The organism is Rhodococcus sp. IEGM 1370 (genome assembly GCF_033142325.1).
Taxonomy (GTDB): domain Bacteria; phylum Actinomycetota; class Actinomycetes; order Mycobacteriales; family Mycobacteriaceae; genus Rhodococcoides.
This window is the reverse complement of sequence record NZ_JAWLRY010000014.1, coordinates 1-56,093: the sequence shown is the minus strand read 5'-3', so window position 1 is coordinate 56,093 and position 56,093 is coordinate 1. Positions and strand designations below refer to the sequence as shown.

Annotated in this window: 54 protein-coding genes, 1 tRNA gene and 1 other RNA gene (1 of these 56 running past the window's edge); 27 read left to right on the top strand and 29 right to left on the bottom strand. The window is 65.1% G+C overall.

Translation table 11 applies throughout. From position 1 onward, the window contains the following. Positions 1 to 660: the 5' portion of a LysR family transcriptional regulator gene (locus R4P47_RS17120; RefSeq protein WP_317785277.1), read on the bottom strand. The gene continues 252 nt to the left of window position 1, outside the view; the window shows 660 of its 912 coding nt (coding positions 1-660); it begins with the start codon at positions 658 to 660; its stop codon lies beyond the left edge, outside the window. 72 nt (positions 661 to 732) lie between these two features. Here R4P47_RS17120 and R4P47_RS17115 point away from each other — a divergent pair, with 72 nt between their 5' ends. From R4P47_RS17115 to R4P47_RS17105, 3 genes are all read left to right on the top strand, one after another. Next, on the top strand, positions 733 to 1,629 hold the full coding sequence (locus R4P47_RS17115; RefSeq protein ID WP_317785276.1) for an EamA family transporter: 897 nt from the start codon (positions 733 to 735) through the stop codon (positions 1,627 to 1,629). A 187-nt stretch (positions 1,630 to 1,816) separates the two neighbouring features. Beyond that, complete coding sequence (locus R4P47_RS17110) at positions 1,817 to 3,079, top strand: Mur ligase family protein (RefSeq protein ID WP_317785275.1); 1,263 nt, start codon at positions 1,817 to 1,819, stop codon at positions 3,077 to 3,079. Further along, positions 3,072 to 3,782 carry a glutamine amidotransferase gene (locus R4P47_RS17105; protein ID WP_317785274.1) on the top strand — a complete coding sequence of 237 codons (711 nt, stop codon included), beginning with the start codon at positions 3,072 to 3,074 and terminating at the stop codon, positions 3,780 to 3,782. Before R4P47_RS17110 ends, R4P47_RS17105 begins: the two co-directional genes overlap by 8 nt. Positions 3,783 to 3,814: 32 nt before the next feature. Here R4P47_RS17105 and R4P47_RS17100 read toward each other — a convergent pair whose 3' ends face one another. The 3 genes from R4P47_RS17100 to R4P47_RS17090 form a co-directional block, all read right to left on the bottom strand. Continuing rightward, a complete protein-coding gene (locus tag R4P47_RS17100) occupies positions 3,815 to 4,822 on the bottom strand; it encodes a type IV toxin-antitoxin system AbiEi family antitoxin domain-containing protein (protein WP_317549063.1) in 1,008 nt (335 codons plus the stop codon). 126 nt (positions 4,823 to 4,948) lie between these two features. Next, complete coding sequence (gene recR / locus R4P47_RS17095) at positions 4,949 to 5,557, bottom strand: recombination mediator RecR (protein WP_032379989.1); 609 nt, start codon at positions 5,555 to 5,557, stop codon at positions 4,949 to 4,951. A 3-nt stretch (positions 5,558 to 5,560) separates the two neighbouring features. Further along, positions 5,561 to 5,896, bottom strand: coding sequence for a YbaB/EbfC family nucleoid-associated protein (locus R4P47_RS17090; protein ID WP_094638725.1), 336 nt, complete (start codon positions 5,894 to 5,896; stop codon positions 5,561 to 5,563). Between the two features lie 115 nt (positions 5,897 to 6,011). On the opposite strand from R4P47_RS17090, the gene R4P47_RS17085 reads away from it, so the two are divergent. After that, positions 6,012 to 6,671 carry a hypothetical protein gene (locus tag R4P47_RS17085; protein WP_317785273.1) on the top strand — a complete coding sequence of 220 codons (660 nt, stop codon included), beginning with the start codon at positions 6,012 to 6,014 and terminating at the stop codon, positions 6,669 to 6,671. Here the strand turns inward: R4P47_RS17085 and R4P47_RS17080 are convergent. Then, positions 6,668 to 7,102 (bottom strand): SRPBCC family protein, encoded by a 435-nt coding sequence (locus tag R4P47_RS17080; protein WP_068050479.1) that lies wholly within the window; start codon positions 7,100 to 7,102, stop codon positions 6,668 to 6,670. The genes R4P47_RS17085 and R4P47_RS17080 overlap by 4 nt on opposite strands. A gap of 257 nt (positions 7,103 to 7,359) precedes the next feature. On the opposite strand from R4P47_RS17080, the gene R4P47_RS17075 reads away from it, so the two are divergent. Then, positions 7,360 to 8,805 carry an FAD-binding oxidoreductase gene (locus tag R4P47_RS17075; protein ID WP_317785272.1) on the top strand — a complete coding sequence of 482 codons (1,446 nt, stop codon included), beginning with the start codon at positions 7,360 to 7,362 and terminating at the stop codon, positions 8,803 to 8,805. Continuing rightward, a complete protein-coding gene (locus R4P47_RS17070; RefSeq protein WP_094638728.1) occupies positions 8,802 to 10,118 on the top strand; it encodes a class I SAM-dependent methyltransferase in 1,317 nt (438 codons plus the stop codon). The genes R4P47_RS17075 and R4P47_RS17070 overlap by 4 nt, the downstream gene beginning before the upstream one ends. A 54-nt stretch (positions 10,119 to 10,172) precedes the next feature. Here R4P47_RS17070 and R4P47_RS17065 read toward each other — a convergent pair whose 3' ends face one another. Continuing rightward, positions 10,173 to 10,955, bottom strand: coding sequence for an alpha/beta fold hydrolase (locus R4P47_RS17065; protein ID WP_300519867.1), 783 nt, complete (start codon positions 10,953 to 10,955; stop codon positions 10,173 to 10,175). A gap of 29 nt (positions 10,956 to 10,984) precedes the next feature. Continuing rightward, complete coding sequence (locus R4P47_RS17060; protein WP_317785271.1) at positions 10,985 to 11,917, bottom strand: oxygenase MpaB family protein; 933 nt, start codon at positions 11,915 to 11,917, stop codon at positions 10,985 to 10,987. Between the two features lie 23 nt (positions 11,918 to 11,940). On the opposite strand from R4P47_RS17060, the gene R4P47_RS17055 reads away from it, so the two are divergent. Genes R4P47_RS17055 through R4P47_RS17045 form a run of 3 tightly spaced genes read left to right on the top strand, consistent with a single transcriptional unit; the run spans position 11,941 to position 15,216 of the window. After that, entirely contained in the window at positions 11,941 to 12,513 is a 573-nt protein-coding gene (locus R4P47_RS17055; protein WP_317549060.1) for a TetR/AcrR family transcriptional regulator, read from the top strand. 27 nt (positions 12,514 to 12,540) lie between these two features. After that, positions 12,541 to 12,801 carry an acyl-CoA-binding protein gene (locus R4P47_RS17050; RefSeq protein ID WP_032379982.1) on the top strand — a complete coding sequence of 87 codons (261 nt, stop codon included), beginning with the start codon at positions 12,541 to 12,543 and terminating at the stop codon, positions 12,799 to 12,801. 48 nt (positions 12,802 to 12,849) lie between these two features. Continuing rightward, entirely contained in the window at positions 12,850 to 15,216 is a 2,367-nt protein-coding gene (locus R4P47_RS17045; protein WP_317785270.1) for an FdhF/YdeP family oxidoreductase, read from the top strand. Positions 15,217 to 15,224: 8 nt separating this feature from the next. On the opposite strand, the gene R4P47_RS17040 is transcribed toward R4P47_RS17045, so the two are convergent. Genes R4P47_RS17040 through R4P47_RS17030 form a run of 3 tightly spaced genes read right to left on the bottom strand, consistent with a single transcriptional unit; the run spans position 15,225 to position 17,857 of the window. Beyond that, positions 15,225 to 16,010 carry an oxygenase MpaB family protein gene (locus tag R4P47_RS17040; RefSeq protein ID WP_411567350.1) on the bottom strand — a complete coding sequence of 262 codons (786 nt, stop codon included), beginning with the start codon at positions 16,008 to 16,010 and terminating at the stop codon, positions 15,225 to 15,227. A gap of 29 nt (positions 16,011 to 16,039) precedes the next feature. Beyond that, the gene (locus R4P47_RS17035) at positions 16,040 to 16,675 is read right to left on the bottom strand and encodes a GntR family transcriptional regulator (RefSeq protein ID WP_411567346.1); all 636 of its coding nucleotides are present in this window, start codon (positions 16,673 to 16,675) and stop codon (positions 16,040 to 16,042) included. A 6-nt stretch (positions 16,676 to 16,681) separates the two neighbouring features. Then, positions 16,682 to 17,857 (bottom strand): acyl-CoA dehydrogenase family protein, encoded by a 1,176-nt coding sequence (locus R4P47_RS17030; protein ID WP_317785267.1) that lies wholly within the window; start codon positions 17,855 to 17,857, stop codon positions 16,682 to 16,684. Between the two features lie 102 nt (positions 17,858 to 17,959). Here R4P47_RS17030 and R4P47_RS17025 point away from each other — a divergent pair, with 102 nt between their 5' ends. Then, complete coding sequence (locus R4P47_RS17025) at positions 17,960 to 19,477, top strand: aldehyde dehydrogenase family protein (RefSeq protein WP_411567349.1); 1,518 nt, start codon at positions 17,960 to 17,962, stop codon at positions 19,475 to 19,477. Between the two features lie 2 nt (positions 19,478 to 19,479). After that, complete coding sequence (locus R4P47_RS17020; protein WP_317785265.1) at positions 19,480 to 20,376, top strand: oxygenase MpaB family protein; 897 nt, start codon at positions 19,480 to 19,482, stop codon at positions 20,374 to 20,376. A gap of 12 nt (positions 20,377 to 20,388) precedes the next feature. On the opposite strand, the gene R4P47_RS17015 is transcribed toward R4P47_RS17020, so the two are convergent. After that, positions 20,389 to 21,576 carry a TetR/AcrR family transcriptional regulator gene (locus R4P47_RS17015; RefSeq protein WP_317785264.1) on the bottom strand — a complete coding sequence of 396 codons (1,188 nt, stop codon included), beginning with the start codon at positions 21,574 to 21,576 and terminating at the stop codon, positions 20,389 to 20,391. 188 nt (positions 21,577 to 21,764) lie between these two features. Between R4P47_RS17015 and fadD5 the strand changes: the two genes are divergently transcribed. The 5 genes from fadD5 (at position 21,765) to R4P47_RS16990 (ending at position 26,300) form a co-directional block, all read left to right on the top strand. Beyond that, complete coding sequence (gene fadD5 / locus R4P47_RS17010; protein ID WP_317785263.1) at positions 21,765 to 23,321, top strand: fatty-acid--CoA ligase FadD5; 1,557 nt, start codon at positions 21,765 to 21,767, stop codon at positions 23,319 to 23,321. Positions 23,322 to 23,567: 246 nt separating this feature from the next. Beyond that, a complete protein-coding gene (gene mihF / locus R4P47_RS17005; protein ID WP_008712632.1) occupies positions 23,568 to 23,882 on the top strand; it encodes an integration host factor, actinobacterial type in 315 nt (104 codons plus the stop codon). Positions 23,883 to 23,949: 67 nt separating this feature from the next. Next, entirely contained in the window at positions 23,950 to 24,432 is a 483-nt protein-coding gene (locus tag R4P47_RS17000) for a cation:proton antiporter regulatory subunit (RefSeq protein WP_094638737.1), read from the top strand. Positions 24,433 to 24,452: 20 nt separating this feature from the next. After that, complete coding sequence (locus R4P47_RS16995) at positions 24,453 to 25,625, top strand: cation:proton antiporter (protein ID WP_149407265.1); 1,173 nt, start codon at positions 24,453 to 24,455, stop codon at positions 25,623 to 25,625. Positions 25,626 to 25,637: 12 nt separating this feature from the next. Continuing rightward, on the top strand, positions 25,638 to 26,300 hold the full coding sequence (locus tag R4P47_RS16990) for a GntR family transcriptional regulator (protein WP_188078771.1): 663 nt from the start codon (positions 25,638 to 25,640) through the stop codon (positions 26,298 to 26,300). Positions 26,301 to 26,366: 66 nt separating this feature from the next. On the opposite strand, the gene R4P47_RS16985 is transcribed toward R4P47_RS16990, so the two are convergent. Next, a complete protein-coding gene (locus R4P47_RS16985; protein ID WP_317785262.1) occupies positions 26,367 to 28,502 on the bottom strand; it encodes a 3-hydroxyacyl-CoA dehydrogenase NAD-binding domain-containing protein in 2,136 nt (711 codons plus the stop codon). Between the two features lie 9 nt (positions 28,503 to 28,511). Further along, positions 28,512 to 29,723, bottom strand: coding sequence for an acetyl-CoA C-acetyltransferase (locus R4P47_RS16980; protein ID WP_317785261.1), 1,212 nt, complete (start codon positions 29,721 to 29,723; stop codon positions 28,512 to 28,514). A 234-nt stretch (positions 29,724 to 29,957) separates the two neighbouring features. On the opposite strand from R4P47_RS16980, the gene R4P47_RS16975 reads away from it, so the two are divergent. After that, positions 29,958 to 30,194, top strand: coding sequence for a hypothetical protein (locus tag R4P47_RS16975; RefSeq protein ID WP_068050455.1), 237 nt, complete (start codon positions 29,958 to 29,960; stop codon positions 30,192 to 30,194). Between the two features lie 12 nt (positions 30,195 to 30,206). Here the strand turns inward: R4P47_RS16975 and R4P47_RS16970 are convergent, their stop codons facing one another. From R4P47_RS16970 to phoU, 5 genes are read right to left on the bottom strand one after another with little or no spacing between them, the layout of a single operon-like run. Then, positions 30,207 to 32,597 carry a DNA polymerase III subunits gamma/tau gene (locus R4P47_RS16970; protein WP_317785260.1) on the bottom strand — a complete coding sequence of 797 codons (2,391 nt, stop codon included), beginning with the start codon at positions 32,595 to 32,597 and terminating at the stop codon, positions 30,207 to 30,209. Positions 32,598 to 32,641: 44 nt separating this feature from the next. Then, positions 32,642 to 35,035 carry a helicase-associated domain-containing protein gene (locus tag R4P47_RS16965; RefSeq protein ID WP_317785259.1) on the bottom strand — a complete coding sequence of 798 codons (2,394 nt, stop codon included), beginning with the start codon at positions 35,033 to 35,035 and terminating at the stop codon, positions 32,642 to 32,644. A gap of 51 nt (positions 35,036 to 35,086) precedes the next feature. Continuing rightward, the gene (locus R4P47_RS16960) at positions 35,087 to 35,662 is read right to left on the bottom strand and encodes an HhH-GPD-type base excision DNA repair protein (RefSeq protein WP_149407259.1); all 576 of its coding nucleotides are present in this window, start codon (positions 35,660 to 35,662) and stop codon (positions 35,087 to 35,089) included. A 29-nt stretch (positions 35,663 to 35,691) separates the two neighbouring features. Beyond that, positions 35,692 to 36,495: a transglutaminase family protein gene (locus tag R4P47_RS16955; protein WP_317785258.1), complete on the bottom strand. Its 804-nt coding sequence runs from the start codon at positions 36,493 to 36,495 to the stop codon at positions 35,692 to 35,694. 37 nt (positions 36,496 to 36,532) lie between these two features. Further along, on the bottom strand, positions 36,533 to 37,186 hold the full coding sequence (gene phoU, locus R4P47_RS16950) for a phosphate signaling complex protein PhoU (protein WP_068050449.1): 654 nt from the start codon (positions 37,184 to 37,186) through the stop codon (positions 36,533 to 36,535). A 101-nt stretch (positions 37,187 to 37,287) separates the two neighbouring features. On the opposite strand from phoU, the gene R4P47_RS16945 reads away from it, so the two are divergent. After that, the gene (locus tag R4P47_RS16945) at positions 37,288 to 37,617 is read left to right on the top strand and encodes a YnfA family protein (RefSeq protein ID WP_269595570.1); all 330 of its coding nucleotides are present in this window, start codon (positions 37,288 to 37,290) and stop codon (positions 37,615 to 37,617) included. A gap of 24 nt (positions 37,618 to 37,641) precedes the next feature. Here R4P47_RS16945 and R4P47_RS16940 read toward each other — a convergent pair whose 3' ends face one another. Together R4P47_RS16940 and R4P47_RS16935 are read right to left on the bottom strand one after the other, a co-directional pair. Continuing rightward, positions 37,642 to 38,886 carry a lipase family protein gene (locus R4P47_RS16940; protein ID WP_317785314.1) on the bottom strand — a complete coding sequence of 415 codons (1,245 nt, stop codon included), beginning with the start codon at positions 38,884 to 38,886 and terminating at the stop codon, positions 37,642 to 37,644. A gap of 172 nt (positions 38,887 to 39,058) precedes the next feature. Continuing rightward, positions 39,059 to 39,730: a TetR/AcrR family transcriptional regulator gene (locus tag R4P47_RS16935; protein ID WP_317785257.1), complete on the bottom strand. Its 672-nt coding sequence runs from the start codon at positions 39,728 to 39,730 to the stop codon at positions 39,059 to 39,061. A gap of 104 nt (positions 39,731 to 39,834) precedes the next feature. Between R4P47_RS16935 and R4P47_RS16930 the strand changes: the two genes are divergently transcribed. Next, the gene (locus R4P47_RS16930) at positions 39,835 to 41,352 is read left to right on the top strand and encodes an MFS transporter (protein ID WP_317785256.1); all 1,518 of its coding nucleotides are present in this window, start codon (positions 39,835 to 39,837) and stop codon (positions 41,350 to 41,352) included. A gap of 60 nt (positions 41,353 to 41,412) precedes the next feature. Here the strand turns inward: R4P47_RS16930 and R4P47_RS16925 are convergent, their stop codons facing one another. Continuing rightward, positions 41,413 to 42,699, bottom strand: coding sequence for an aminotransferase class I/II-fold pyridoxal phosphate-dependent enzyme (locus R4P47_RS16925; RefSeq protein ID WP_317785255.1), 1,287 nt, complete (start codon positions 42,697 to 42,699; stop codon positions 41,413 to 41,415). 53 nt (positions 42,700 to 42,752) lie between these two features. Then, positions 42,753 to 42,847: signal recognition particle sRNA small type (gene ffs / locus R4P47_RS16920), an RNA gene on the bottom strand. Positions 42,848 to 42,942: 95 nt separating this feature from the next. Between ffs and R4P47_RS16915 the strand changes: the two genes are divergently transcribed. Next, a tRNA-Ser gene (locus R4P47_RS16915) sits at positions 42,943 to 43,030 on the top strand. A 218-nt stretch (positions 43,031 to 43,248) separates the two neighbouring features. Here R4P47_RS16915 and R4P47_RS16910 read toward each other — a convergent pair. Then, complete coding sequence (locus R4P47_RS16910; protein WP_149407251.1) at positions 43,249 to 43,995, bottom strand: 3-hydroxybutyrate dehydrogenase; 747 nt, start codon at positions 43,993 to 43,995, stop codon at positions 43,249 to 43,251. After that, positions 43,992 to 45,407 carry an MFS transporter gene (locus R4P47_RS16905; protein ID WP_094669902.1) on the bottom strand — a complete coding sequence of 472 codons (1,416 nt, stop codon included), beginning with the start codon at positions 45,405 to 45,407 and terminating at the stop codon, positions 43,992 to 43,994. The genes R4P47_RS16910 and R4P47_RS16905 overlap by 4 nt, the downstream gene beginning before the upstream one ends. A gap of 137 nt (positions 45,408 to 45,544) precedes the next feature. Here R4P47_RS16905 and R4P47_RS16900 point away from each other — a divergent pair, with 137 nt between their 5' ends. Continuing rightward, positions 45,545 to 46,453, top strand: coding sequence for a LysR family transcriptional regulator (locus R4P47_RS16900; protein WP_149407250.1), 909 nt, complete (start codon positions 45,545 to 45,547; stop codon positions 46,451 to 46,453). A 28-nt stretch (positions 46,454 to 46,481) separates the two neighbouring features. Continuing rightward, the gene (locus R4P47_RS16895; protein ID WP_317785254.1) at positions 46,482 to 47,204 is read left to right on the top strand and encodes a hypothetical protein; all 723 of its coding nucleotides are present in this window, start codon (positions 46,482 to 46,484) and stop codon (positions 47,202 to 47,204) included. 12 nt (positions 47,205 to 47,216) lie between these two features. On the opposite strand, the gene R4P47_RS16890 is transcribed toward R4P47_RS16895, so the two are convergent. Next, entirely contained in the window at positions 47,217 to 47,834 is a 618-nt protein-coding gene (locus R4P47_RS16890; RefSeq protein ID WP_317785253.1) for a dihydrofolate reductase family protein, read from the bottom strand. Positions 47,835 to 47,998: 164 nt separating this feature from the next. Continuing rightward, positions 47,999 to 48,646 (bottom strand): class I SAM-dependent methyltransferase, encoded by a 648-nt coding sequence (locus tag R4P47_RS16885; protein WP_317785252.1) that lies wholly within the window; start codon positions 48,644 to 48,646, stop codon positions 47,999 to 48,001. 63 nt (positions 48,647 to 48,709) lie between these two features. Between R4P47_RS16885 and R4P47_RS16880 the strand changes: the two genes are divergently transcribed. Continuing rightward, positions 48,710 to 50,146, top strand: coding sequence for a dihydrolipoyl dehydrogenase family protein (locus R4P47_RS16880; RefSeq protein ID WP_317785251.1), 1,437 nt, complete (start codon positions 48,710 to 48,712; stop codon positions 50,144 to 50,146). Here the strand turns inward: R4P47_RS16880 and R4P47_RS16875 are convergent. Both R4P47_RS16875 and R4P47_RS16870 read right to left on the bottom strand, forming a co-directional pair. Beyond that, positions 50,118 to 50,729, bottom strand: a complete 612-nt coding sequence (locus tag R4P47_RS16875; protein WP_317785250.1) for a CDP-alcohol phosphatidyltransferase family protein — start codon at positions 50,727 to 50,729, stop codon at positions 50,118 to 50,120. The genes R4P47_RS16880 and R4P47_RS16875 overlap by 29 nt on opposite strands. Further along, positions 50,726 to 51,394: a TVP38/TMEM64 family protein gene (locus R4P47_RS16870; protein WP_256989370.1), complete on the bottom strand. Its 669-nt coding sequence runs from the start codon at positions 51,392 to 51,394 to the stop codon at positions 50,726 to 50,728. Before R4P47_RS16870 ends, R4P47_RS16875 begins: the two co-directional genes overlap by 4 nt. A gap of 168 nt (positions 51,395 to 51,562) precedes the next feature. Here R4P47_RS16870 and R4P47_RS16865 point away from each other — a divergent pair, with 168 nt between their 5' ends. The 4 genes from R4P47_RS16865 to R4P47_RS16850 are packed head-to-tail and all read left to right on the top strand — an operon-like array spanning position 51,563 to position 55,408. Beyond that, positions 51,563 to 52,774: an ABC transporter substrate-binding protein gene (locus R4P47_RS16865; RefSeq protein ID WP_317785249.1), complete on the top strand. Its 1,212-nt coding sequence runs from the start codon at positions 51,563 to 51,565 to the stop codon at positions 52,772 to 52,774. After that, a complete protein-coding gene (locus R4P47_RS16860; protein WP_317785248.1) occupies positions 52,771 to 53,610 on the top strand; it encodes an ABC transporter permease in 840 nt (279 codons plus the stop codon). Before R4P47_RS16865 ends, R4P47_RS16860 begins: the two co-directional genes overlap by 4 nt. Continuing rightward, positions 53,607 to 54,380: an ABC transporter permease gene (locus R4P47_RS16855; protein WP_317785247.1), complete on the top strand. Its 774-nt coding sequence runs from the start codon at positions 53,607 to 53,609 to the stop codon at positions 54,378 to 54,380. Before R4P47_RS16860 ends, R4P47_RS16855 begins: the two co-directional genes overlap by 4 nt. Further along, a complete protein-coding gene (locus tag R4P47_RS16850; RefSeq protein WP_317785246.1) occupies positions 54,377 to 55,408 on the top strand; it encodes an ABC transporter ATP-binding protein in 1,032 nt (343 codons plus the stop codon). Before R4P47_RS16855 ends, R4P47_RS16850 begins: the two co-directional genes overlap by 4 nt. 199 nt (positions 55,409 to 55,607) lie before the next feature. Here R4P47_RS16850 and R4P47_RS16845 read toward each other — a convergent pair whose 3' ends face one another. Next, positions 55,608 to 56,024 (bottom strand): hypothetical protein, encoded by a 417-nt coding sequence (locus R4P47_RS16845; protein WP_317785245.1) that lies wholly within the window; start codon positions 56,022 to 56,024, stop codon positions 55,608 to 55,610. Positions 56,025 to 56,093 lie beyond the last annotated feature (69 nt).

The following is a 56,093-nucleotide window of genomic DNA, read 5'->3' as shown; positions in this document are numbered from 1 at the left end:
CACTCGGGGTTCGACGCCGGTGGCCGCGGCTACCGAGAGCAACACGTCGTCGACCGGGAATCCGCCGCGAACACTGATCCACCGTTCGTCGACCAGGTCCCTGAGGTCTATCGATTCGTGTTGCGCCAAACCATGACCGGGCGGGAGCACCAGATCGATCGGCTCGCGCATCAGGGTCGTCACTTCGATGCGCGGGCCTGCGGTCGACGGGGCCCGCTCGTCGCGGTGGGTGAGCACCACGTCGTAGTCGGCCAACAGTTCCGGCACCGAGGATGCAGGCAGGTCCTCGTCGCGTGCCTCGATGTCGACGTCCGAGTTCGCCAACCGCGTCAGTACCCCGGGCAGCAGCAGGGCAGCACCGGACGGGAACAGCGCGACTCGGACGCGTCCCCGCGGGGACGCACGGTACCGATCCATCTCGGCTGTAGCGCGGGCGACCGCAGCGAGCACCTCATCGGTACGCAGCACCAGAGCGCGTCCCGCGTCGGTCAGTCGGAGCCGACGACCGTCCGGTTCGAGGAGCGTCACACCCGCTTCCTTGGCCAGCAGCTTGAGTTGCTGGGATACCGCCGAGGGGGTCGTCGACATCGCGTCGGCCACCGCTGCGACAGTTCCACGGTCGGCGAGTTCCGCAAGAATCCGCAGCCGCTCCACGTTCATGCAGTAAATCTTAACTGTTGATGCGGATATATTCGATTGTGCTGATCATTCGCAGCGGACACGATGGACGCCATGACCACTCGCGACCGCCTCCTCGGATTGACCGTCGCCGTGCTGTGGGGACTGAACTTCCTCGCCATACGCGTCGGACTCGATCATTTTCCGCCGTTCTTCTTCGGCGCGTTGCGCTTCCTGGTGATCGCCATCCCGGTCGTCTTGTTCGTCCCCAGGCCGAAAGTGCCGCTGAAGTGGTTGCTGCTCTACGGCTTCGGGTTCGGATTTCTGCAGTTCGCATTCCTGTTCGCGGCGATGGCAGCAGGCATGCCCACCGGATTGGCGTCACTCGTGCTGCAGTCGTCCGCCCCGTTCACCGTTGTGCTCGGCGCTGTTCTGCTGCGCGAACACGTCTCTCGCAGACAGGCGATCGGCATCGCGGTCGCCGTCCTCGGCATGGTCCTGATCGGATGGGACCGCGCTCAGAACGCCTTCCTGCTTCCGGTGATCCTCACCCTCCTCGCCGGCCTCGGCTGGGCGTTCGGCAATCTGGGAAACCGACTCGCCAAGTCCGATTCGCCGATGACGCTGATGCTGTGGATGACCGTCGTTCCGCCGCTGCCGATGCTGGCGCTGTCAGCGATCTTCGAGGGCCCGAGCACCGGCTGGCATGCGCTGACGGAGTCGTTCGGTCCGCAAGGCTGGCCAGGGTTGGTCGCGTTGGCCTACATCGTGATTCCCGCCACCATCATCGGCAGCGGTCTCTGGAGCATCCTGATGAGCCGCAACCCCGCCGGACTGGTCGCGCCGTTCTCACTGCTGGTTCCCGTTGTCGGAATCGCCGGTGCCTGGATATTCCTGGGCGAGAACCCGTCCGTGCTCGCACTGATCGGTGGCGTCGTCGTGATCGGCGGATGCCTCGGCGGCATGGCCGTGCGAAGGTCGGTCGAAGTTCGGGAGAAAGCACCGGTGTGAGAGGCGGGAGTGGAGCCTGCGGAACGACCCGGGGGTAGCGGGAGTGGAGCCTGCGGAATGACCCAATAGGGCGGGAGTGGAGCCTGCGGAACGACCCGGGGGTAGCGGGAGTGGAGCCTGCGGAATTGACCGAGGGGTAGAAGCCGCCGACGTGAAACTGCACGCTCTTCTGTGCCAGACTCGGCGGATGGTTGAAGTGGGTGAGCGCAGACGTATCGGTGCACGTGGCCGTGTGGCACTGCGCGCGGCGGAGCTGGCGACCTGGGCGTCTCGCAAAGCGGGTCGAGGTAAGGGATCGATGATCGGCGGACTCGTCGCCCTCAAGATCGATCCGAACATCCTCGGCGGGCTCGGTCGCGGACGACGCACCGTCATCGTCACCGGCACCAACGGCAAGTCCACCACCACGCGTATGACGGCCGCTGCCCTGGCCACCCTGGGCGATGTCGCCACCCAGGCCGACGGCGCGAACATGGATGCCGGCATCGTCGCGGCCCTGCACGCTCACTTCGATGCCGAACTGGCTGCTCTCGAGGTCGACGAGCTGCACGTCCCCCATGTCTCCGACGAGGTGGAACCGGCGGCCATCGTGTTGCTCAACCTCAGTCGCGATCAGCTCGACCGCGTGGGCGAGATCAACATGATCGAACGCAAACTGCGCGCCGGACTGGCCCGGCATCCCGAGACCGTCGTCATCGCCAACTGCGACGACGTCCTCGTCACCTCGGCAGCATTCGACGCACCGAACGTCGTCTGGGTCGCAGCCGGCGGTGGATGGGCTGGTGATTCGGTCAGCTGCCCGCGCACGGGTGAGCCCATCCTGTGGGAGGGCGAGCACTGGTACAGCACCGGCAGCGACTTCAAGCGCCCGACGCCCGATTGGTGGCTCGACGACGAGAATCTCTACGGGCCCGACGGACTCGTCCTGCCGATGACGTTGTCGCTGCCAGGAAAAGCCAACCGCGGCAACGCAGCTCAGGCCGTGGCCGCCGCAGTGACCCTCGGCGCGGGCGCGGAAGATGCCGTCGCCGCCGCGTCGAGCGTCGACGAAGTCGCAGGACGCTACTCCACCATCCAGTACGGATCCCATTCCGTCCGAATGCTTCTCGCGAAGAACCCTGCCGGCTGGCAGGAGGCGCTGTCGATGATCGACCCCACCTGCGACGGCCTCGTCATCGCCGTCAACGGGCAGGTACCCGACGGCGAAGACCTGTCGTGGTTGTGGGACGTCCGCTTCGAGCATTTCGAGAACGTCGCCGTCGTCGCCGCGGGCGAACGTGCAACCGACCTCGGAGTTCGCCTGCTGTACGCGGGTTCGCAGCACACCACCATCGCAGATCCGTTGCAGGCCATCGCGTCCTGTCCGCCGGGGCGCGTCGAAGTGCTCGCCAACTACACTGCGTTCCGCGACCTCGGGCGCGCGCTGGCACGTGAGGTGAAAAATGTCTGAGTCCACCGTCCGCATCGGCCTGGTCCTGCCCGACGTGATGGGCACGTACGGCGACAACGGCAACGCGCTCATTCTGCGGCAGCGGCTTCGGATGCGAGACATCGACGCCGAGGTCGTGCAGATCACCCTCAGCGATCCGGTTCCCGATTCACTGGACGTGTACACCCTTGGCGGAGCGGAGGATTCGGCGCAGCGCCTGGCGACGCGTCACCTCACCCGATACCCCGGACTACAGAACGCCGCTGCCCGCGGAGCGCCCGTGCTCGCCATCTGCGCCGCGATCCAGGTCCTCGGCCACTGGTACGAGACCTCCGCAGGCGAACGCGTCGACGGCATCTCGCTCTTCGACGTCACCACCGCACCGCAAACCACGCGCTCGATCGGTGAAGTCGTCACCGAACCCGCGCTCGAAGGACTCACTCAGAAGCTCACCGGTTTCGAGAACCACCGCGGTGGAACGACTCTCGGCCTGGATGCGTCGCCGTTGGCCAAGGTCACCCACGGTGTCGGCAACGGTGTCGGCGACGGACGCGAAGGCGTCGTGCAGGGTTCGGTGATCGGCACGTACATGCACGGCCCGGTGCTCGCCCGGAACCCGGAATTGGCGGACTATCTGCTGGAGCGGGCATTGGGCACCACTCTCGCTCCGCTCGAGTTGCCCGAGGTTACGCAACTCCGTAAGGAGCGGCTGCGCCGCACGTGAACGAAAACTCGTAGCCCACTACGAACTTCCACTCACAAGGCGCAACGGTCACACGGATACGACGCGTCGGTCCAACCCTCTCTGACCAGCACCTCGCGGACCTCGCGGTACACACCGCACGGGTCGTCGGCCACTTCGTGCCAGCCGTACATCAACCGCGGCAGGTTCCTCAGCTCCGCGGCATTGTCACGTCTGCGATCGCGAAATCGCCGCTGCTTGGCAGAGTGGAAGGCCTGGCCGTCCAGCCTGACGATGAGGTCGCAGATCTGGTAGCGAATGTCCTCGAAAAGCTGTCGGCCGTCAACGAATACCGGGGCCTGCCGCTGCCCGACCGGCAGACCGTGTGCCTGCTCGACGTCGAGTACGTAACGGTATTCGAGTGCAGAATGGACTCCGTCGCGCATGAGAGCCAGCGTGTGCAGAATCGGTTTGAGGTAGCGCATCGGTCGCCGGACTTCGACCTTGCTCGTCATGGCCGCGACGTTCACGCCACCCGAAGACATCGCCGAGACCAATGTGATCGTCGCTTGCCTCGACGTCGGCTCTGCGACAACGAGATCGAGGACCGTATCGACAGCGCTCGTTCGCGCCGGATTCGTCTCGACACTGATGTGTCCCATGGCTCGGGAACGGTGGACGACAACGCCGGGATGGATTTGTTCGTTGCTTTCCGAGGTGAAGTTCTGCTTGGCGTGTCTCATCGTCGGCGGCTTGCTGGTGGCCGAGCATCCGTAGGGAACGGTGACGTGAACCGGGCCTGCCCCAGGCCGAACCCACCCCCATTCCTCCGCGGCGGTGGTGTGACTGAGCAGCGCTCCCCGCCCTGCGTACAGCAGCGCCGCAGACAATTGCATCTCACGAGTCAGCGGCCCATTGGTCAACGAGACGACGCCACGAAACACTTTCAGCCATTGCCCGGTTTCCACGTAGTGGTTGATCGAATCCTTGCCGACGCCGAACGCATGCATCTGTTTCGTGGTGATGATTCCGTGCTGCTCGTCCAATAATCGCTGCCAGGTACCCGCTGGTCTTGTCCTCATGGCCCTCAGGATGGCCGGTTTCCAGCGCCCACGTCAGAATCTATCCACAGGCTGTGCATAACCTCGGGTCGTGAGTGGAAACTCGACCCCTGCTACGAGGTTTCGTGCACGTGCGGCGAAGCCGCTCTACATGCGCCGACGCCCCGTCAACGCGCGGCCCAGCGTCAACTCGTCGGCGAATTCGAGGTCTCCGCCCATCGGCAGGCCGGAGGCGAGGCGGGTAATGGCCAGGCCGGGGAAGTCACGCATCATGCGCACCAGATACGTGGCAGTGGCTTCGCCCTCGGTGTTGGGGTCGGTGGCGATGATGACTTCGGTGACGTCGACGCCGTCGTCCTGAGTTCCCACACGAGTCAACAACTCTCGGATGCGGAGCTGATCCGGCCCCACTCCGTTCAGTGGATCGAGTGCCCCACCGAGCACGTGGTAGCGGCCCTTGAACTCTCGCGTACGTTCCACGGCCTGAACATCTTTGGGTTCTTCGACGACGCAGATCATGGATCTGTCACGACGCGAGTCCGCGCAGATTCGACACAGTTCCTTGTCCGAGACCGTGCCGCAGACGATGCAGAACTGCACACCGTCGCGAATGCGCTGCAGCGCGCGCATGAGCCGATCCACCTCGGGAGGTTCGACGCCCAGGAGGTGAAAAGCTATGCGCTGAGCGCTCTTCGGACCGACCCCGGGAAACTTGCCTAGTTCGTCGATCAGATCCTGAACCGGACCTTCGTACACCGCCTAGAACCCGGGCAGGCCGGGCATGCCACCGAGACCACCAGCGAGGGGGCCCATCTTCTCGCTCGCGACGGCCTGAGCCGCGCGAGACGCATCGGCGATCGCGCCGATCACCAGGTCCTGCAACGTCTCGACGTCGCTCGGGTCGACGACCTTTGGGTCGATGGTCAGTCCGACCACCTCACCGGTTCCCTTGACGGTGGCGACCACGAGGCCACCGCCCGCCTGGCCGGTCACTTCGGTTTCCGCGATCTCGGCCTGCGCCGCCATCAGCTGCTGCTGCATCTGCTGGGCTTGCTGCAGGATCGATGCCATGTCGGGCTGTTCACCGGGTTGCACTGTGTCGTCCTCTCGCGTGGGTCGAAGCGATCCCCAGCGTAGTCGCACGAAGGTTCGCGGACGCCGCGCCACACAGCTGAGGATGCGTCACAACTGAGGCGCGTACCATCCTCGGATGCACGAACCGACGAACCCCGAGGGTCGCTCCCCTCGCAAGCGTCGGGTGACGCCTCAGACCATGGCCGAGGCGGGTATTGCGCTGACGCTGCCGAAGGTGTCGGTGAAGTCGGTGGCCGAAAGCCTGGGCGTGTCGATCGTCGCGATCTACAACAACATCGACGATCTCGGTTCCCTCAAGGCGCTCGTGGCGGAGGAGATTTTGCGCCGATGGTCGCCTCCGCTTCCCGGTGACGACGAATCGATGCACGACGCGTTGCTGACACTCGCTTCCGCGATGCGCGAGCTGGTTCACTCCAACCCGGGCATCGCGGAGTATCTGATCGGCCTGACTCCCAGCTCGATCGACGCCATCCGTATGGCCGACTCGGTGCAGACGCGCTATCGAACTCGATACGACCTCACTCCGAAGCAGGCGACGTGGGCTGTCATCACTGTCTGCGAGCATGCGCTGACCTTGGCCGAGATGGTCTACAACTCTGCTCGACGCGATCGTGAGTACGACGACGCGATCGCGGCGCGCACCGACCTCGATACATTGCCGGGGGCCTACGACACGGTCGACCGTGGACCCGACGGGATGTTCCTGTGGTCGATGCGCACCGTGGTCGTCGGAACACTCGAGCTCATCAAGGCCCCCGACTTCGAGCAGGCTTAGATCAACTCGCGGCGCAGGTTCTCCAGCGTCGCGGCCTGGATCTTCTTCAGTCCCAGCGGTGCGAAGGTCTTCTCGAAGAATCCGCCGATGCCGCCTGCACCCTTCCACTCCGTCGTCGTGGTGACCGTAGTGCCCGCGCCGTCCGGGGCGACCGACCAGGTGGTGACCATGGAGGAATTGGCGTCGCGTTCGGTGATGGTCGATCCGGCGACGGTGACGGTCGCGGCGACGTTGCGCACTCGCTTCTCGGTGGCCTGCAGGGTCCATGTGGCCACGGTTCCGTCTCCTTGCCCGCCCTGGACCACCTCGTAGTCGCGGTACTGCTCGGGGAGGATGCGTGGGCGCACCGTCTCGTAGTCGGCGAGCGCAGCGAGCACTCGATCCGGTGTGGTGGCGATGGTGGCGGAACTGGATGCACTGACCTGAGCCACGGAAACGTTCTCCTTCGATAGCGAACGGGATGTGCGTCCATACTGCCTCGCCGCGCACGCGCGGCAGGCATCCCGCCGGACCGTGTGTGATGTGCTTCACACACATATTTCTCATCCCGCAAAACACATGCATGACGCAACCATTTGTCCGATTTACTCCGATTCTCCGCGGAGATTCGGCAACAGTTGCGTGAAGTTTCACCGGTCGGACGCCGATGCCGGTGGATACCACGCGGTACGAGATATAGCGTCTGAGTGTGGCTTCAGTGAATGCTCTTCTCGGACGACGGCCAGAACCGAGGGAGAGCGGTTACGCAGCGCACCGGTCGGGTGTCGAGCAGCTGCTTCGCAGCTATCGCGCAATTCCCGCCGATGCAACGGTGCGTCTGGCGAAGAAGACGTCCAACCTGTTCCGGGCCAGGACGACCACCACCACACCGGGGCTCGACGTGTCGGGCCTGAGCAAGGTCATCACCGTCGATCCCGCCTCGCGCACAGCAGATGTCGCCGGAATGTGCACCTACGAGGACCTGGTCGACGCGACGCTTCCCTACGGCCTGGCACCCCTCGTCGTCCCGCAGCTCAAGACGATCACCCTCGGCGGAGCCGTCACCGGACTCGGCATCGAGTCCACGTCGTTTCGTAGCGGACTCCCCCACGAATCGGTGCTCGAGATCGATGTCCTCACCGGCAGCGGCGAGATCGTCACCGCAACACCCGAGGGCGAACACGCAGATCTCTACTGGGGCTTTCCCAACTCGTACGGAACCCTCGGCTACTCCACTCGGCTGAAGATCCAGCTCGAACCCGTGTTGCCGTATGTCGCGTTGCGCCACCTGCGATTTCACGATCTCGCAACCCTGCAGTCCACGATGGACAGAATCGTCGCGCAGCGCGAGTACGACGGCATCGAGGTCCAGTACCTCGACGGTGTGGTCTTCAGCGCCGACGAAAGCTACCTCACCCTCGGCGTCCAGACCGACGAACCGGGCCCGGTCAGCGACTACACCGGTGCCGACATCTTCTACCGATCGATCCAGCACGCATCGGACACACCCAAGACCGACCGCCTCACCATTCACGACTACCTGTGGCGCTGGGACACCGATTGGTTCTGGTGTTCCCGCGCATTCGGAACACAGAACCCGAGAATCCGACGCTTCTGGCCGCGCAAGTACCGGCGCAGTAGTTTCTACTGGAAACTGATCGGCCTCGATCGTAAGTACGACATCGGCGATCGACTCGAGAAACGCAAAGGAAATCCGCCGCGCGAACGCGTCGTGCAGGATGTCGAGGTTCCGATCGAGCACACCGCAGGCTTCGTCGCGTGGTTCCTCGACAACATCCCGATCGAGCCGTTGTGGTTGTGCCCGTTGCGTCTTCGTGAGCCCGCAGCACCGGGCGCAAATCCGGCCAGGCCGTGGCCGCTGTACCCACTCGAACCCAAACGCACCTACGTCAACATCGGCTTCTGGTCTTCGGTCCCGATCGTTGCAGGCGAACCAGAGGGTGCCGCGAACCGCGCCATCGAGAAGAAGGTCACCGAGTTCGACGGGCATAAATCGCTGTACTCGGACGCTTATTACACCGAACATGAATTCGCCGTTCTGTACGGCGGCGATCGATACGAAGTGTTGAAGAAGAAATACGATCCCGAATCCCGATTGTTGGATTTGTACTCGAAGGCGGTGCAACGCAGATGACGACGTTCAAGGACTCCGGCAATCGCACGGTGAACGGTGCCCAGAAGCTCAAGATCTCCGAGATTCTCGAACTGATCTCCGACGGCAACATCCCACTGCGCTTCACCGCCTACGACGGCAGCACCGCAGGACCCGAGGACGCGAGAATCGGCCTCAACCTCAAGAGCCCCCGCGGAACCACCTATCTCGCAACCGCTCCCGGCGATCTCGGCATGGCGCGCGCGTACGTCTCGGGCGATCTCGAAGCAACGGGAGTCCATCCGGGCGACCCCTACGAGCTGCTGGCGCTGATGGGCGACGAGCTGCACTTCCGTCGCCCCTCGGCGATGACGCTGACATCGATCGCCCGTTCGCTCGGCTGGGATGTGTTGCGGCCCATCGCTCCCCCACCCCAGGAAGCGATTCCGCGGTGGCGTCGCATCGCAGAAGGTCTGCGCCACTCCAAGACTCGCGATGCCGAAGCGATCCACCATCACTACGACGTGTCCAATGCCTTCTACGAGAAGGTGCTCGGCCCCTCCATGACGTACACCTGCGCGGCGTTCGAGAGCGCCGATCAGTCGCTGGAAGCCGCACAGGAGAACAAGTATCGCTTGGTGTTCGACAAGCTCGGCCTGCAACCGGGTGATCGCCTGCTCGACATCGGCTGCGGTTGGGGCTCGATGGTGCGCTACGCCGCCCGCCGCGGAGTGAAGGTGATCGGTGTGACGCTCTCCCAGGAGCAGGCGTCGTGGGCACAGCAGGCCATCGCCGACGAGGGCCTGTCAGAGTTGGCCGAGGTGCGCTTCTCGGACTATCGCGACGTGCCCGAGACCAACTTCGACGCCATCTCCTCCATCGGGCTGACCGAGCACATCGGCGTACACAACTACCCGTCGTACTTCACGTTCATCCAGTCCAAGCTGCGCGACGGCGGCCGGCTCCTCAACCACTCGATCACCCGGCCGGACAATCGCGCACACGCCAAGGCCGGCAGCTTCATCGACCGGTACGTCTTTCCCGACGGCGAACTCACCGGCTCGGGCCGCATCATCACCGAGATCCAGGACGTCGGACTCGAGGTTCGTCACGAGGAGAACCTGCGCGAGCACTACGCCTTGACGCTGGCCGGATGGTGCCGGAACCTCGTCGAGAACTGGGATGCCTGCGTCGCCGAAGCCGGTGAGGGAACAGCCCGCGTCTGGGGCCTGTACATGGCCGGGTCCCGGCTCGGCTTCGAGCGCAATGTGGTTCAGCTGCACCAGGTTCTGGCCGTCAAGCTCGGACCGAAGGGACAGGCCGACGTTCCTCTGCGGCCCTGGTGGAACGGCTGACCCTTGTGAGCGGAAACTCGACCCCTGCTACGAGGTTCCGCGCACATGGGAGCGTCAGCGACCCGTTCCCCGCAGGATGACCCGCGCGGTCTCGGTCGGCTGATCCCAGTGCGGGAAGTGTCCGCATTTGTCGAACCAGTGCAGGGTGGCGTCGGGGAATCGCTCCAACGCCACTGTGGCCTGGCTGGGCGTGGTGACCTTGTCCTGACGGCCCCAGCCGATGAGCAGCGAGCCCTGCAGGGAACCTTTCGGGGAACCCTGTTGCTTCGGCCCGTGGATCAGCGCCTTGCGTGCGGCGTCGAGCGAAGGCGATGTCTTGGAGGAGAAACCCTTCAGCTCCTGCTCGACCAGCCCACTCGGAAGTTTCCAGGGCGCAGCCGAGAACTGCGCCAGTGCAGCAGTTCTGGTGACCGGGTTGCCGGCCAGGAACGGTACCAGCGGCTGCACGTTCTTCATCAGCGCCAACGATGCGGTGATCGTGGCCCCGAAGATCTTGACCTGCCGGTCGTTCCAGAACCCGCCGGGATCGAGCGCCACCATGGATCCGCGGTGACCGCGGCGGGCCAGCTCGACGACCATTCGCGCACCCATCGAACTTCCGACGAGATCGGCGTCGGACAGCCCCTCGCTGTCGAGAAATTCCCGCAACGCGTCGGTCAACGTCGCGATGGAGACCTCGGCCAGGGGCGGAGTCTGCCCGAACCCGGGTAGGTCGAGGGCGATGACCTCTCGGTGCTTGGCGAGGGCGGGCACGATGGGGTCCCAGTTGCGGTGCGAGGAACCGAGACCGTGGACGAGGACCAGGGGCTTTCCGGTGCCGGTTCTGACGTTGTACATACCCCGCGTTGTACCCCGAGCGCGCCGATCTACACCTTCGGGCTGTAGTGCGACGGGTCCGTGCGGCGTTCCACCGGCGGCAGATTGCGGGCCGGCGTATGGACCAGCGGTGACGTCGGGTCGATCCGGCCCCGAGCACGGTCCCATCCGGCGCGGCCTCGCGGGTGCAGTCGCCGTCGAGGCGGAACCAACCCGAACACGAGGTTCACTGCCTTGCCGAACAGCGCCAGGCGCTTCTCGTCCTGGGCAGACCAGCTGTAGCCCAGGAGTCGGCGTACCGGCTCGTCGTAGAGCCCGACGGTGATCCAGACGAACAACTTCGCCACCGGACGCCGGAACACGGCCCAGATCGGCTCGGGCAGCCAGGCCGCATACGGCGGTGGTCCCAGCTTCGACAGGTCCAACACCCCGCGGGCGGCTATGTTGTCCTCCAACACGTGTCGGCACATGTGATCCCAGTACTGCTGGAACTCCGGCCAGGTGGCAGGCACCGACCGCATGCTCATGCCGTAGAGGCGATACCACTGCACGTGCTCGTCGAACAGCTGCACCTTCTGAGCCTCGGTCAGCCCGCCCATGAAGTGGTCTGCAGTGAGCACCGTGCCCATGAAGAAGGTGGCGTGCGCCCAGTAGAACGTGTCGGGATCGAACGCGTGGTACTTGCGGCCCTTGGAGTCGATTCCCTTGATGTTCGTGTGATAGCCGCGGACCTGCAGTGCGGTCTCCTCGGCCCGATCGCCGTCGAACACGACCCCACCGATGGGGTACAGGGACCGGTACAGGCGCTGCCAGCGCTCGTCGAAGAACGTGGAGTGTTGCTCGACCCCGGCTCCGAGCCCTGGGTGCATGTTCTGCATCGACCCTGCCCAGACGCCCTGCAGCATCCCGCGCCAGTCGCCGAAGTATTTCCAGGTGAGCGAATCGGGACCGAGCGGGACGGGTCGATCGGGCTGACTACGCATGTTGTCAGACTAGGGTTGACAACATGCGTAGTCAACAGTTGGAGGAACGCAGATCCAAGCGCTACGACGCGTTGCTCGCGGCCGGGGTCGAGCTCCTCGGCTCGCCGGACGGTCCGGCCGTCAACGTGCGGGCCGTCTGCCGTACCGCCGGCCTGACCGAGCGGTACTTCTACGAGAGCTTCGCCGACCGCGACGCCTTCGTCCGCGCGGTGTATGCGTGGGTGGGCACCAGAGCACAGGGCGCCTTGCTCGACGCCGTGATGCAGGCGAGCACTGCCGAGGACACCATCGCCGCGCCGGTACGCGCATTCGTCGAACTCATCATCGACGAGCCGCGAACCGGACGGGTGCTGCTCATCGCGCCGTTGGCCGAACCGGCACTGAGCCGACGCGGCCTCGATCTCCTGCCTGGCTTCGTCGAACTGGTGCACTCCCAACTGCCCGCCACCGAAGACAGACAGCTGATCGCCGTCGGAACAGTCGGGGCGTTGACGGCCCTGTTCATCGGCTATCTCGACGGCACGCTCACCGTCACCCGCGAAGCCCTCGTGGCGCACTGCATTCGGCTGATTTCCGAGGCCTCCGTGCGAGGATGACACCACCTCTAACCGAAGGAGTTCTTCATGTCCGATCTCGACCAGTCGTTCGCCGACGCGCAGGTAGACGTCAAGAAGCTCACGTCCAAGCCGAGCAACGACGACCTACTGAGCCTGTACTCGCTCTACAAGCAGGGTTCGATCGGTGACGCGTCGGGTAAGCGGCCAGGACGACTGGACATGGTGAACCGAGCGAAGTTCGATGCCTGGGCGAAGCTCGAAGGTACGAGCCAGGATTCGGCGAAGCAGCAGTACGTGGATCTGGTGACCAAGCTCCTCGCCGGCTGAGCCAACGGCTATGGTCGAGTGCGGGGGTAACGCAACGAAGGGACCCGCATGAGACGCACCGACAGCGACGTCGACGAGGCCGAGCTCGACATCGAAAAGCCGAAGACCCACGCGGCAGGCCCCGTCGCCGTCGCAGTGTCGATGAAGCGAGCGCTCGGGCACATGGGCCCGAAGCGCACCGCGCAGACGCTGCTCAAGCTCAACCAGGCCGAGGGTTTCGACTGCATGAGCTGCGCGTGGCCCGACCCCGATCCGGGCCACCGGCACGCAGCGGAATTCTGCGAGAACGGCGCGAAGGCCGTTGCCGAGGAAGCGACGACGACGCGGGCGACGCCGGAGTTCTTCGCGCAGCACAGCATTGCCGAACTCGACAGCCACACCGAACACTGGCTGGGCCAGCAGGGCCGGATCACGCACCCGATGATCAAGCTGCCCGGCGGCAGCCATTACGAGCCCATTGAGTGGGACGACGCATTCCGCCTGATCGGCGATGAGCTGAAGTCCCTCGCGAGTCCCGATGAGGCCATCTTCTACACCTCGGGTCGCGCCTCGAACGAGTCCGCATTCACCTATCAGCTCTTCGCCCGGGCGTTCGGCACGAACAACATGCCCGACTGTTCCAACATGTGTCACGAGTCGACGTCCATCGCGCTGCAGGAATCGATCGGCATCGGCAAGGCCAGCGTCACGCTCGACGACGTCCACAATGCCGAACTGATCATCCTCGCCGGTCAGAATCCCGGAACCAATCACCCCCGCATGCTCTCGGCCCTCGAGATGGCCAAGCAGAACGGCGCAAAGATTCTGTCCATCAACCCACTTCGCGAAGCGGGTCTGCTGAACTTCAAGAACCCGCAGACCCCGCGGGGCATGGTGGGCCCGGGAACGGACCTGTCGGATCTGCACCTGTCGATCAAGATCAACGGCGACCTCGCACTCTTCCAGGCCATCGGCTCGTTGCTGGTGAAGTGGGATGCACTCGATCACGAGTTCCTCGACAACTACACCGTCGGCTTCGACGCATGGAAGTCGCACGTCGCCGAGGTCGACTGGGATCTCGTCACCGAGGTGACCGGACTGTCGGTAGCACAGATCACCGAGGCAGCCGAGATGTTGCGCGACTCCAAGGCCACCGTGTTCTGCTGGGCCATGGGTCTGACGCAGCACCGCAATGCCGTCGCGACCATCAAGGAGGTCACCAATCTCGCGTTCGCACAGGGAAATATCGGCCGGGCAGGTGCAGGGCTGCTCCCCGTGCGCGGCCACTCGAACGTGCAGGGCGACCGGACGATGGGCATCTGGGAGCGTCCGCCGGTGGCCTTCCTCGACGCCATGGCTGCGGAATTCGACTTCGAGCCGCCGCGCGAGCACGGCTTGGACACCGTCGATTCCATCCGGGCCATGCGCGACGGTAAGGCGCACTTCTTCCTCGGCCTCGGCGGCAACTTCGTCCAGGCGACTCCGGACAGTGACGTCACCTTCGAGGCACTGCGCAAGATGCGGATGACGGTGCAGATCTCCACCAAGATCAACCGCTCGCACCTCGTCTGCGGCGAGACGTCGATCATCCTGCCGACTCTGGGACGCACCGAGAAGGACGTGCAAGCCAGTGGTGAGCAATGGATCTCGGTCGAGGACTCCACGTGCTCGGTGCATTCCTCGCGCGGACCGTTGAAGCCCGCGAGCGAGTTCCTTCGTTCCGAGGTCGCGATCGTCAGCGGCATCGCCGAGGCGACACTCGGCAACCGATACGGTCTCGACTGGAAGGGTTTCCGCGACGACTACCGCAACATCCGCAAGCACATCTCCCGCGTCGTCGCCGGTTGCGAGGGTTACGAGGTCAATGTTCGACGCCCCGGCGGCTTCGTGCTTCCGCATCCGCCGCGCGACAGCCGGACGTTCGAAACCAAGAGCGGCCTGGGCGAATTCGCGGTCTCACCGATCGATGTGCTGCAGGTTCCGCCGGGCCATCTGATCCTGCAGACGCTGCGTAGCCACGATCAGTTCAACACCACCATCTACGGACTCAGCGACCGTTACCGCGGCATCGAGAACGGCCGACGCGTCGTCTTCGTGCACCGAGAGGACATTTCGGCGCTCGGCTTCCGCGACGGCGACATGGTCGACCTCGTCACCAAGTGGGACGACGACGACGTGGATCGGTGCGCGCCGTCGTTCCGCATCGTCGAGTACGACACCCCGCGTGGGTCGGCCGCTGCGTACTATCCCGAGACCAATCCGTTGATCCCGCTGGATTCGACTGCGCTGCACAGCAACACCCCCACCTCGAAGTCGGTCATCATCGCGATGGTTCCGGCGGGAACAGGCGTGCAGGGTACGGCGAACGGTCATCAGGACAACGAGGGATCGGACGAGGGGCACAAGTCGCACCCGCAGCCGCATCATCTGAGCTGAGGCTCGTACTAGACCAGTGCTCGCCCCGAGCGCATCCGACGCTCGACATCGCGGAGCAGGATGTTGAACGGAAATGCGCGCACGACGGGCGGCGATATCCGGTTCAGCAGGGACGCGCTGCGCAGCAACAGCGCAAACCGTCTCTGCTTGACCGGGTCCCAGGCCAATTCCATCTCGTCCCGGAATCGCTGGGGTAAGAATCCGGTCGTCACGAAGCGGAAGAACGGCCCGATCAGCGGATGCAGTACAGCCGGCTTGGTGAACGTGGCCGAGGCGATGCCGTGCAGGTAGCGCCGAATCGTCGGGTCGATGTGAATGTCGTCGAGCGCTGCGTCCCAGTACTTCTCGAACGCTGCTCGATCTGCGGGCCACATCTCGGGTGGCATCTGAAGCGTCGAGCCCAGTACGTGGCATGCCTGGTACATCTCGTCCACGGTGTCCGGATCGGGTGGCCCGTACAAGGCGACGTACACATCCTCGAGACCTCGGTAGAGGCACGCCGCCACCCACAGCTGCAGGGTGGGATCGAAGGCGCTGTACTTCACCGGACTGTCCGGCGTCGACTTCACGGCTGCATGAGATCGGTTGGTCGCCTTGCGGTATGCGGCCTTGGTCTTGTCATCGCCCATACCCGCGACGGCGAGATAGGACAACGTGGTTCGGGTGCGCTTGATCGGGTGCCGGTTGATCTGTCCGGATTCGACCCGGCTCTCGAACACTCCGTACCCGACGGCCGGGTGCCCCAGTTGCATGATGACGTTCGCCGAGCCGGCGAGCAGCCCCAGCCCGGTCATGGACTTGCGCAGAAAATCCGGATCGCCGGTCACGACGGCGTCGATTCCGCGCCGATGTCCCACTGCCGGAACTGTCGACGCATCACGTCGTCGGCGGCCTCGACATCGCGTCGCGCAAAGGCCTCGATCAGTTCTTCGTGACTGCGCACTGCATCTTCACCCCATCGCTTGTCGGTCGCGTACAACCGCGGCGTGTATCTGACCGCACCGAGGAGGAACCACGCCAACTTGGTTCCGCCTGCGATCTTGTTCACGAATCGGTGGAACTCGAACTCGTAGTACTCAACCGATTCGGTATCCGAGCGGGCCACGGCGTCACGGAGACCGTCGTTGAGTGCGGTCAGCCGATCCAGATACTCGGTTGTGATGCTGCGAGCGGCCCGACCGGCGAGTGTGCCGGCGATGGTCCCCTGCAGCCAGAAGATGTCGTCCACATCCTGGCGCGAGAGCTCACCGACGCGGTAGCCGCGTCGAGGCACCTGCTCGACGAGCCCTTCCCCGCGCAGCGAAACGAGTGCTTCGCGCACCGGAGTGGCACTGACGCCCAACTCCGCCGCCGTCTCGTCGATTCGCACGAATGCCCCTGGCTCGAGCGCACCCGTGACGATCTGCTGGCGAATACTGGCGGCGACATCCTCCGCGAGCTGTGGTCGACGACGCAACACGATGACCTACAGCCCGTACGTCTTGCCGATGATGTCGCGCTGAATCTCGTTGGTACCGCCGTAGATCGAGGACACGAGAGTCGTCCGGACATGCTTTTCCATGTCGAACTCGGTGGCGTAGCCGTAGCCACCCATCATCTGCATGCCTTCGAGCGCCACCTTCTTGGCGGTCTCGGTGAGCTTGAGCTTGGCCATCGATGCCTCGCGCGGGAAGAGTTTCGTCGGGTTCTCGTCGACCAACCGAGCCACGTGGTAGACCAGCAGTCGTCCGCACTCGATCTCGGTGGCCAGATCGGCGATGCGATGCCGCAGTGCCTGGAACGTTCCGACGGGCCGTCCGAATTGCTTTCGCTGGGTGATGAAGTCGAGTGTGTCGTCGAATGCTCGTTGCGCCGTACCGAGCATCATCGCCGCGAGAATGAGGCGCTCGATGTTCAGACCGGTCATCAGCTGAGACCACCCCTGCCCTTCCACCCCGACCACCGCGTCCTCGGGCAGCGCGCAGTCGGTGAAGTACAAATCGTTGACTTCCTTGCCGCCCATCGTGTCGATGCCGACGATGTTCAGGCCCTCGACATCGGCCGGAACGTCGAACATCGTCAGGCCTTCGTGCTTCCCACCCTCCCTGCCTCCCTGGGTCGCTCCGCCGGCTCCGCTCCTGCCGGTGCGGGCAACGAGCAGGATCCGATCGGCGAAGTGCGCGTTGGAACACCAGGTCTTCTGGCCGTTGATCAGCCAGCCGGTGTCGGTCTTCTCGGCGCGGCAGCTGAGGTTGCCGACGTCCGAGCCTGCCTCGGGCTCGGACATCGAGATCGAATAGCTCCGCCCGGCGACGATGCCGCCGAGAACGGTCTCCTTCTGTGTGGGTGTGCCGAATTTCTCGTAGGCCGCGCCGGTGATCAGGGTGGGTCCGATGCCGCCGATGGGAGCCATGGCCTTGGCAGATTCTTCGAGCAGAATGCACAGGTCGACGGTGCTGCCGCCCGCCCCACCGTGCTCCTCGGAAATGATTGCACCCAACCACCCCAGCTCGGCCATCTTGTCGTAGAGCGCCTGATTGTGGGTGTGCTTCCCGTGCTCGGTGAGCGCGTCCCGCTGGGCGCGGGTACCGGCTTCCTTGGCGCAGAAGGACGCGACAGCCTGGGCGAACGCGGCCTGTTCCTGGGTGAGATCGATACTCATGAATCGGCTCCTGCACATCGAGGCGGCGGGGGTTGTAGCAACCGAATCGGACGCATAGTGTGTCCTGGACAACATTGAATCACATCAAATATATGTGATGCGATCTGCTGGAGGATAGAGCCCGTGACGGACCAGATCGAACGAACGAACGAGAGCACCTTCGAAAGCCTCGACCCCAGAACAGGTGTCGCACTCGCCACGTATCCGATCGCGGGCACCGCAGAGGTCGACGTCGCCGTCGCTCGCGCCCGGTCGGCCGCGCGCTGGTGGGACGTACAGGGCTTCGTCGGACGCAAACGGTGGTTGCTCGAATTCAAGTCCGCCATCGCCAAGGACGCCGCAAGCCTCGCTACCGTCATCGCCGCCGAAACCGGCAAGCCGGACGAGGACTCTCTGCTCGAGGTCATGCTCGGCGTCGAACACCTCGACTGGGCGGCCCGCAACGCCGAGAAGATCCTGCGGCAGCGCAAGGTCGGATCGGGCCTGCTCGCGGTGAATCAGAAGGCCTACGTCGGGTACCGCCCGTTCGGTGTCGTCGGAGTGATCGGCCCCTGGAACTACCCGCTCTACACACCGATGGGTTCGATCGCGTACGCCCTCGCGGCAGGCAACACCGTCGTGTTCAAACCGAGCGAACTGACGCCTGGCGTCGGGACCTGGTTGGCCGAGAAGTGGCAGTCGCTTGCCGCTCCGCACCCGGTGTTCCAGACGATCACCGGCGACGGATCCACCGGCACCACCCTCGTCGAATCCGGTGTCGACAAGATCGCGTTCACCGGCTCCACCGCCACGGCCAAGAAGGTCATGGCCACCTGCGCGAAGTCGCTGACCCCACTCGTCGCCGAGTGCGGCGGCAAGGACGCGATGCTCGTCGACGCAGACGCGGACATCACTGCCGCAGTGGAATTCGCGACGTTCGGTGCGATGGGCAACGCAGGCCAGACCTGCGCGGGCGTCGAACGCATCTACGTCGCGGCTCCGGTGTACGACCGCTTCGTCGGCGAGTTCACCGCCGCGGTGAAGGCGCTGAAGCCCGGCGGAACGAAGACCTCGTCCTACGGTCCGATGACGCTGGGCAAGCAGAGCGACATCGTGCGCGGCCAGATCGAGGACGCTCTGGCCAAGGGCGGCAAGGCGGTCGTCGGCGGACTCGACTCGTTGCACGGTCCGTACATCGACCCGGTGGTTCTCACCGACGTACCCGAGGATTCGACTGCGATCACCGAGGAGACCTTCGGTCCGACCGTGGTGGTCAACAAGGTGCGCGATCTGGACGAGGCCATCGAACGCGCCAACGCGTCCAAGTACGGACTCGGCGCATCGGTGTTCACCCAGGACGGAGCGGTGGGCAGACGCGCCGCCGAGAAGCTCGATTGCGGTGTCGTGACGGTCAATTCGGTGCTCGGCTTCGCCGGTGTTCCGGCGCTGCCGTTCGGCGGCACGGGCGACTCGGGATTCGGCCGCATCCACGGTGCCGACGGCCTCCGTGAATTCAGCACCGTGAAATCGTTGACCGTGCAGAGTTTTGCAGCTCCGGTCAATCTGCTGACGATGAAGCGCAAAGCGCGAAACATGAAGCTGTCCGTGCTGGCGCTGAAGCTTCGTCACGGACGGGGCTGAACATGGACATCAGGCCGAAGAAGGGGCGCTTCGGCTGGCTCCGCCGCATCGAGGAACTCGACCCGGTGCGGGATTGCCACACGATCCACCGCATCACCGCCGGCTACGAGTTTCCGTGGGACTACCAGCGTGCACTCGAATTCGCGTTGTTCCGTACCTACTGCGTGCCGACCATCTCGGCTCTGTTGGTCAGGACCGGCGAATTCGAGAACAGGCCGCAGAAGCGCTACGACGACACCGCGCTGCTGATGGCCGAATTGCTCGAGCACGGGTACGACTCCGAGCGGGGGCGCGAATCGCTTCGGATGGTCAACCGGATGCACGGGCAGTTCGACATCTCGAACGACGACATGCTCTACGTGTTGACGACGTTCATCTACGAGCCGATCGAGTGGATCGACACCTACGGATGGCGTCGCCTGCATCCGAAGGAGCGACTCGCAACGTTCCACTTCTACTGCGAAGTGGGAAAACGGATGGGGATCAAGAACATTCCCTCCTCGTACTCCGAGTTCGCGCAGTTCAAGCTCGACTACGAGGAGCGCACGTTCCGCTTCAGCGAGGACAACCGACGGATCGGCACGTACACCCTCGAGCTGTACTGCTCGTGGTACCCCGCCGCGTTCACCCCCGCCGTGAAACAGGCAGTCTTCGCATTGCTGGACGACCGGATGGCGGGTGCCTTCGGCTTCCCGTCCGGCTCGGCGACGATCGAGCGGGCCGCCGTACGGGCTCTGCGTGCCCGAGCGAGCGTGGAGCGGTTCCTGCCCAAGCGGACGCAATCGCGGGCCACCGCCGACGCGTCGAACAAGACCTACCCCGGTTATCCCGTCGGCTACCGCCCTCGGGATCTCGGAGCTGGTACGTGCCCGTACACCGCCGTGGCCACGCCTGCCTGAGTCCGGCGGCGATCACCCCAGCAGTACCGCGGTCATCGTCTGCTGCACCCGGGCCATGGTTCGGTCGGAGCGCTCGAACCGCACCGTGCGGCCGACGTCGAAGACCAACCCGAGAGCGGCGTGGATCAGAAATTTCGAGACCACCACGCTGGTGTTCGGCCGTGCTTCCCGCAGTAGTTGCGCCCAGCCGTCGATGTTGTGGCGCTGAATTCTGCGCAGCGTCGTCCGCCGATCGGCCGGTAGATTTCCGATCTCGGCGAAGTACACGGCCACGAGTTCGCCCTGCCTAAAGGTCAATTCGGTGTACAGCCTGGCGAACGTCCGCACCGCGTCGACCGGGGAGCGCGATTGCTCGAGCGCACCGGCGAGGGTGTCGGTGAGCTGGTCGTTGGCACGGTGCAACGCAGCCTCGAGCAGTTCGGCCTTGCTGGGGAAATAGCGGTACACACTGGAGGCAGTGATCGACGCCGCTGCGCCGATGTCGTCCAGGCCCACCTCGTGGTAGCCGTGCAGGTAGAACAGCCTGATCGAATGATGCAGCAGCTCTTCGCGTTTCGATGCATGCTCGAGCACGGATTCGCGGTGAGGAGATGCGCTGCCCTGCTGCGGAAGTTCGGTCCACAGAACCGACCGTGCGGCCGCGAGCATCGACTCCTCGATCTGCTTGGCCGACAACGCCGATCGATGCGCGGTGATGCTGGCGACCACACTGATTGCCGCGGTGGCCAGCAGCGCTGCATCGGATTCGGACAGATCGGGGCGAAGCTGTCGCAGCGGGACCGTCACCCGCTCGTGCACCGTTCGCAGCGCTCGGCGTAAGTACTCACGGTCCGAACCGACGAGATATCGCCCCTCCCATCGATACAACCCACCGGTGCGCCGATTGTCGAGGGTGGTGGCGATGATGGCACCGATGACCGCGTCGATCCGAGCCTGCGGATCCTCCACATCGATGACGGCCGGATCGGTTGCCGCGACCAACGAGTCGGTCATCCGCATGACGGTGTGGACGAACAGGGCGTACTTGGTGGGAAAGTGCCGGTACAGCGCGGGCCCGGAAATGCCGACGGTGGCGGCGATGTCCTCGATTCCGACGGGGTGATAGCCGCGCTCGCTGAAGGCCTCGGCCGCGGCCACCAGAATCTGCGCCTTTCGATTCCGTGGCCGACGCCGCTGCGCCGTCGTACCTGTCTCGTTCATCGCCTGCCCTTGCACCGCCGGTCGTCTCGATTCCCCATAGTAGCGGCATCGATGCGAATGACCGCAAACTTATTGGCGGGCTGAGCTGCAGAAATGCAGTCGGCGAAGCTCCGGACAAAGCAGCGCCCGATCTGTAGGCTGCATCACATTCGACCCCCTGCTCTTACCGCTGACGAGAGGAACCGGCGATGGCCGCTCACCCGAACGAACCCGGGTTGTCCAACCGAAACAACTGGAACAACCACGTTCGACGGCACGCCCTCATGCAGCCCGACGCCGTGGCGCTCCGGTTCCAGGGGCGATCGATCTCGTGGCGCGAACTCGACGACCGCGTGTCGAGATGTGCAGGCGTCCTGCAGAGCCGCGGAATCGGGTTCGGTGACCGGGTGTTGATCGTGATGCTCAACCGACCCGAGTACCTCGAGGCGGTGCTGGCAATCAACGCGCTCGGGGCTCTGGCAGTGCCGGTGAACTTCCGGATGACTCCGCCCGAGGTGGCCTTTCTCGCGCAGAACAGTGGCTCCACCCTGGTGATCACCGACGACACGCTCGCTCCGCTCGCCGAAGCAGTTGTGGCGCAGAGTGAGTCACTGAACGGAATCATCACCGTCGGGGACGACTACGAGGCGCTGCTGTCCGCGGCTGAGCCGGCGGACACCGTCGACGTTCCGGACGACGGCCCGGCCTTGATCATGTACACCTCGGGTACCACCGGAAGACCCAAGGGCGCGGTCCTCACGCACGCGAACATGCAGGCCCAGGCCTTCACCTGCATCCGGGCACTGCAGATGAGCGCCACCGACGAGGTCGGTTTCTGCGCCTCACCGATGTTCCACATCGCCGCACTCGGCAGTCTCGCACCCAGCCTGCTACTCGGCATTCCCACCGTCGTCCACCCGGTCGGTGCGTTCGATCCGGGCACCCTGCTCGACGTACTCGCCGCCGAGGGTGTCACCAATCTCTTCCTCGTCCCCGTGCAATGGCAGGCGATGTGCGCCGAGCAGGCCGCCAACCCGAGAGAACTTGCCCTGCGGGTCATTTCCTGGGGTGCCGCCCCGGCCTCCGACACCGTCCTGCGCGCGATGTCGACAACGTTCCCGGGAGCGCTGAACGTCGCGGTCTTCGGGCAGACGGAGATGTCGCCCATCACCTGCGTGCTCGACGGCGTCGACGCACTGCGCAAACTCGGCTCCGTCGGACGCGTCATTCCGACCATCGCCGCGCGCGTCGTCGACGACGAGATGAACGACGTGGCGCAGGGCGAGATCGGCGAAATCGTCTATCGAGGGCCCACATTGATGCAGGGGTACTGGGAGAACCCGGACGCGACGGCGGACGCATTCCACGGCGGCTGGTTCCACTCCGGCGACCTCGTACGCCAGGACGAGGAAGGCTTCGTGTTCGTCGTCGACCGCAAGAAGGACATGATCATCTCCGGCGGCGAGAACATCTACTGCGCCGAAGTCGAGAACGTCCTGTTCTCCCACCCCCGAATCCTCGAGGCCGCGGTGATCGGCCGCCCCGACGACAGATGGGGTGAGGTGCCCGTCGCGGTGGTCGCACTGCACGATTCGCCCGGCACCCCGGACCTGACACTCGACGAGCTTCTGGTGTGGCTCGGCGACCATCTCGCGCGGTTCAAACACCCCAAGGATCTGGTCGTCGTCGACGCCCTCCCACGCAACGCGAGCGGCAAGGTGGTCAAGGTCGCACTCCGGAAGACCTACTCGCCGGCACCTGCCTGAAAGGCGGGCAGGGAGGCGTCGAACATGCCCGATACACGACGCCCTTCGTGAGCCGACACGGGGCCGAAGTGCTGGTCGGGGCACACCCCGAATCGGATAGGACGTAGCCTGGCTGGGAAGGTTCGGTGGCTCGACCGGAATGACAGTCGTGTTGTTCGGTTAGATTGGGAGAGCCACCAGGCACGATGCAAGAGGGTCGAGACCTGTCAACGAGCGACGGGTCACCACAATCGAGGAGAACAGGCCATGGCTTTACCAGTATTGACACCGGAACAGCGCACCGCGGCGCTGGCCAAGGCGGCCGAGGCACGCACTGCGCGGTCGAAGCTGCTCGCATCCGTCAAGTCCGGCGAACTCAGCGTCGCTGACGTTCTCGCCAAGGCGGAGAACGACGAGATCGTCAAGAAGACCAAGGTGTCCGCCCTGATCAAGGCCCTGCCGGGTGTTGGTTCCGTGCGCGCCGCACAGCTGCTCGAGCAGCTGTCCATCGCCGATACCCGCCGTATCGGTGGCCTCGGTGCAAACCAGCGCGAAGCCCTCCTGGCTGCCGTCGCATCCTGATCGACATGGGTCGGGCTCACACCCGATCCTGCGATAATGCGTTGCCTGCAGGGCTAGCATTTCGACCATGAACGTCGAAGTGACCCTGCTGCCGGGAATCGGGGTGCGGAAGGATTTCGCCCTCGCTTCCGGGCGTCGCATAGGCGTCATCACCCGCAAGGACGGCGCGAACGAGTTGATCGTCTCGCGCAAGGACGACCCCGATGCGACGCAGGAATCCATCACGTTGAGCAATGAGGAAGCGGCGGCTCTGGGCAATCTGCTCGGGTCGCCGCAACTCATCGCTCAGCTCGGGGAACAGCATCGCGACCTCCCCGGCATCAACACCCGCCAGCTCCCCGTCAGGAAGGGCTCGCGTTTCGACGGCCGCCCCCTCGGCGATACCGGGATGCGCACCAAGACCGGCGTCTCGATCGTCGCAGTGATGCGCGCGGGCCAAGTACAACCGTCGCCCACTCCTGGCTTCACCCTCGTCTCCGGCGATCTGCTGGTCGCCGTCGGCACCGCCGACGGTTTGGACGCAGCTGCCAAGATCCTCGGCAATGCCTGACAATCGTCGGGTCTGACCCGGTGGCCGAGACTGCACTCGCTCTGACCGAACTGGGAGCGGTGTTCTTCGTCCTCGGCCTACTCGCCCGCGTGGCAGGCAAGTTCGGGGTCTCCCCCATTCCGTTCTATCTTCTCGCCGGTCTCGCCTTCGGCAACGGCGGAATCGTCAGCCTCGGCGGCATCGACGAATTCAGTGAGATCGCCAGCGAAATCGGCGTCATCCTGCTGCTGCTTCTGCTCGGACTCGAGTACACCGCCACCGAACTCGTCACCGGACTGCGCCGATCCTGGCTGGCGGGCCTGGTCGACATCGCCCTGAACTTCACCCCGGGCGCAGTGGTCGCACTGATACTCGGCTGGGGCGGCGTCGGAGCGCTGGTGATGGGCGGTGTCACCTACATCTCGTCCTCGGGCATCATCGCCAAGGTCCTCACCGACCTCGGCCGGCTCGGCAACCGAGAAACCCCCATCGTGCTCTCCATCCTGGTGTTCGAGGACCTCGCGATGGCCGTCTACCTGCCGATCCTCACCACCGTTCTGATGGGTGCCAGTTTCCTCGGCGGGCTCGAAGCTCTCGGAATCTCCCTGCTGGTGGTCACGATCGTCCTGGTCATCGCACTGCGCTACGGCAGCTCGGTCTCTGCGCTGCTCGACAGCAAGGACCGTGAGGTCATGCTCCTCAACGTCCTCGGCGCTGCCCTGCTGGTGGCCGGAATCGCGTCGGAACTGCAGGTCTCGGCCGCCGTCGGCGCATTCCTGCTCGGTATCGCGATCTCCGGCTCGACGGCCGCCAACGCCACCCGCGTTCTCGAACCTCTTCGAGATCTGTTCGCGGCGATGTTCTTCGTGGTGTTCGGTCTCGCCACCGATCCGGCAACCATCCCGCCGGTGCTCGGCTGGGCTATCGTCCTGGCGGTCGCCACCGCGGCGACCAAGATCGCGACGGGCTGGTGGGCGGCCAGGCGGCAAGGGATAGGGCGACCGGGCCGACTGCGCGCCGGTGCGGCATTGGTGGCGCGTGGCGAGTTCTCCATCGTCATCGCCGGGCTGGCCGTGGCCGCGGGTGCCGTCGAGGGCGAGCTGGCTGCTCTGGCCACGGCATACGTGCTGCTGATGGCCATCCTGGGGCCCATCGCGGCCCGAGTCGTCGAACCGGTCGCGAAGGTCCTCCTTCGCACGAAGCCCGCCGTGTGATTGGCTTTCGGAATGGTGGACAAGCGTCGAGCATCGGTTCTGCGCCGGCGGCCGCAGCTGTCGGAGGAGGTGGCCAACCACGTCCGGCACCTCGTCATGTCCGGCGAGGTGAGCCCAGGCGACTTCATCCGACTCGACGAGACCGCCGCCGAACTCGGGGTGAGCGTCACTCCGGTACGCGAGGCACTGCTGACGCTGCGGGGTGAGGGCATCGTCGAACTCGTCCCGCATCGCGGATACAAGGTCTCACCACTGACGCCGAGCGACATCGTCGACATCTTCTGGCTTCAGGGCCACATCGCCGCCGAGCTGGTTCGCCGCGCCGCGCCGAAGATCACCGAGGCCGAGCTCGACCGGCTCGCCGAGCTCACCGCCGCACTGTCGATCGCCGTCGAGAACGGTCGGCCGGAGGACGTCGAGAACTGCGAGTTCGAGTTCCACCGAGTCCTCAACCGACTCGCCGAATCCGCGAAACTGGCGTGGTTTCTCAACAACGCCACCCGCTACACACCCACCCGCCTCTACGCCACCGACCGCGACTGGGGCCGAGCGACAGTACGCAACCACGAGGCCCTCATCGAGGCACTCGTTCGAAACGACATCGACGCCGCCTGCGAATTGATGAAGCAACAATTCACAGACGGCGCCGAGAGGTTGATCGCGCACCGCGGTTGAGTGCGCTACGCGCAGTGGTGCGGTTAGGTGCCACGGGCGGCACATAACCACACCACTGCCTTGGCACTAGCGCAGCGAGGCGGGAACCTGGAAGCGATCGCCGTACTTCTTCGCCAATTCGTCTGCACGAGTGACGAATCCGGCCTGACCACCCGGGTAGCCGACGACGTACTGGTGCACGCCTCCGGTCCAGGCGGGGAATCCGATACCGAAGATCGAGCCGATGTTGGCGTCGGCGGTGGTGTTCAGGACACCCTCGTCGAAGCACTTCTGCGTCTCGATGGCCTCGATGAACAGCATGCGCTCCTTGAGGTCCTCGAACGGGATGTCCGCCGAGCCCGACTTGAACGCATCACGCAGTCCGGGCCACAGTCCGGCGCGCTTGCCGTCCTCGTACTCGTAGAAGCCCGCGCCCTTGGCCTTCGACGGACGCTCGAACTCGTCGACCATCTTGTCGATGACGGCACCGGCCGGATCCTCGGGAGGAGTCTGACCCGCGGCGATGAGCGCGTCGTAGGTCTCCTTGCGGATCTTCTGCATCAGGTTGAGCGTGAGCTCGTCCGAGAGCTGCAGCGGCGCAGCCGGGTAGCCGGCCTGCAGACCTGCCTGCTCGATGGTCGACGGCTCGACGCCCTCGCCCAGCATCGCGATGGCCTCGTTGATGAACGTGCCGATGACACGAGAGGTGAAGAAGCCGCGACTGTCGTTGACGACGATCGGGGTCTTCTTGATGATCTGCACCAGGTCGAATGCCTTGGCCAAGGCTGCATCCGACGTCTTCTCGCCGCGAATGATCTCCACCAGCGGCATCTTGTCCACGGGTGAGAAGAAGTGGATTCCGATGAAGTCTTCCTGACGCTTGATGCCCTGAGCGAGGCTCGTGATGGGCAGCGTCGAGGTGTTGGAACCGAGCAACGCCGTCGGATCGACGAGGTCCTCGATCTCCTGGAACACCTTCTGCTTCAACTCTTCCGACTCGAAGACGGCCTCGATGACGAGGTCTGCGCCTTCGACGTCCTTGGCGTCGGCCGTCGGGTGGATACGGGCGAGCAGAGCGTCGGACTTCTCCTGGGTGGTCTTGCCACGGGAGAGCGCCTTGGCCTCGATGGCCTCGGAGTAGGCCTTGCCCTTCTGAGCCGATTCGAGGGCAACGTCCTTGAGCACCACGTCGATTCCGGCTTTGGCGCACACGTATGCGATACCCGCGCCCATCATGCCTGCGCCGAGAACCGCGACCTTGGTGAACGTGGTCTTCTCGATGCCGTCGGGGCGGGACTTACCGGCGTTGATCGCCTGCAGGTCGAAGAAGAACGCCTGAATCATGTTCTTGGACACCAGACCGGTGACCAACTCGGTGAAGTACCGCGACTCGATGGTGCACGCGTTGTCGAAATCGACCTGCGCACCCTCCACTGCCGCAGCGAGAATCGCGCGCGGAGCCGGCATCGGTGCACCCTTGATCTGCTTGCGCAGGTTGGACGGGAATGCCGGCAGGATCTGCGCGAGCTTCGGGTTCGACGGCGTTCCACCGGGGATCTTGTAGCCCTTGACGTCCCACGGTGCGACGCCACCCTCGGGGTTGGCCTTGATCCACGCCTTGGCGGCGGGCACCAATTCGTCGATGCTGCCGACCAATTCGTGAATCAGACCGATCTCGAGAGCCTTCGCCGGACGGAACCGGGTGCCCTGGGCGAGGACGGTCATGAAACCGGTCTGAATGCCGAGCAGTCGCGTGATGCGAGCAACGCCGCCGCCGCCGGGAAGCAGTCCGAGCGAGACCTCGGGCAGACCGATCTGGACGCCGGAAACATCGGCCGCGATGCGGTGATGCGTCGCGAGGGCGATCTCGAGTCCGCCGCCGAGTGCTGCGCCGTTGATGGCGGACACGACCGGCTTACCGAGCTTCTCGATGCGACGCAGCTGCCCCTTGACTTCCTGAACCTCGTCGAACACCTGCTGGGCGTCCTCGGGCTTGGCTGCGATGAGGGTGTGCAGATCGCCGCCGGCGAAGAACGTCTTCTTGGCGGACGTGATCACGACACCGGTGATGGAGTCGACCTCGGCCTCGAGGCGTTCGACGGTGGCACCCATCGAGTCCTTGTACAGCTGGTTCATCGTGTTGGCGCCCTGGTTGGGGTCGTCCATTGTCAGCGTGACGATGCCGTCGGCGTCCTGGTCCCACTGAATCATGTTGTTGCTCATGCCTTTACCTCAGACTCGCTCGATGATGGTGGCAACGCCCATGCCGCCGCCGATGCACAGGGTGATCAACGCGTAACGACCGCCGCGGCGCTCGAGCTCGTCGAGCACGGTGCCGGTGATCATCGCGCCGGTAGCTCCCAAGGGGTGGCCCATGGCGATGGCTCCGCCGTTGACGTTGAGCTTCTCGTTCGGAATCTTCAGATCCTTCTGGAACCGCAGCACCACGGACGCGAACGCCTCGTTGAGCTCGAAGAGATCGATGTCGTCGACGGTCAGCCCCGCGGTAGCGAGAACCTTCTTCGACGCCGGGGTCGGCCCGGTGAGCATGATGGTCGTGTCGGCACCGCTGGTGGCCGTGGCGACGATGCGCGCCCGCGGAACCATGTTCAGATCCTTGCCGGCCTGCTCGCTGCCGACGAGGACGAGTGCTGCGCCATCGACGATGCCGGAGCTGTTACCGCCGGTGTGGACGTGCTCGATCTTCTCGATCCAGTGGTACTTCTGCAGTGCGACGTCGTCGAATCCGCCCATGGCAGCGATACCGGTGAAGGCCGGGTTCAGCTTGCCGAGCGATTCGACGGTGCTGCCCGGACGCATGTGCTCGTCCTGATCGAGGATCAGCAGACCGTTCTGGTCGGTGACCGGTACGACGGACTTGGCGAAGTATCCACCCGACCACGCTGCCGCGGCACGCTCCTGCGACTGCGCGGCGTAGGCGTCGACGTCTTCACGGGTGAAGCCCTCGATGGTGGCGATGAGGTCGGCACCGATGCCCTGCGGGGCGAAGTAGGTGTCGTAGTTGGTGGCGGGGTCCATGGCCCACGCGCCGCCGTCACTGCCCATCGGCACACGCGACATCGACTCGACGCCACCGGCGACGACGAGCTCGTCCCAACCCGAACGCACCTTCTGCGCGGCCAGGTTGACGGCTTCGAGGCCGGACGCGCAGAAACGGTTGAGCTGGAAGCCGCCGACGGTGTCGGGCATCTTCGCAGCGAGCACGGCAGTGCGGGCGATGTCGGCACCCTGGTCTCCGACGGGCGAGACCACTCCGAGGATGAGGTCGGAGATCCGGTTCTCGTCCATGTCGGGGAAACGTCGACGAAGCTCGTTGATCAGGCCGGTCACCAGGGAAATCGGCTTCACCGAGTGCAGGGAGCCGTTCTTTCCTTTGCCTCGGGGAGTCCTGATGGCTTCATAAATGAATGCCTCTGTAGTCACAGCGCGCAGTTCCTTCCACATTCTCGATCGGCGTCGCCGTCGCCGTGCTGGCCGACCGCGTCGATGCGAGGCCACAACAGACCTCAGCTCACTTCACAGTAGGGCCGCGGGTCGATCCGACATAAGGACCGAAACGAGCGTTCTCCATGACCGGCGCGGAAGTTCAGGTTTGAACGAAGTCGGCATGGGACACTCGGATAGATCAGATCTACCGAGCGCGGAAGAAGACCCTCCATGGAAACCGACAACGAACTGACCGTGGGTGCCCGCGTCAAAGTACGCATTCACACCACCGGCACCGACGACGAGTCCGGTCAGGACGCCTACGAGACCGGAGCCATCGTCGAGGACTTCGGCGTGCAGACCCCCGACACCACGTCGAGGGAATGGGCGGTGGCACGGCGTTGGGCCGTGGCACTCGACAGTGGCCGCCTGGTGTTCGCCGACAACGAGGATCTCACCGTCGGCTGAGTCACCCGTCGATCAGATCTCTTTGAGCGGTACCGCTCCCAATTCGCTCACCAGCAGCTCCATCGCCACTGTCTCCGGGTCCCGGCGAACCGTGGGATCGGCAGGCTCGGCGGCAGCCTTGAGCAACTCTTCCTCGTCCTCCGGGGTCTCCGGCGGCGGTGGGCCTACCGGCTCGGGCTCGTCCGGATAGTCCGGGGCTTCGGGCATCGGAATGTCGTCCGCCCCGATGCCGGCCGAGGATCCGTCGCCCGCTGATCCGAACCCGTCCGACGTGGGACGGGAAGCCCCTGCCTGGCTCGGCCTCGAGAACTTCGGCAGCGACGCGGGTTTCGCTGCCGGTTCATCTTTTTTTGCTGATGACTGTTCCGGTGGTGCCGCGGCACCGACCAGACATACCACCGACCATTCGACGCCGAACACGTCACGCAGAGCGTCGCGAATGACGTCGGCATTGCGGGGTTCCTCGAGCCGCTTGGCCAACGGTGCCGAGTCGTGGCCGAGCGTGATGGTGCCGTTCTCGACCGCGCGCACCGAGGCTCCGGAGAGCATCACCTCGACGGTCCTGCTCCGCTCCCGCACTTTCGTACGCACCTCGGACCACACCGCGCGAACCGCAGCTGCGTCGGGCTCGTTCGACGCGGCGGCAGGGGCCGCCACGGGTTCCGGTTCCGACTCGAACACGGGATCCGGTTCGGGACCGTAATCGTCCTCGGGCTCCGGCGGAAAATCCTCATGCGGCGTCGGGGCGGTCGGCGCAGCCGGGGCGACCGGGGCAGCCGGGGCAGCCGGGGCAGCCGGGGCCGAATCCTGTTGCACGGCAATGGGTTCCGGGACGGACTCAGGCTCGGGTGTCGGTGCCGGCTCGGGTGTTGGTGTGGGCTCGGGCGTCGGTGTGGGCTCGGGTGCCGGAGCTGGCTCAGGTGTGGGCTCGGGTGCCGGAGCTGGCTCAGGTGTGGGCTCGGGCTCCGGTGTTGGTGCGGGTGTCGGAACCGGTTCAGGTTCAGATGTCGGCTCGGGCGTGGGTGCCGGTGTGGGAACTGAGACTGCGGGAGCGGCTGCCACCGGAGCTGGTGCCGGTGCCGGTGTCGGCGCTGTCGGCTCTGCGGCCGGTGGGCGCTGTGACGGTCGCTGGAATTTGCTCACCGGTGCCGGACCCGAGGGTGCGGGCTCCTCGGTGGGTTGCAGTTGCGGTCGCGTCGGATCCGCAACTGCCTGGGCGACGGCTGCCTGCTCCCCCGCCGGAAGGGTGACGTCCAAGCGACGTTCGACGCGTTCGAGTCGTTGCAGCACCGCCGATTCCGCGTCGGAGGCCGAGGGCAGCAGCATGCGGGCGCACATCACTTCGAGGAGCAGGCGCGGGGCAGTGGCACCGCGCATCTCGCCGAGTCCCGAGTGCACGATCTCTGCGTAGCGAGTCAGTGTCGCCGAGCCGAGCAGATCGGCCTCGTCACGCAATCGCTCGAGTACGTCGCCCGGCACGTCGACCAGACCGCGTTCTCCGGCGTCGGGCACGGCCTTCATCAGGATCAGGTCTCGCATGCGATCGAGGAGGTCGATGGCGAACCGGCGTGGATCGTGGCCGGCGTCCATCACCTTGTCGACGGTGCCGAACAGTGCGCCGCCGTCGCCCGCAGCCAATGCGTCGACGGCCTCGTCGATGAGTGCGACGTCGGTGACGCCGAGCAGCGACAGTGCTCGCGGGTACGTGACGCCCTCGGGTCCGGCTCCGGCGAGGAGCTGATCCATGACGCTGAGCGAGTCACGGGGCGAGCCGCCGCCGGCGCGGATGACCAACGGGTAGACCGCGTCTTCGACCGGAACCTGCTCCTGGCCGCAGATCTTTTCCAGCAGAACGCGCATCGTCGACGGCGCGAGCAGCCGGAACGGGTAGTGGTGGGTACGCGAGCGGATGGTGGGGAGCACCTTCTCGGGCTCGGTGGTCGCGAAGATGAAGACGAGATGCTCGGGCGGTTCCTCGACGACCTTGAGCAACGCGTTGAAGCCCGCCGGGGTCACCATGTGTGCCTCGTCGATGATGAAGATGACGTAGCGCGATTCGGCCGGGGCGTACACGGCCTTGTCTCGCAGATCTCGGGCATCGTCGACGCCACCGTGGCTGGCCGCGTCCATCTCGACGACGTCGAAGTTGCCGGGTCCGCCGGGGGCGAGGGCGACGCAGGAGTTGCACACGCCGCAGGGCGTCGAAGTGGGACCTTCGGCGCAGTTCAGCGATCGGGCGAGAATCCGCGCCGAGGAAGTCTTTCCGCAGCCGCGCGGCCCGGAGAAGAGGTAGGCGTGGTTGATTCTGTTGCTGTCCAACGCCACGCTGATCGGCTCGGTGACGTGCTCCTGACCGACGACCTCGGCGAACGTCGCAGGACGGTACTTCCGGTAGAGGGCCACGCCCGAAAGGGTACCGGCGACCACGGACACAGTTGCATCGCCGGTCATTGTGCGGCGGTGGATACCGCTCTGATGTTCATGACGGCGAAGCTCTCGCGGCTTCCGGTCGATTCCGACAGCGCGTACAGCCAATGGCCGTCCTGCAACGCATCCGAGATCGCGTGCCGCACGATGGCTCCCCTGGAGTTCTGATAGTCGATCGTGACGGGTGTGCCGCGCGCTGCGGCGTCGGTCAGCAGATCCAGCTCTCGCGGCAGCAGCCGGCCGTGGGAATCCAGCGCAGACCGCACTCGTGCCTCGTCGACGGTTCCGCTGCTGCCGGCCAGCAGGAGCCGCGCGAGCTCGCGTGGTTCGCGTCGGTGCCGTGCCGGGTGGACGGCACGATGCGTCGGCCGGGAGTCCCCCGCGCGAATGCGGGGTGCGCTGTCGAGTTGGAGTTGCCCGGTGTCGGAGTGCCGCACCGGGGAGTATCCGTGCCTGCGGAGCACAGCGATGGTGTCGATCGGCGTGGCAGAACTGACCAGGACGGTCGGAGCGAGGCGCTGGAATTGCAGCACGGCCAGGGACTCGTCGGTCTCGATGTTGGCCAGGAGGACGACATCCTCGGAGACGATGGCGCAGGGAATTCTGCGCACGGCCAGTGCGCCGTAGGTACGCCAGCAGTCCCGGATCGTGTAGCTCAGAGCCTGGGGTACGTCGGTGTCGGCCATCGCGGTCAACGCATCGATCAACTCGTCGCCGGTGCCGCCGGTGTCGAAGAACCCTCGAATGGTCGCGGGAGTGAACCGCCAGACCGATGCGACGTCCCTCGACTCGGGCTGGGCGGCCGCGCCGAGAATCGACGCCACCTCGGTACTGGGTGGTCCGGTCACCACCGCCGTGGAATCGGGCAACAGCCGAACGGAGAACGGCACCCACTCGGCCATGTCCTGCAACTGTGCGGCCAGAGCCGCACGGATTTCGCTCGGGTCACCGTCTCGACCCGCGGGGAACTCGGTGAGGGTGCGGCACAGATCGGTCGGCGCACCGTCGGCCAGTATCCCGAGTCGACTCGCCTCCAACCACAGCGCGTGCACGTGGCCGGGCCCGGCGGTCGTCGAGACGACCGGGATGTGCCAGTCCAGGTACCGGGCGAACTCCTCGGCATCCTGCAGAACCGTCACCGGCGAGTCGACGTCCTCGTATCGGAGCAGAGCTGTCAGCGCCGTTGCGCGCAGGTCCGTTGCCGCGGGGTCGTCGAGCATCTTCTTGAGCACGGGAACGGTCTTCTGCGACGCACGGGGCACTCGGTGAGTGGGAGTGAAGGGCGAACTCCACCACGCGGTCACCAGCGTCGCCGCCTGTTCGGCTCGGGCGCTCGTCGACCACGTCTCGTAGGCGGAGGTCAACGCGACACCGGTCTTTCCGCGTTCGGCCAGCAGCCCGGCTTCGCGCGCCAGCATCAACATCAACGCGGTGTCGTGTTCGTCGGCGAATCTCAACCTGCTCGTCAGCGACCGAAGTTCCTTGGCACTGACCCCGCCGGTCTTCATCGTCGTCAGGCCGTCGGCGTCGATGGCCGTCAGCAATGCCTGCGTGTGCTCGCAGAACTGCAGCAGTGCGATGGAACGAGTGCGCCGCACGTCGTCGTGCGAGAGCACGCGAGTGTCGAAGGTCGGCGGCGTGAGTTCGATGGGCAGACGCCACCCGTCCCCGCGCAGGGCGATGCTCACCTCCAGCGGCATCTCGACGCGGTGCCCGTCGAGTCGATACAACAATCCCCGCTCGAAGGCAAGGGTCCCCGCGCTCGACGGAATGTCGAAGATCAGTGACACCGGCTTGCCATCGACGAAGCGAGACAACATCGCTCGCATCTCCTCCGACCCGCCGTCGAACAGCGCCCTGATCCGTTCGGGCGTCATCGCGGCTGCAACGGCGTCGGCGCGCGTCCCTCGCTCGAGCACCGGGTCGATTCCGAGGATCGACAGCACAGCCAGCCGGTCCTGCTCGACGGCGCAGTGCAGGAACAGTTTTCGCTGCCTGCGGGCAAGTCCGAACGGATGCGAGAACACCCCGGACAGATCGATGGGTGAGTATTCGACCGTGCCTGCACCGGGCGAGGAGTGCGGCCAGATCAACCCGTAGGCCGTCAGCGTAGCGAGAGCTGCATCGATGTGCGGCGTCTCGTTGATCGGGCCCTCACTCGCCCAGTGCCCGATCTCGGCGCGGCTCAGATCGCCCATGAGCGCGAACAATTCGAGGAGAGCGAGCGCGCCGCTGTCGAGTCGACGCGGCAGCATCGACACCCGAGACGGTGCACCGAGCAACTGCGCGAGCAAGCCGAACGAGCGCGGTGGCGGGTCGGTCGCCACGTCCGGCCGACGGTGCAGCAGATCGGTGAGTGCGTCCTCGTCGAGAGTCGCCAGCCAGCCCTCGTAGGTCTCGATACTGTCGGTCATTTCGCCCCCCGGTGAAAGTTCTGGCCACTGTATCGACGGGCACCGACAGACTTATTTGTTCTTGGCTGCGGCTTTCGCTGCCTTCTTGAATTCGCGCACCTCGAGCAGCGATTTCTCGTCCACCACGTCGGCGATGGATCGACGCGCACCGTCGTCGCCGTACGCTCCGGCGGCCTTGCGCCACCCGTCTGGCGTGACGCCCATCTGCTTGCCGAGCAGCGCGAGGAAGATGCGGGCCTTCTGATCGCCGTAGCCGGGGAGGGCCTTGAGACGCTTCAGTACTTCGGCACCGTTTGGATCGTCCCGAGTCCAGATCTCCTGCGGCTTGCCGTCGTAGTTCTCGACCAGGAACGCCGCGAGCCCCTGGATGCGCTTGGCCATCGAACCCGGGAACCGGTGGACGGCCGGGGTCTGCGCGCACAGGGCAGCGAACTCGTCGGGATCGGCGTCGGCGACGGTATCGACGTTCAGATCGCCGAGACGGTCGACGAGCTTCTTCGGTCCTGCGAACGCCGATTCCATCGGTACCTGCTGATCGAGCAGCATGCCGATCAGCAGCGCGAACGGATCCTCGGCGAGCAGTGCATCGGCCTCAGGATCGCCGACGAGGTGCAGTGTGCGGGACATGGCCTCGATCCTGCCACGCACCCCTGGGGTCAGGTGATCGACACCAACTGTGTGATGTCGTCGAAGGGCAATGGGCCGTCGACGACGGCTCCGACGACGGCGCTGTTGAGGATGATCGATCCGCCGTGGTTGTCCAGGAAGGCGGTGTCGGATGCGTCGCGTCCGGTGGCGATGCGCACGAGGGTCGATCGCGGTGCGAGGCAGGTCGCGTCCACCACTCGCCACTGGCCTTCGACGAATGCTTCGGCGACCGCATGGAAGTCCATGGGATCGCAGCCCGGCGCGTACACCGCGACCAGGCGAGCAGGGACGTTGACGGCACGCAGCAGCGCAACCACGAGGTGGGTGTAATCGCGGCAGACGCCGGCACCGGCAAGGAGGGTGTCGACTGCGCCGTCGATGGGGTCGCTGCTGCCCGGTACGTAGCTCAGCCGCGCGCCGACCCACGAGGACACCTCGGCGAGCAGCTTCTCCGACGGCGGGTACGAGCCGAATTCCGTTGCTGCGAAGCCGAAGAACTTGTCGGCTTCGGCGTAGCGGCTGGGCCGCAGGTAAAGCGAGAGGTCGTAGTCGGAGACCGGAGCGGGCTCGGTGTTGCCGTAGACGGTCGCCGAGTACGACGCCTCGAGCTTGCCGACGCCGGCGTGAATCTTGTGGATGCGGGTGCCGTGAGCACCGCTGATCTCCTGCGCCTCGATCGGCTGACCGTCGAGTGTGAACGAGAGTGCTTCCCACACATCGGTTCCTGGATGCGGTGCAATTGCGATCTGGAACTCGAGGGTGCTGGCCTCGGTCACGTCGACATCGAGGTACGCAGAGACATCACGTTTCATCGTGCCGATCCTGCCATCTTCGAGCCGTTCGCGCAGACTATGACTCGTCGGTGGGGCGATCGCCGGTCACCAGGAAGATGACTCGTTTGGCGACCTCGACGGTGTGGTCGGAGTATCGCTCGTAGAAGCGCCCGAGCAGCGTGATGTCCACTGCGGCAGGAACGCCGTGCGGCCAGTCGGGCGCGGAGGTCAGCATGAACAGGCTGCGGTGCAGCGCGTCCATCTCCTGATCCTGAATTCGCAGGTCGGCGGCGAGTTCGGCGTCTCGGGTCTCCAGGACGCGTTGCGTGGACTCGGCCTGCGCGACGGCAACTCGACCCATCTGCTCGAACACGCCCTCGACCTCGGGCGGCAGTACGTGCGCGGGATGGCGACGGCGAACCAGTTCGGCGATGTGTACGGCCAGGCCACCCATGCGCTGGAGATCGGCGACGATGTTGATACCCGAGACGACGCGTCGTAGGTCGTGGGCAACGGGGGCCTGCAGGGCCAGGAAGCCGAAGGCTCCGTGCTCCCATTCGACTGCGAGCATGTCGATTTCTTCGCGGTATTCGATGGTTTGCTCGGCGAGAACGATGTCCGCCGTCAGCAACGATCGAGTCGCGTCCGCCATCGCCTTCTCGGCAATTCGCGACATTTCGGACAAATTCGACGCCAGCGAATCCAATGTCTCGGCGTAACTGTCCCGCATGAAGTACTCAACCCCTACCGTTCGGCCCTGTTGGGCCTGTAGGCCTTACCCCCGAACACTTGTTTCTACACCTCCCACGGCGCTGTGCGACGCTGAACGCCATGACTGTGTTGAAGTCGATAGTGCTGTTCGGCGTCGCCGCTCTGTTCGAGATCGGCGGAGCATGGTTGGTATGGCAAGGGATTCGAGAGCATCGCGGGTGGCTGTGGGCCGGAGCCGGGGTGCTCGCTCTCGGCGCCTACGGCTTCGTGGCGACCCTGCAACCCGACGCGAACTTCGGCCGGATTCTGGCGGCGTACGGCGGGGTGTTCGTCGCGGGATCGTTGCTCTGGGCAATGGTGGTCGACGGTTTCCGACCCGACCGGTGGGACATCACCGGAGCGTCGATCGCACTGATCGGCGTCGCGGTGATCATGTACGGCCCGCGCTGACTCACGCGGGCCGTACCGAGAAGATCAGCAGTTCGACGGCGCGGGCACCCCGTAGAACCGGTCCTTGATCCAGTTCTGCGCCTCGCCGAGGCCGAGGATATCCGGAATCAGGTGTCCGGCACCCGAACCCGGGACGATGGCCGGAACCTGCGCGGCGCTCAGCTGCACGGTGGCACCCTTGCCGCACCAGTCACCGGCCAGTCCGACGGCCTGTCCGTGGGGAACGATGTCGTCGGACGTACCGGACTGAATCAGCACCGGAGCGTTCGGCGTTCGCTCACCGATCTTGTTCTTGGCCAGGATCTCCTGAGCGACGGGCAGCCTGTCCAGCACCACCGACAGCGGCTCGCCGGTCTTGGTGTACTCGTTGGTGCGGTGCAGCCCGACGTTCAGAATCGTTTCTCCCACACATTGATTCGCGACCAGATTCAGCATGGCCTTGCCTGCGTCGTTGATGTTCTCGTCGATGATGGGCTGCAAACCGGGGTCGGAGTTGAGCAGACCGTTGAGGGTGTATCCGATGACTCCGGTGAGAATGGTGCCGTCGACCTGCTCGAGGGTCGCCTTCAGATCCGCGGGAGGTGCGCCGGCGTAGGTGCCGACGAGGTTCATCTCGGGTGCGTATTCATCGGCGAGTTCCGCTGCAGCAGCGGCTGCTCCGCCGCCCTGCGAGTAGCCGTACGCGGCGACCGGGCCGTCGGCGGAGATCTTGGTGCCCTGCAGGTTCTGTGCGGCGCGGGCCGCGTCGAGCACAGCGTGAGCTTCCGACGCGCGGTTAACGTATGTATGCGCACCCGGCGTACCGAGGCCCTCGTAGTCGGTGATGACCACGCCGTAGCCCTGCGAGAGCAGCGAGTATGCCGCGAGAACCTCGTACTCGACCATGAAGCCGAGCGGCGGGGTGTAGGTGATGACGTTGTTGAGCATCTTCGACGGCGCGCACTGATCGCCCTGACCCTGAGTTCCCGGGGCGAGGACGACGAGCGGACGTGGGCCGGGCCCGGTCCACGCCGCGGCGGGATCGATGTAGGTTCCCGTGACGGCATTGGCTTCGCCGTTGGAATCGTTGCTGCGGTACATGATTCGGGTTGCCGTACCGGGCAGCGGGCCGTCGATCCCGGGAACCGACAGCGCGAGATGCGAGGGCTCGGACCGGATCACGTCACCCGGGGAGCCTGCGGGGAGCGGGCTCGGTGGAATGTAGAAATCGGATTCGACGGTCGATCCCGTCGATGGGGCTGCCGACACCGCGGGTGCCGTCACCCCCATGAATACTGCCGCTACCGCCACAGCCGACCCGAACACGCGCTTGCAACGCACCTGATAACCCCCAACGTCGATCACTCGGACTCGAGTGAGCGCTACCCCGTGTAGCACTTATCGTGACGCACCTTACATGATGCGCCACACAACGCATAGGGCTAGTTCGTTCTCCTCACGATCAGCGTCGACGACGATGCATCGCAGTCTTGGCCGCATCGACCTCGTCGCTGGTGAAGGGCCGCCCCGGCAGCGTCGACCTTGGAACGCCGTCGCCGCGCAGACCGTCGAGCAACACGGTGAAATAGCGTCGCCAGTTCGACGCGTCGACGGTGCTGGAGAATTCGACGCTCGCGCCGATCATGCCGAGCACCGGATAGAAGTCGTTGACGGCAACGTCCGGCCGAAGCTGACCGGATGCCAGTGCTCGTTCGACGATCTTCTCGAAGAACGGATCGATGCGCGAGCGAACCTGAGCGATCCCTCGGCAGCCCTGATCGGACCCGAGAACGACGTCTCCGAGACCGCGATCGAGTGCCATTCCCGCGCACACATCGCCGAGGAACTGCACCAACCCGTCCCACGGATCCCCGGCTTCGAGCGCCCGTTCGGCGGTCGCGAGCATGTCTTCGAGACGCTGCTCGAACACGCCGTCGATCAGTTCTTCCTTGCACGAGAAACGCCGATAGACGGTGCCGACGCCCACCTTGGCGTGCGCCGCGACGTCGTCGAGCGTGATGTCGATGCCGTGTGAGGCGAACAGTTCGCGGGCCGCGTCGACGATGCGACGTCGATTGCGTTCGGCATCAGCCCGTAGTGGCTTCGATGCCGTTGTGTCCGCTCTCACACTCATTCGATGTCCGTTTCACCCGATAAGCGGAGGACATTCCTCCACTTCGCTGCTACCTTGTTCTACAACCGGAGGGTACACCTCCGCATAGTCGAACCGAGGACACTATGACCACCCTTTCATCGGAGAACGTGGGCGACGCCACGTCGAACACCACGCCGGTCGACGAACGTTCGCATCGGAATCGTTGGCTGATTCTCGCGACGCTCGGGCTGGCTCAGCTCATGGTCGTGCTCGACGCGACCATCGTGAACATCGCACTCCCCGCCGCCCAGCTCGACCTGGGCTTCGACAACGCCGACCGCTCCTGGGTCGTCACCTCGTACGCACTCGCGTTCGGCAGCCTGCTGCTGCTCGGTGGACGACTGAGCGACCTCTTCGGACGACGCAACACCTTCCTCATCGGGCTCGTCGGTTTCGCGCTGATGTCGGCTGTGGGCGGCGCGGCCGTCAACTTCGGCATGCTCGTCGCGGCCCGCGCCGGTCAGGGTGTCTTCGGCGCTCTGCTCGCCCCCGCGGCCCTGTCCCTGTTGGCCACCACCTTCACCGATACCAAGGAACGCGCCAAGGCATTCGGCATCTTCGGTGCCATCGCCGGCGGCGGCGGCGCTCTCGGCCTGCTGCTGGGCGGCATGCTCACCGAATGGGCCAACTGGCGCTGGAGCCTGTACGTCAACCTGATCTTCGCCGCGCTCGCATTCGTCGGCGGATTCCTGTTCCTGGCCAAGCACAAGGTCGACGTCCGCCCCAAGCTCGACATCCCCGGCACCCTCGCCGTCTCGGCCGCACTGTTCTCCATCGTCTACGGCTTCGCTCACGCCGAGTCCGACGGCTGGGGCAACTCGGTCACCCTCGGATTCCTGGCCGCCGGTGTCGTACTGCTCGCAGTGTTCGTGACCATCCAGATGCGCGTCGAGCATCCGTTGTTGCCGTTGCGGATCGTGCTGAACCGCACTCGTGCGGGATCGTTCCTCGCTGTATTCGTCACCGGCGCAGGCATGTTCGCGGTGTTCCTGTTCCTGACGTACTACCTGCAGAACACGCTGAAGTACACGCCCATCACCACCGGGTTCGCCTTCATGCCGATGATCGCGTCGCTGATCCTCACGGCGACTCTGTCCACGGCGCTGATCCTGCCCCGCTTCGGACCCCGCATCCTGATGACGACCGGCCTGGTCGTGGCCTCGATCGGCATGGCGCTGCTGACGCAGATCGACGTCGACAGCAGCTACGTCACGCACATCCTGCCCGGCCTGGTCATCATGGGCCTCGGCCTCGGTGCCACCATGGCCCCGGCAATGCAGGGCGCGATCTCGGGCGTCGACCCCGACGATTCCGGTGTCGCATCGGCAACGGTGAACACGATGCAGCAGGTGGGCGGCTCGATCGGCACGGCCCTGCTGAGCACCGTGGCCGCCAATGCGGCGACCAGCTACGTCAGCTCCAACATGGCGACGGCAACCGATGTGGCACTGCTACAGGCCAACGCGGAGATCGCCAGCTACACCACCACGTTCTGGTGGGCGTCGGGAATCTTCCTGCTCGGCGCGGTGCTGTCGGCGACGCTGCTGAAGAACGGACCGTTGCCGTCTGCTCCCGAAGGTGCGGTAGTCGTCGGACACTGAGCGGCTTCGCCGCATGTGAGCGGAACCTCGTAGCCTGCTACGAGGTTCCGCTCACGTGCGTCAGCCTTCGAGCAGCTTCTCCGTCGCGGCCAGCAGAACGCAGGTCGCGACGCCGTCCATCGACTTCTCCAGCTCACCGAGTGAGGGGAAGCTCGGGGCGAGGCGAATGTTCTTGTCTTCCGGATCTTTTCCGTACGGGAAGGCCGAGCCGGCGGCCGTCAGAGCGATTCCGGCTTCCTTGGCCAGCGCGATCGACCGCGCGGCCGTGCCCTCGAGCACGTCGAGGCTGATGAAGTAGCCGCCCTTGGGCTCGGTCCAGGATGCGATCTTCGACGCACCGAGACGGTCCTCGAGAATCTGCTGCACCAGAGCGAACTTGGGGGCCAGGATCTCGCGATGCTTGGCCATGTGGGCCCGCACACCTGCGGCATCACCGAAGAAGCGCAGGTGCCGCAGCTGGTTCAACTTGTCCGGGCCGATGCTCTTCTTGCCGAAATGCTTCTGGTACCAGGCGAGGTTCTCCTCGGAACTGCCGAGGAAGCTGACCCCCGCACCGGCGAACGTGATCTTCGAGGTCGACGCGAACACGAACGGGCGGTTGGGGAACCCGGCCTCGGCGGCCATGCCCAACACGTCGTACGACGGCGCGAATTCCTCCGTCAGTGGATGCACCGCGTAGGCGTTGTCCCAGAACAATCGGAAATCGGGTGCGGCCGCAGGCATGGTGGCCAGCGCGCGAACGACGTCCTCCGAGTAGACGGCACCGGTGGGGTTCGCGTAGTTCGGCACCACCCACATGCCCTTGATCTGCGGATCCGACGCCACCAGGTTGGCGATCTCGTGCACGTCCGGGCCGTCGGGTCCCATCGGAACCGGGATCATCTCGATGCCGAAGCTCTCGGTGATCGCGAAGTGCCGGTCGTAGCCGGGCGAAGGGCAGAGGAAGCGAACGTTCGGCTCGGCCGACCAGGCGCGAGGGGAATCGGGCAGCCCGTGCAGCAGCGCCCAGACCACCAGATCCTGCATGATCTCGAGGCTGGCGTTGTTGCCGGCGAGCAAGTTCTTCACCGGGATGCCGAGCAGTTCACCGAAGATGGCACGCAGTTCCGGCAGGCCCGCAAGGCCGCCGTAGTTGCGGCAGTCGGTGCCGTTGCCGTCCTTGTAATCCGAACCCGGAAGCGTCAGCAGGTCAGCAGCGAGATCGAGCTGCTCGGGCGACGGCTTGCCGCGAGTGAGATCGAGAGTGAGCTTCTCGGCTTTGAGCTGCGTGTACTTCGCGCTCTGCCGCTCGTGCTCGGAGGCAAGCTCCTCATGGTTCATCAGACCCAACTGGGTTTGCGCTGGCATGCGGAGCGGCCTCTCGGTGACGGGTTCCCCGGACAGTGTCGATGTCACTGAAATAAAGGGGACCCCGCGCACCCGGCAGAGCCCATTGACCCTTGCTGCCTTCCGGCCCTGGGGGAGTTCACAGGATGCGCGCCGCGCGGGATCCGTTAGGAAGTGTAGCCGCCTCCCGTCCGACATCACATCACCACCCTTCGCGCCTCCCGATTTGGGAGATGGTGGGGGTAACCGGGTAAGCTCCCCCACGGAGGATTCGCCTAGTGGCCTATGGCGCTCGCCTGGAACGCGGGTTGGGTTAACGCCCTCAGGGGTTCAAATCCCCTATCCTCCGCCAGAGAAGCCCCCGTGACATGTCACGGGGGCTTCTTGCTGCTCGAGACGAGATTGTTCACCCGCCCGCTCCGGTTCGCGCCCACCCCGTTCGCGTCAATGGACCACTGCACCGGTCAGACGTATGCAGTGGTCCATCCACCCAGTTCACGTCTCCGCGTCGATGTCACATTGACGCGGCCAGACGTATGCAGTGGTCCATTGACGCGGGGCGGGGCCGAACTATCGAGCCGACCAACCACCGTCCATGGTGTAGGACGCTCCAGTCACCATGCCGGCGTTTTCGGAGGTCAACCAGCCCACCAGTGAGGCGACTTCGGCCGGTTCGACGAGTCGTTTGATGGCGGCCTCGGTCAGCAGAACTTTCTCGAGTACCTCGTTCTCGGGGATGCCGTGTGCCTTGGCCTGGTCTGCGATCTGTGTTTCCACCAGCGGTGTTCGCACGTATCCCGGGTTGACGCAGTTGCTCGTCACACCGTGGGCGGCACCTTCGAGGGCCGTCACTTTCGACAGTCCTTCGAGGGCATGTTTCGCGGTGACGTAGGCGACCTTGAATTCCGAGGCACGTAGACCGTGCACCGAGGACAGGTTCACCACTCGACCGAAACCGCGAGAGTACATGTGCGGCAACGCAGCTCGAACCAAAAGGAACGGAGCCTCGACCATCAGAGTCTGAATTCGCCGGAACGCGCCCGGGTCGAAGTCGACGATCGGTGCGACGGTTTGGATGCCCGCATTGTTGACGAGGATGTCGACGTCCAACCGAAGGTCGTCCAACGCGGTGGTGTCGAGCAGATCCACCGACCACACGTCTCCGCCGATCTCCGACGCCAATTCCTTTGCGGCAACGTCGTTCACATCGGCGACGGTGACGCGGGCACCGCGACCGGCGAGCTCGCGTGCACACGCGGCCCCGATGCCGGACGCTCCCCCGGTGACGAGGGCGGAGCGTCCGTTCAGGTCGGTCATCGCTGTGCAGTCTTGTCGAGCAGACCGGCCTTCGCCAGCTCGGCCTCGGTGGCCAGGTTCTTGGCGTCGGCGATGTCGATGCTTTCCAGCGCCAGTCCCTTGGTCTCCCGAGCGACGACGACGGCCACGACGGTGATCGCGCAGGCCACGGCCAGGTACACCGCGATCGGGACGGACGAGCCATAGATGTCGAGCAGCTTGACCGCGATGATCGGGGCCAGCGAACCGGCGACGATCGAGGTGACCTGGTAGCCGAGGGATACACCGGAGTACCGCATCCGCGTCGGGAACATCTCGGCCATGATGGCCGGCTGCGTGGCGTACATGAAGGCGTGGAACATCAGGCCGATGATGATGGCCAGCATGATGACGACGTTGTGGCCGCTGTTCATCATCGGGAAGGCGAAGAAGCCCCACGTTGCTGCGGTGACGGCTCCGGCGAAGTAGACCGGGCGACGTCCGACGCGGTCGGCGAGCTTGCCCACCAACGGAATCGTGCAGAAGTGGATTGCGTGGGCGATGAGCATCCACCACAGGATCGTGGAGGTGTCGGTACCCACCTCGACCGAGAGGTACGTGATGGAGAAGGTGACGACGAGGTAGTACATGACGTTCTCACCGAAGCGCAGTCCCATCGCGGTGAACACGCCACGCGGGTAACGCTTGACGACCTCGAAGACGCCGTACGACGCGGCCTTGATGACCTCGGCCTGCTTGTGAGCCTCGAGGAAGATCGGGGCGTCGGAGACCTTGGTGCGGATGTAGTAGCCGACGAAGACGATGACGGCGGAGAGCCAGAACGCGACGCGCCAGCCCCAGCTGAGGAAGGCTTCGTCGGACAGTGTGGTCGTCAGGACGAGCAGCGCGACCGTGGCGAGCAGGTTGCCTGCGGGGACGCCTGCCTGCGGCCAGCTGGCCCAGAATCCGCGGGACTTGTTCGGGCTGTGTTCTGCGACAAGGAGAACCGCGCCGCCCCATTCGCCGCCGACGGCGAAGCCCTGGATGAATCGCAGGGTCACCAGCAGTCCCGGTGCCCAGTAGCCGATGGCCTCGAAGGTCGGGAGGCAGCCCATGAGGAACGTGGCTCCGCCGACGAGGACGAGGCTGAACTGCAGCAACTTCTTTCGGCCGTACTTGTCGCCGTAGTGGCCGAAGACGATGCCGCCCAACGGACGTGCGACGAAGCCGACGGCGTAGGTGACGAAGGCCGCGAGGATCGCGTCGAGCTCACTGGTTCCGGCAGCGAAGAAGATCTTGCTGAACACCAGCGTTGCGGCGGTGCCGTAGAGGAAGAACTCGTACCACTCGACGATGGTGCCTGCCATCGACGCCCCGACGACCTTCTTCAGGCCTGTGGGCGTGGCATCGGGATCCGGTTCTGGTCGTTCTGTCAGCGGCTGATCGACGCTCATGTTTTCTCCTGTGTTACTCAGCACGTCACGTTCATGCATGTGATGGACCACACAACTGCGGGTTGCTCTGAGTATTGGTGCAGATGTTTGTGGGCGCAAGAGCCATGAACGCAGGTCGGATCTGCAAAACTGCACACATGACGCTCGGTGGCGCGAAGATCCCCAGTGCAGACGACCTGCTGGTGCTGCTCGCTGTCAGTCGTACCGGTCGCTACAGCTCCGCCGCCGACGACCTGGGCATCAACCACACGACCATTTCCCGACGCATCGCCGCACTCGAGGACACGCTCGGCGGCCGGGTTCTCACCCGTGGTGCCGGTGGCTGGGAACTGACACAGCTTGGCCGCGGCGCACTCGCCGCGGCGGAGGCCGTCGAGGATGCGCTGCGCACCCTCGTCTCGAGCGATGTCGGCGCGTTGGAAGGCGTCGTACGAATTTCGGCGACCGACGGATTCAGCGCCTACATCGCGGCTCCGGCCGCGGCGCGGGTGCAGCGCGCTCATCCGCGGGTGTCCGTGGAAATCGTGGCGGTCACCCGGCGCGCGTCGCAGCAACGATCGGGCCTGGACATCGAGATCGTCGTCGGCCAACCGCAAGTGCATCGCGCCGAGGCCATCCGGCTCGGGGACTATCTACTCGGCCTCTACGCATCCGAGGACTATCTGGAGGACCACGGAACTCCGCAGGTGCCGGCCGACCTCTCCGCACACCCGTTCATCTACTTCATCGATTCGATGCTGCACGTCGACGATCTCGATCTGGCCCCCAACTTCACCCCGACGATGCGCGAATCGGTCACCTCCACCAACGTCTTCGTCCACGTCGAGGCCACCCGCGCATCCGCGGGCATCGGGCTGTTGCCGTGCTTCATGGCCGACCGCCACCCCGACCTCCGACGAGTCCTGCCCGACGCCATCGCGGTGAAACTGACCTACTGGCTCGTCACCCGTACCGAAACCCTGCGACGGCCGGAGGTGTCGGCGGTGGTCGACGCCATCCGCGCCGTCGTCACCGAACAACGTTCGGCACTGTTGGGTGAACACTGAATACCTACGCCCCATAAGGAGACCCCTGATGACAGATATCGAGTTCTATTTCGATCCGGTGTGCCCGTTTGCCTGGATGACCAGCAAATGGGTTCGCAAGGTCCAGGCCCAGCGCGACTACACCGTCGACTGGCGGTTCATCTCGCTGCGGCTGCTCAACTCGCACATCGACTACGACGCGCACTTTCCACCCGAGTACGAGGCCGGCCACACCGCGGGTCTGCGACTGTTGCGGGCCGCTGCCGCTATTCGTCGTGAGCACGGGTCGGACGCAATCGGGCCACTGTACGAGGCCCTCGGCACCCACATCTTCGACACCGAGGTGGTGCCCGACGACGCCACGAGCCACGGCCATCGAGGAACCGCAGAATTCCTGGGGCCGATCCTCGAGAAACTCGGACTGCCCACCCATCACACGGCAGCACTGGATGATTCGTCTCTCGACGAGGAGATCCGAGCCGAAACCGATCATGCTCTCTCGCTCACCGGCAAGGACGTCGGAACCCCGATCATCGCCTTCGAGCCGCCGGACGGCGTCGCGTTCTTCGGGCCGGTGATCAGCCGTCTGCCCAGCGACGAGGAGGCAGTACCGCTGTGGGACAACGTGATCGGACTCGCTCGCTTCCCCGGATTCGCCGAGATGAAGCGCAGTCTGCGTGAGCTTCCACAGCTGAAGGCCCTCGGCGTGCAGGAAGACGAAGCGGGCGTGCAACAGGACTGGCACGGAGGTAGCCGACGCCAGAAGAAGTGAGTTCCCGCAGAACTAGTCGCCCAGGACGTCGTCCATGTTCCCGACTTCCGGGGTTCCCGCGTCGAGGGCGTACCGCAGGTAGACGGTGCCTTTGCCGTCGACGGCCGATGGCTCGAGCAACGTCAGATTGCTGGGCACGGTGCCGTCGGCGAACACTCTCTTTCCCACTCCGAGCAGGATGGGATGCACCCACAGATCGAGGCGGTCGAAAAGCTTCTCGCGCAACAGGGTCTGCACCAGATCGAGGCTTCCGACCACTTTGATGTGGTCGTGTCGATCTCGGATTTCACGCACCGCATCGACCAGGTTCGGTCCGAGTTGAGTCGAACCGTCCCACCGCAGATCGGGTGTGCCGCGCGAGGCCACGTATTTCGGTATGGCGTTGAACAGCGTTGCGAACGAGCCTTTTTGGTTCGGCCAGTAGGCGGCGAAGATGTCGTAGGTGCGTCGGCCGAGCAGGAGCGCATCCGTGCCCTCGTATGCGGCGTCGACCTGCGCTCCGGAGACCTCGTCGAGCAGAGGAGCCTGCCAACCACCGAAGGGGAAGTTCTCGGGATCTTCCTCGGGGCTTCCGGGTGATTGCGCGACGAGGTCGAGGGTTGCAAAAAGCTCCAATGTGATGAGGCCCATAATTCCTCCTGGTTCGATGGATGCTCTGTGCGAGGAAGCCGGTGCGGCTGCCGGGACCGACGGTGTTCGTGCGGTCCGACAGAGTGCTTACGGCAATAAGGAACTCGGTCGGAGCGGAAACTCACCGGGAAGTGTCGCCTGGTCGTAACGGAGGAGAGCGTGGTTCATGAAATCGGCGCTGCCGGCCGAAAGCCGACTGTCCCGACGCGGACCTGGATGTGGCCGCCGCGGACGGCGCGAGTCGACAGATCGCGCAGCAGTGGCGTCATCGCGGTCCACGGATGTGCCTCGATGTCTGACCCTCCGAGTCGGCAGGCAAGCTTCGCCAGCGGGGTCCACACCGCCGCCCGTCCGACGGGTCGCTGCATATCGACGACGGCCACGGCACCGCCCTCGCGAGTGTGCGCGATCATCGAGTCGAGAGCCGCCTGCCACGGCGTCATCAGCGAGAGCGCATACGTACTCAGCGCAGCATCGAACTCAGCCTCGCCCAGATCCGCGCTGGTGAGGGCCGTGGCGTCGGCGGCGCCCAGCGTGACGTTGTCCCAGCCGGCTCGGTCGGCTCGCCGCCTGGCCTGTTCGAGCATCTGTGAGCTCGCGTCGACTCCGGTGATCGAGCCGGTCGGGCCGATCATCCGCTGCAGCCCGGCGAAGTTCAGCCCCGTCCCGCAGCCGAGGTCCAGAACATGGCTTCCCGCAGGCAGATTCAGTAGCTCGAACGCCGCCTCCCGTCCGGCGCGATACACCGGCCATTCGAAGGAGATCACGTCGTACAGGCGGGCCGACATCGTGTATTTCGTCGGTCGTCTCATGTCGGGTCTCTCCAGGGCGCGGGCATAGTGGGAAGTATGGGAATCCGTCGTTCGTCTTCGAGTGTGCCCGAGAACCGTGCCGACGTGGTCGTGGTGGGCGGCGGCACCGCCGGCATCGTGGCGGCGAAGACCGCAGCTGGCTTCGGCGTTCGCGTCGTGCTGATCGAGCGCGAACGCACCGGCGGCGATTGCCTCTGGACCGGATGCGTTCCGTCCAAGGCATTGCTCGCGGCGGCCTCGGCGGCACAGACGGTTCGATCCGCGTCCCGCTTCGGCATCGTCACCCAGCCACCGATTGTGGATTTCGCACGCGTTATGCAGCACGTACACGGCTCGATCGCCGAGATCGCGCCGATCGATTCGCCGGAGGCACTCACCGAAGCCGGGGTGGACGTGATCAGTGGCGACGCCGTTTTCACGGGTGCGAACACGGTGAAAGTCGGAACGCGGATACTGCATTTCGGTCAGGCAATCGTGACCACCGGCGCGCATCCCACGGTGCCGGCGATCGACGGCATCGAGCACGTGGACTACCTGACCAGCGACACCCTGTGGGATCTGAAGGACTTGCCGCAGCGACTGCTCATAGTCGGTGCCGGTACGGTGGGTTGCGAAATGGCGCAGGCATTCTCGCGTCTCGGATCGGACGTCACCCTCGTCGGACGGTCGGCCACGATCCTTCCCCGCGAGCATCCTGAGGCCTCGTCGATCCTGACGCAGGCGTTGACCGACGAGGGCGTGCGCGTGCTGACCTGCACCACCGTCGTGCGCATCGCCGACGGCTCGGCCGTGACCGATACGGGTGTCGAGATCCCATTCGATCGAGTGCTCATCGCCACCGGACGGACTCCGAGAACCGCGTCGCTCGGCTTGGACGCGGCCGGTGTGAAACTGAACGACAACGGATTCGTGCAGGTCGACGAGCATCTGCGAACCACCAATCCTCGCATCTGGGCGGCCGGAGATCTCACCGGTCATCCTCAGTTCACGCACACTGCGGGTGTGCACGGCAGTCTGGCTGCGAGCAATGCGGCACTCGGTCTGAACCGAAAAGTGAGTACGACGGGAACTCCGCGGGTGACGTTCACCGATCCCGAGATCGCCTCGGCGGGAATCGATGTGCGCACCGCTCGCAGTCGCGGACTACGGCTGCAAATTCTGGACCATCACCACGTCGATCGCGCCGTCACCGAGAAAGCTACGAACGGATCGACGACGCTGGTGCTCGATGCCAAGCGTCGCATCGTCGGGGCGTGTGTGGTGGGACCGCGAGCGGGCGAGACGATCGGGGAGCTGATCATCGCCATCGAGCAGGGGCTGCGTACCCGCGACCTCGCCGGGGCAACGCACCCGTATCCGACGTACAACGACGGGCCGTGGAACGCGGCGATCGCAGACGTGAAGGCGCAGCTGGGTTCTCCGGTGATTTCCCGAGCAACGGCCGCACTGGCGAAAGTGCGCGGCACGTGGATCAGGAGAGCGCGCGATACCCAGCGATGATTCGCTGGGTGGAGCTCACCGCGACCACCGCCGCCCAGACCACCGCGATCTGCCACGAGATACCGGGCAGCAGTAGCCAGAGACTGTGCACCGCAATGGTTTCGGCACCCTCGGCCAATCCGCCCAGGAACGACAGCGATCGACCGTCGTCGATGGTACGACCGGTGCGCTCGGCGATCGAGGAGAACGCCAGGAACGCGGTGCCGTTGATGTAGTACGCCAACAGCACCAGCAAGAACGGCCACCAGGGGGCGTCGTATCCGGCCGAGGCACCGACCGCGACGCCCACCACCGTGGTGCCGTACACCACGAAGTCGGCGGTGATGTCGAAGAATCCGCCCGCACCAGCCGTATTGGAACGCCTACGCGCAAGTGGCCCGTCCAGGCCGTCGGCGATGCGGGAGACGATCCACAACACCAAGGCGAGGATCCAGAACTGCAGCCCGGCCGCCAGTGCACTACCGAGACCGAGCACCAGTCCGGCGGCGGTGATGCGGTCGGGTGTGATCGCGGGGCGGTCGAGGGCCCGGGCACAGCGATCGAGCGGGCCTTCGAGGTGGCGGCGCAGATAGCTGTCGATCATTCGGCAGCGCCGGTCAAACCGAGACGTCGGGCCAACAGCGCCGAACCCGCCGCGATCGCCAGCACCGCGAGCAATGCGATGGCGAACGGCCACGAGAATGGAGACGTTCCGTAGGCCCCGAGCGCGGTGTAGGCGACGGTCGCCGGCACGATGCCGACCATCGTCCCCACCACGTAATCACGTTGACCCACCGCACTGACTCCGGCCGCGTAGTTGACCAAGGAGAACGGCAGCGGCACCAGACGCACGAGCAGCACCGACAGCAATCCGCGTCGTCCGAGCATGGCGTCGAGTCGGCGGAGCCTGTCCCATTCGGTGCGGGCCACCTGGCCGCGTCCCAGCGCCCGCGCTCCCCAGTACCCGAGATACGCCCCCATCGTGGCGGCGAACACCACGACGGTTGCGCCCACCGCCAACCCGAACAGCAGGCCCGACGCGATGGTCAACGTGCTGGCGGGGAACGGAGTAGCCGACAGGACGGCATAGAGCACCACGAACAGCGCGATGCCCCACGGCCCGGCCGATGCCACTCGGTCACGGATGAACGACGGATCGGGTAGGTCGACGGTGCCGAGCACGATCACCAGAGCGATGACGACCACGGCAGCCGCGAGCAATTTCAGGGTGGTGCCGCGGCGACTACGCGTCGGGCGGTCCTGCGTCACGGTATGTGCCTCTCGTCCGGCGGTCAGGATCCATTGTGCACAAGACCCGTGTGCCCGCGTGTTCAGCGGTTGTCTCATTCGACCGATTACGGTGGTGAGGGCAGCGTCGACGACGGCTGCTTCGGTTGATCTGGAGGGCCCACGGTGATTCGTTCAGTACGGTGCGCAGTGACGATTGCGGCGAGCGCAGGGCTGCTGCTGACCTCCTGTGCTGCGCCGGATTCGGAAGCACCGATTGCCGAGGCGCAGTCGTGGAGCGAGATCGAACAGCAGGCGCAGGGGCAGACCGTCTCGCTGTGGATGTACGGCGGCGACGAGCAGGGCAATGCCTACGTCGACGACGTGCTCACCCCCGCGGCCGCTGCGGAGGGTGTCACGCTTCGCCGCGTGCCGGTGGAATCGACGACCGACGCCGTCAACCGCATCCTGTCCGAGCGGCAGGCCGGGGTCACCGACGGCGAAGTGGATCTGGTGTGGGTCAACGGCGCGAACTTCGGCACCGGTAAACAGGCAGGCGCGTGGCTGTGCGGCTGGACGCAGAATCTGCCGAACATGGAATTGACCGACCCCGAGGATCCGCTGTTGCTCGACGACTTCGGCACTCCAGTCGAGAACTGCGAATCACCCTGGCACAAAGCTCAATTCACACTGGTCTACAACGCGGCAGCCATCCCCGATCCGCCGACGACATTCGACGGCGTGCTCGACTGGGCTCGCGCGAACCCGGGCCGCTTCACCTACCCCGCTCCCCCGGACTTCACCGGCTCGGTGTTCGTACGTGAGGCGTTGATCAACGCCTCCGGCGGCGTCGACGAGGTTCCCGCTCAATTCGATCAGGACTCCTACGACCGACTCGCCCCGGCATTGTTCGATCAGTTGAACGAGCTCGCCCCATCGCTGTGGCGCGGAGGAACGACGTATCCGCAGTCCTCCTCCGAGCTCGACGCTCTCTACGCAGGTGGCCAGGTCGACATGACGATGACGTACGGCCCCGCGACCCTCCCGAAACTCGTCGCCGACGGCACCTTCCCGCCGGAGACCCGCGTCCTGACTCTCGACGAGGGAACCGTCGGGAATGCGAGTTTCCTTGCCATTCCGTCGACGTCGGGGAAGTCGGCCGCGGCGCAGGTGGTTGCCAATCTCGCGTTGTCGCCCGAGCAACAACTCGAGAAGGCGACGCCGGACGTGTGGGGGCAGTTCACCGTGCTCGATATCGACCGATTGCCCGATGACGCCCGCTCCCGGTTCGAGGCGTTGCTGAGTTCGACGGTTCTGCCCTCCTACGAGGAGCTGTCGGAAAACGCGCATCCCGAACTCTCGGCGGACTGGGTCTCGCCGGTCGACGAGGGTTGGCGTCGAAGCGTGCTCGCCGGTCAGTGAGCGCGTCCACGAAGAGCTTTCGCGGCACGGCGGCGGTACTGCCTGCCGTCGTGCTGGTAGTTCTCGTCGTCGGCGGCGGTCTCGGAACCGTGGTGCTGCAGAGCCTGGGGCTGATGCCGTTGGTCGGAACCCCCGCACTATCGGTCGACGCATACTCCGCTCTGGGCGGTGATCTGTGGCGCTCGGTGGTGCTGACGCTGTCGATTGCCATCGTCTCGACGGCGTTGGCCACGGTGATCGGGCTTGCCGCGGCGCTGACTGCCCTATCCGGTAAGCGCAGTGTGCTCGTCGCCGCCGGATTGACGGTCACGGTGCCGCACCTGATCGGGGCGGCCGCGATGGCATTGTTGCTGGCAGATTCGGGGATGCTGCCCCGTATTCTCGGCCTGACCCAGGGTGGCTGGCCGGAGTTGGTCGGCGGGCGCTGGTGGATTGCCGTCGTCGCCGAATACGCCTGGAAGGAATCGGCTTTCGTGGCCGTCGTCGTGGCCGGGACTCTCGCCACCCGAGTCGCCGCATTCGACGAGACGGCGGCGACTTTGGGCGCCGGCCGGTGGGCTCGGCTCCGATTGGTCACGCTGCCGTTGGCCCGGCCCGCACTGATCGCGTCGGCGGCCATCGCGTTCGCCTACACCGTCGGTTCCTACGAGGTGGCCCGTATTCTGGGCCGACCGTATCCGGAGCCGTTGTCGGTGATGGCAATTCGACTGTTCACCTCGATCGATCTTCAGACGCGTCCACAGGCAGCAGCTGCCGCGACGATCGCTACCGCGCTGACGGTGGTCGTGGCCGCGATGGCCCTGCACTATCTGCGCAGATCGGCAGCGTGGAAATGACTCGGGTCTTTCCAGCGTTCGGCCGGGCCGTGTTGGTCCTGTGGTTCCTGCTTCCGCTGATTCCGGTTGTCTTGTGGGCCATCAGCAATCGCTGGTCGTTTCCCGGATCGGTTCCGCAGGAATGGGGATTCGACGGCGTCCGCAGTGCCCTCGATGCCGGGGGCGTCGATGCGTTCGTGCGATCGACCATGCTCGCTCTGGCCGTCGCCGCCATCGCAACGCCCCTGGGCGCGTTGGCTGCTCGCGCGCTGGTGAACGGTACCGTGCGCTTTCCCGCTTTGGTGGCCGGAGTTCTTTTCGCTCCGCTGGCTCTGCCCCCGTTTGCCGTCGCGTTGGGACTCGATGTGCTGGTGTTGCGCTCGCGCATTCCGAGCACGGTGGCGGTGATCGCGTTGCTGACCGTTGCGGCCATTCCGTATACGACGTACCTGATGCGAGTGGCGTTCGGCGCGTACGACATCGGCTACGAGGAGGAGGCTCGGACACTCGGCGCGTCGAGTGCCATGGTGTTGCGGCGGATTCGCATTCCCCTACTGGCTCCGGCGTTGGCGGGGGCGGCGTTGCTTGCGTTTCTCGTGGCGTGGAGCGACTACGTGATCACCTTGTTGATCGGTGGAGGCAGACTGGTCACCGTGCCCATTCTCGTCGCCTCGTTCGCCGCTGGGACCGGCAACGATTCGGTGGTGGCTGCGCTGTCGGTCGCCGCCGTGGTGCCGCCGTTGTTGTTGGTGCTCATGCTCGCTCGACTGCGGCGTAGGAGTGCACGATGAGCGTCGAACTGTCCGTTCACGGACTCACAAAAGTCCATGCCGGTCAATCGGTTGCGGCTCTGGATTCGTTGGACCTCACTGTGCCGCCGGGGTCGTGCACGGCCATTCTCGGGCCGTCGGGTTCGGGCAAGAGCACGGCGCTACGGCTCATCGCGGGACTGGATTCACCCACCGCCGGCACGGTGCGCATCGACGGTCGCGAGGTGAACGACGTTGCGGCCGAGAACCGCGGAGTCGGGATGGTGTTCCAGCGACCGATGTTGTTCCCGCACATGTCGGTACTCGACAACATCGGCTTCGCCTACCGCGCTGCCGGGGAGAGTCGCAAGCGGTCGCGCGAGCGGGCCCGGGAGTACCTCGACCTGGTGCATCTGGGCGACATTGGAGATCGTGCGGTGTCCGAGGTATCGGGTGGGCAGGCCCAGCGGGTGGCGTTGGCGCGTTCGCTCGCCGGTTCACCGCGAGTGTTGTTGTTGGACGAGCCCTTCAGTGCGCTCGACCCGGTGTTGCGCACCGAAATGCACGACCTCGTCCGGGAATTACGCTCGACGTTGGATCAGACCCTGCTGCTCGTCACCCACGATCAGCAGGAAGCGGCGGTGCTGGCCGATTCGGTCGCAGTACTCATCGACGGCCGACTGGAGCATCACTCCGATATCGCGACTGCCTACACGAGTCCGAGCACCCTGGCGGTCTCGCGACTGATGGGCGGGATCAACGAAATCGAGGGGCAGTGGGACGGGGTTGGGGTGCATCGCTCCGAGCTCGGGGAGCTGGAGGTCGAGGGTGTAAATGTGCCTTCCGGACCTGCTGTGTTGTTGTTGCGACATGAGCTGATCAATTTGGATAACAACGGGATTCGTGGGGTTGTTTCGAGTTTGAGGCCTACCGGATTTCGCAGTATTGCCGACGTGACGGTGGGGTCGGCGATAGTGAAAGTGGAGTTGGCGGCGGGATCTGCGGTACGGGTCGGGGATGCAGTGGGGTTGCAGATCCCGGGTGGGGCGAGATTTGTTGTCACGGGTTGAGGTTGAGGATGTGGCTGTTCACAGTCCTCGCGCTCCGGGATCCGACTGCAGTGCCCACATCGCCCAACCCATTGGAACTACAGTTTTCGCATCGTCGGTATTGGTTGACGGACATGCGCGCTCGGGACCGAAGTCGCCCGTCAACGACCTGATGATGCTGCACTCATGCCTGCACTTGGGAGCTGACCGAGCGGGTGGACTAGTTGAACTGAAACGTGCGATAGGAGGTCCGCACGTTGAAGCGACCTCCTTCTTTGCGGCGCTGAAGGAAGCCGGCGATCGTATCGACATCGTCCGCGCGCATGCCGAGAGCGCGGCACCTGGCACGCACTCGCTCGACGGTGATGGGCAGCCAGCGATCGGGGCGGTTCATCATGTCGGCCTTCAGCTTGTCTTTCTCGTTCCATTTGAGCCCGGAGTCGTACCCTGCCGCCCAAGCCGCAACGCTCTCAAGGATCGCGTCGACGCCGTTCGGTAGCGGTTCCAGTTCTTCTGGGTCGCGGGGCGTCGGCAAGATCGTTTGGCCAGGAAGTAACTGGATCGGGTTCACGTCCTCGATCCACTCCGCTGTTTCCTCTGTTCCCCACTCGATGACGGCGATGGCATCATGAATCACCCTAGGTTTTGTGCCGCCTCCAGTTGGGGCTGATCCTCGGTGCCGAGGCCAGAGTAGTGGAGCGTTTCG

Excerpts from the sequence above, each read along its gene's own strand:
- R4P47_RS16930 (WP_317785256.1), top strand. The coding sequence starts at position 39,835 with ATGACCACCCTTTCATCGGAGAACGTGGGCGACGCCACGTCGAACACC.
- R4P47_RS17110 (WP_317785275.1), top strand. The coding sequence starts at position 1,817 with ATGGTTGAAGTGGGTGAGCGCAGACGTATCGGTGCACGTGGCCGTGTG.
- R4P47_RS16940 (WP_317785314.1), bottom strand. The coding sequence starts at position 38,886 with ATGGGGGTGACGGCACCCGCGGTGTCGGCAGCCCCATCGACGGGATCG.
- R4P47_RS17060 (WP_317785271.1), bottom strand. The coding sequence starts at position 11,917 with ATGCGTAGTCAGCCCGATCGACCCGTCCCGCTCGGTCCCGATTCGCTC.
- R4P47_RS16905 (WP_094669902.1), bottom strand. The coding sequence starts at position 45,407 with ATGAGCGTCGATCAGCCGCTGACAGAACGACCAGAACCGGATCCCGAT.
- R4P47_RS17065 (WP_300519867.1), bottom strand. The coding sequence starts at position 10,955 with ATGTACAACGTCAGAACCGGCACCGGAAAGCCCCTGGTCCTCGTCCAC.
- R4P47_RS16900 (WP_149407250.1), top strand. The coding sequence starts at position 45,545 with ATGACGCTCGGTGGCGCGAAGATCCCCAGTGCAGACGACCTGCTGGTG.
- R4P47_RS17055 (WP_317549060.1), top strand. The coding sequence starts at position 11,941 with ATGCGTAGTCAACAGTTGGAGGAACGCAGATCCAAGCGCTACGACGCG.
- R4P47_RS16960 (WP_149407259.1), bottom strand. The coding sequence starts at position 35,662 with ATGTCCCGCACACTGCACCTCGTCGGCGATCCTGAGGCCGATGCACTG.
- R4P47_RS17085 (WP_317785273.1), top strand. The coding sequence starts at position 6,012 with ATGCACGAACCGACGAACCCCGAGGGTCGCTCCCCTCGCAAGCGTCGG.
- R4P47_RS16895 (WP_317785254.1), top strand. The coding sequence starts at position 46,482 with ATGACAGATATCGAGTTCTATTTCGATCCGGTGTGCCCGTTTGCCTGG.
- R4P47_RS17020 (WP_317785265.1), top strand. The coding sequence starts at position 19,480 with ATGGACATCAGGCCGAAGAAGGGGCGCTTCGGCTGGCTCCGCCGCATC.
- R4P47_RS17040 (WP_411567350.1), bottom strand. The coding sequence starts at position 16,010 with ATGACCGGGCTGGGGCTGCTCGCCGGCTCGGCGAACGTCATCATGCAA.
- R4P47_RS17115 (WP_317785276.1), top strand. The coding sequence starts at position 733 with ATGACCACTCGCGACCGCCTCCTCGGATTGACCGTCGCCGTGCTGTGG.
- R4P47_RS16875 (WP_317785250.1), bottom strand. The coding sequence starts at position 50,729 with ATGATCGACAGCTATCTGCGCCGCCACCTCGAAGGCCCGCTCGATCGC.
- R4P47_RS16945 (WP_269595570.1), top strand. The coding sequence starts at position 37,288 with ATGACTGTGTTGAAGTCGATAGTGCTGTTCGGCGTCGCCGCTCTGTTC.
- R4P47_RS16990 (WP_188078771.1), top strand. The coding sequence starts at position 25,638 with ATGGTGGACAAGCGTCGAGCATCGGTTCTGCGCCGGCGGCCGCAGCTG.
- R4P47_RS16935 (WP_317785257.1), bottom strand. The coding sequence starts at position 39,730 with ATGAGTGTGAGAGCGGACACAACGGCATCGAAGCCACTACGGGCTGAT.
- R4P47_RS17015 (WP_317785264.1), bottom strand. The coding sequence starts at position 21,576 with ATGAACGAGACAGGTACGACGGCGCAGCGGCGTCGGCCACGGAATCGA.
- R4P47_RS17100 (WP_317549063.1), bottom strand. The coding sequence starts at position 4,822 with ATGAGGACAAGACCAGCGGGTACCTGGCAGCGATTATTGGACGAGCAG.
- R4P47_RS16910 (WP_149407251.1), bottom strand. The coding sequence starts at position 43,995 with ATGACCGACCTGAACGGACGCTCCGCCCTCGTCACCGGGGGAGCGTCC.
- R4P47_RS17070 (WP_094638728.1), top strand. The coding sequence starts at position 8,802 with ATGACGACGTTCAAGGACTCCGGCAATCGCACGGTGAACGGTGCCCAG.
- R4P47_RS17030 (WP_317785267.1), bottom strand. The coding sequence starts at position 17,857 with ATGAGTATCGATCTCACCCAGGAACAGGCCGCGTTCGCCCAGGCTGTC.
- R4P47_RS16850 (WP_317785246.1), top strand. The coding sequence starts at position 54,377 with ATGAGCGTCGAACTGTCCGTTCACGGACTCACAAAAGTCCATGCCGGT.
- R4P47_RS16985 (WP_317785262.1), bottom strand. The coding sequence starts at position 28,502 with ATGAGCAACAACATGATTCAGTGGGACCAGGACGCCGACGGCATCGTC.
- R4P47_RS17105 (WP_317785274.1), top strand. The coding sequence starts at position 3,072 with ATGTCTGAGTCCACCGTCCGCATCGGCCTGGTCCTGCCCGACGTGATG.
- R4P47_RS16965 (WP_317785259.1), bottom strand. The coding sequence starts at position 35,035 with ATGACCGACAGTATCGAGACCTACGAGGGCTGGCTGGCGACTCTCGAC.
- R4P47_RS16925 (WP_317785255.1), bottom strand. The coding sequence starts at position 42,699 with ATGCCAGCGCAAACCCAGTTGGGTCTGATGAACCATGAGGAGCTTGCC.
- R4P47_RS17045 (WP_317785270.1), top strand. The coding sequence starts at position 12,850 with ATGAGACGCACCGACAGCGACGTCGACGAGGCCGAGCTCGACATCGAA.
- R4P47_RS16975 (WP_068050455.1), top strand. The coding sequence starts at position 29,958 with ATGGAAACCGACAACGAACTGACCGTGGGTGCCCGCGTCAAAGTACGC.
- R4P47_RS16885 (WP_317785252.1), bottom strand. The coding sequence starts at position 48,646 with ATGAGACGACCGACGAAATACACGATGTCGGCCCGCCTGTACGACGTG.
- phoU (WP_068050449.1), bottom strand. The coding sequence starts at position 37,186 with ATGCGGGACAGTTACGCCGAGACATTGGATTCGCTGGCGTCGAATTTG.
- R4P47_RS17000 (WP_094638737.1), top strand. The coding sequence starts at position 23,950 with ATGAACGTCGAAGTGACCCTGCTGCCGGGAATCGGGGTGCGGAAGGAT.
- fadD5 (WP_317785263.1), top strand. The coding sequence starts at position 21,765 with ATGGCCGCTCACCCGAACGAACCCGGGTTGTCCAACCGAAACAACTGG.
- R4P47_RS16955 (WP_317785258.1), bottom strand. The coding sequence starts at position 36,495 with ATGAAACGTGATGTCTCTGCGTACCTCGATGTCGACGTGACCGAGGCC.
- R4P47_RS16890 (WP_317785253.1), bottom strand. The coding sequence starts at position 47,834 with ATGGGCCTCATCACATTGGAGCTTTTTGCAACCCTCGACCTCGTCGCG.
- R4P47_RS17050 (WP_032379982.1), top strand. The coding sequence starts at position 12,541 with ATGTCCGATCTCGACCAGTCGTTCGCCGACGCGCAGGTAGACGTCAAG.
- mihF (WP_008712632.1), top strand. The coding sequence starts at position 23,568 with ATGGCTTTACCAGTATTGACACCGGAACAGCGCACCGCGGCGCTGGCC.
- R4P47_RS16855 (WP_317785247.1), top strand. The coding sequence starts at position 53,607 with ATGACTCGGGTCTTTCCAGCGTTCGGCCGGGCCGTGTTGGTCCTGTGG.